Here is a 56,940-nt window from a genome sequence, read left to right on the forward strand (position 1 = left end):
CAAGGTGCAGGACATCCGCGTCGAAGGCCTGCAGCGCGTGGAGCCGGGCACGGTGTTCGCGTCCATGCTATTGCGCGTCGGTGACGATTACAACGATGAAAAGGGCGCGGCTGCCATCCGTGCGCTGTTTGCGCTGGGTCTGTTCAAGGATGTGCGACTGGAAGCCAGCGGAAACGTGCTGGTCGTGGTGGTGGAAGAGCGCCCGACCATTGCCGACGTTGACTTTGCTGGAGCTCGCGAGTTCGACAAGGATGCACTCAAGAAGGCCATGCGTGATGTCGGCCTGACTGAAGGCCGGCCTTACGACAAGGCCATGACCGACCGGGCCGAGCAAGAACTCAAGCGCCAGTACATCAACAAGAGCCTTTACGGCGTCGAGGTGGTGACCACGGTGACGCCGATTGAGCGCAACCGTGTGAACCTCACGTTCACCGTCGTCGAAGGCGAGCCCGCCCGCATCAAGGAAGTACGTATCACAGGCAACAAGGCCTTCAGCGAATCCACGCTCAAGGGCCTCTTTGACCAGGACACCGGTGGCTGGCTCAGCTGGTACACCAAGTCCGACCGCTATTCCCGGGCGAAGCTCAATGCCGACCTCGAAACCCTGCGTTCGTACTACCTGCAGCGTGGTTATCTTGAATTCCGTGTGGAGTCCACGCAGGTCGCCATCTCCCCCGACAAGCAGGCCATTTCCATCACCGTGAACGTGTCCGAGGGCGAGCGCTTTGTGGTCTCCGGGGTCAAGCTCGAAGGCAACTACCTCGACCGCGAAGACGAGTTCAAGTCGCTGGTCACCATCCGCGCAGGCGAGCCCTACAACGCCGACCAGGTGGCCGAAACGACCAAGGCGTTTTCGGAGTATTTCGCCCGCTTCGGCTTTGCATTTGCGCGCGTCGAAGCCGTGCCCGATGTGGACCGTGAAACCAACCGGGTGGTGCTGGTCCTCCAGGTCGAGCCGTCGCGCCGCGCCTACGTGCGCCGCATCAATGTCAGTGGCAACAATCGCACCCGCGACGAAGTGATCCGCCGCGAGTTCCGTCAGTACGAGGCTTCCTGGTACGACGGCGAAAAGATCCGCCTGTCGCGCGACCGTGTGGACCGCCTCGGCTACTTCACCGAAGTGAATGTGGAAACCCAGGAAGTGCCTGGCTCCCCTGACCAGGTCGATCTGGTATTGAACGTGGCTGAAAAGCCTACCGGCTCGCTGCAGATGGGTGTGGGCTTTTCCAGTGCAGAAAAGGCATCGCTTTCGTTCGGCATCAAGCAGGAAAACATCTTTGGCTCTGGCAACTACCTGGGCATTGATGTGAACACCAGCAAGTACCGCCGCACGCTGGTGTTCAGCACCACCGACCCGTACTTCACGGCTGATGGCGTCTCGCGGACGCTGGATGTGTACTACCGCACCGACAAACCGTATGAAGACCAGGGCGGCAATTACCAGCTCGTGACGACGGGCACGTCGGTACGATTTGGCGTGCCGTTCAGCGAGACGGATACGGTGTTCTTCGGTGGTGGCCTGGAGCAGACCCAGATCAAGGCCGGGACCAACATCCCCGCCACGTACCTGGCCTATGCCGACCAGTTCGGCGCGACCAGCACGTCCATCCCCCTGACCATTGGCTGGTCGCGTGATGACCGCGACAGCGCGCTGGCGCCCAATTCGGGCCGCTACCAGCGTCTGAACTCCGAGTGGTCGGTAGCCGGCGACGCCCGCTATGTTCGTGCCAATTACCAGTACCAGCAATACATCCCGTTGAACAAGCGCTTTACCGTGGCGTTCAACGGCGAGGTAGGCATCGGCAAGGGCATGAACGGCCGTCCGTTCCCCGTGTTCAAGAATTTCTATTCGGGCGGTCTGGGTTCGGTGCGTGGCTTTGACCAGGGCACGCTCGGCCCGCGTGATGTGACCGGCGCTTCGCTGGGCGGTCCCAAGAAGGTCACGCTGAACGCCGAATTGATCGCGCCGTTTCCAGGCGCCGGCAATGACCGCACCCTGCGGGTTTTCACTTTTGTCGACGTAGGCAATGTCTATGGCGAAAACGACAAGGTGAGCTTCAACGACATGCGGGCCTCGGTGGGCCTGGGTCTGAGCTGGATTTCCCCACTCGGCCCTCTGCGTCTGGCATTTGCGCAACCGGTGCGCAAGTTCGCCGGCGATAGAATCCAGAAACTGCAATTCCAGATTGGAACGTCTTTCTAATGAAATCCTTTTCCCGCCATTTCTCTTTGGCTCTGCTGCTCGGCACCGTCGCCCTGGCAGCTCCAGTGCAGGCACAAGCGCAAGAATTCAAGGCCGGTTTTGTCAATACAGACCGTATCTTCCGTGAGGCCAGCACCGCCAAGGCAGCCCAGGCCAAGCTCGAGCAGGAGTTCTCCCGCCGCGAGAAGGAACTGCTGGACATGGGCAACACCCTGAAGACGGCCAGCGAAAAGTTCGAGCGCGAGGCACCCACGATGGCCGAAAGCCAGCGCACCACGCGCCAGCGCCAGCTGGTGGACCAGGACCGCGAATTCCAGCGCAAGCGCCGCGAATTCCAGGAAGACCTGAGCGCCCGCAAGAACGAGGAACTGTCGGCTGTCCTGGAGCGCGCCAACAAGGTCGTCAAGCAGGTGGCCGAGGCCGAGAAGTACGACGTCATCCTGCAGGAAGCCGTGTACATCAACCCCAAGCACGACATCACCGACAAGGTGATCAAGGCGTTGAATGCCGCTGGCGGCAAGTGACATGGGTCAGCGCACGGCGGGTGGCGCGTGAGCTTGCTCCTGGGGCACATTGTTGATGCGCTCGGTGGTTCGCTGGAAGGTGGAGCGGTGCATGGCACCGCGATCACCCGGATAGCGCCACTGGAGGAAGCAGGGCCGGGAGACTTGAGTTTCCTGAGCAATCCACGCTACCAACAGCAACTGGCCGCCTCCCGGGCGGCCTGTGTCATTGTGGCGCCTGCAATGCGCGACGTTGCGCTGGCACGCGGGCCGTGCATCGTCGCCGACAACCCCTATGTGTACTTTGCACGCGCCACGCAGCTGTGGCGCCAGCACACGTCGCCTCGGGCCGCGGCCGGTATCCACGCCAGTGCGGTGGTGGACCCCGCGGCGCAAATTGACCCCACGGCCACCATCGGCCCGCTGTGCGTGATCGAACGCGGCGCCGTGGTGGGGCCAGGCACGGTGCTCAAGTCGCGGGTGACGGTAGGCGAAGACTGCCGCATTGGCGCCCGCTGCATCGTGCACGCGGGTGTGGTGATTGGCGCTGACGGGTTCGGGTTTGCGCCGGAGCACGGCCAGTGGGTCAAGATCGAGCAGCTCGGCGCCGTGCGCATCGGAGACGATGTCGAGATCGGTGCCAACACCTGCATCGACCGTGGCGCGCTGCAGGACACGGTGATCGAGGATGGCGTCAAGCTCGACAACCTGATCCAGGTGGGCCACAACGTGCGCATCGGCAAACACTCCGCCATGGCGGGCTGTGTGGGAATTGCGGGCAGTGCCACCATCGGCGCGCACTGCACGGTGGGAGGGGGCGCGATTGTCCTGGGGCATCTGGAGATGGCCGACAACGTGCACATCTCGGCAGCCACCGTGGTGACGCGGTCGCTGACGCGGCCTGGTCAGTACACCGGCATGTTTCCCATCGACGACAATGCGCGCTGGGAAAAGAACGCTGCAACATTGAAACAACTGCACAGCCTTCGCGAGCGCATCAAGGCGCTGGAGCAGGCTCTCAAGGCAGCATGAACGGAAGAAGAACTCGATGATGGATATCCACGCAATTCTCAAGCAGCTGCCGCACCGCTACCCCTTTTTGCTGGTAGACCGGGTGATCGAGCTTGAGAAAAACACCCGCATCAAGGCGATCAAGAACGTGACGTTCAACGAGCCTTACTTCATGGGGCACTTTCCGGGTCGCCCCGTGATGCCCGGGGTGTTGATCCTCGAAGCGCTGGCCCAGGCCGCAGGCCTGCTGGCGTTCGATGCGATGGGTCAGGTTCCGGACGAGAACAACATCTACTACTTTGTCGGCATCGATGGCGCCCGTTTCAAGCGTCCGGTGGAGCCGGGCGACCAGCTTGTGCTGACCATCACGATCGACCGCGTGCGCGGTGGCATCTGGAAGTTCAAGGGCGTGGCCACCGTGGGTGAAGAAGTCGCCTGCGAAGCCGAACTCATGTGCACCATGCGCAATGTCGCCTGATTCGTCGAGGGCGGGTTGAACGTGAGCAATATCCATCCCACGGCCATCGTGGCCGATGGTGCGGTGCTGGACGGGACCGTGACGGTGGGCCCTTACGCGGTGATTGGCCCGCAGGTCACCATCGGGCCGGGCACTACGGTGGGTGCGCATTGCGTCATTGAAGGGCGCACGAGCATCGGGTCGGACAACCGGATCTTCCAGTTCGCATCGCTGGGCGCCGCCCCGCAAGACAAGAAGTACGCGGGCGAGCCCACGCGCCTCGTCATAGGCGACCGCAACACCATCCGCGAGTTCTGCACGTTCAACCTGGGTACGGCGCAGGACCGCGGCGTGACCACCGTCGGCGACGACAACTGGATCATGGCCTACGTGCACATCGCGCACGACTGCGTGGTGGGCAACCAGACCATCCTGGCCAACAACGCCACGCTGGCCGGGCACGTGCATGTGGCTGATCAGGCCATCATCGGCGGCCTGACGGGTGTGCACCAGTTCGTGAAGATCGGCGCGCATGTGATGGCTGGTTTTGCCAGCCATATCTCGCAAGACGTCCCCCCGTTCATGATGGTCGACGGCAACCCGCTGGCCGTGCGCGGGCTCAACCTTGAAGGCCTGCGCCGCCGTGGCTTTTCGCCCGCGCGTGTCACTGCCATCAAACAGATGCATCGACTGCTTTACCGTCAGGGCCTCACGCTCGAAGCAGCCCGTGCAGCCATCGCCGCGCTGCCCGCGGCGCACCCCGAGGCTGCTGCGGACATCGCGCTGGTAGAGACGTTTCTCGACAGCTCCACGCGCGGCATTGCCCGCTGAAAGCTGCGCCCATGGATGCTGTACCCCGGATAGCCATGGTGGCGGGCGAGACGTCGGGCGACCTGCTGGCAGGCCTCCTGCTCGACGGTATGCAGGCCAAATGGCCGGGCCTTGCGTCGCGCGGTATCGGCGGCCCGCAGATGGCGCGGCGCGGCTTTGAAGCCTGGTGGCCCAGCGACAAGCTGGCGGTGCACGGCTACAGCATGGAGGTGCTGCGGCGCCTGCGCGAGCTCCTGCGCATCCGCAAAAACCTGCGCAACCGCCTGCTGACCGAACGCCCCGACGTGTTCATCGGCGTGGACGCCCCAGATTTCAACCTGGGGCTGGAGGCCGACCTGCGTGCAGCGGGCATCAAGACCGTGCATTTTGTCTGCCCCTCGATCTGGGCGTGGCGCGCGGACCGGGTCGAGAAGATCCGCCGCAGTGCTGACCACGTGCTGTGCATCTTTCCGTTCGAGCCCGAACTGTTGGCAAGCCACGGCATCGCTGCCACCTACGTGGGCCATCCGCTGGCGTCGGTGATCCCGATGGTGCCCGACCGCGCCGCCGCCCGTGCGCAGCTGCAGTTGCAGGGCGACGACGAAGTGCTGGCCATCCTGCCGGGCAGCCGGTCTTCAGAGGTCCAGTACATCGCTCCGCCATTCTTTCAGGCTGCAGCGCTTATTCATCAAGCGCGACCAGCTATAAAAATGGTAGTACCTGCCGTGCCGGCGCTGCAAGATCGCATCGTGCAAGCGGCCGCGGCCTGCGGGCTGGGCGACGTGGTGCGCGTGGTCACCGGGCAGTCGCACACGGTGCTGGCAGCATGCGATGCCACGCTGATCGCCAGCGGCACGGCCACGCTGGAAGCAGCCCTGTTCAAGCGCCCGATGGTGATCGGTTACCACATGCACCCGATCAGCTGGTGGCTGATGCGGCGCAAGCAGCTCCAGCCCTGGGTAGGGCTCCCCAACATCCTGTGCCGTGATTTCGTTGTGCCCGAGCTGATCCAGGATGCTGCCACGCCCCAGGCGCTTGCCGACGCGTCGCTGGCTTGGCTGGATGCGCGGCGGCAGAACCCCGCGAAAATAGAGGCTCTCGAGCAGCGCTTCACGGCGCTGCACGTCAGCCTGCAACGCAACACATCCCAACTGGCAGCCGATGCGATCCAGAAAATCATCGCCCAGGCCTGAACAGGCCAGCCTGCCCTGGCACCCCCCCGGCCTGGTGACCGGGGTGGACGAGGCAGGGCGCGGGCCCCTGGCCGGACCTGTGGTGGCTGCGGCGGTCATCCTCGATGACCTGCGGCCCATCGCCGGGCTGGCTGATTCCAAGGTGCTGACCCCCGCACGTCGCGAGCGGCTTTACGACGAAATCCGGGCCAAGGCGCTGTGCTGCAGCATTGCCGAGGCGTCGGTCGAGGAAATCGACCAGCTCAACATCCTGCAGGCCACGATGCTGGCCATGCGCCGCGCGGTGATGGGCCTGCGCCTGAAGCCCGCCATGGTGCTGGTGGACGGCAACCGGATTCCGGTGCTGGACGTGCCGGCAGAGGCCATCGTCCGGGGTGATGCGCTGGTGCCGTCGATTTCTGCGGCGTCCATCCTGGCCAAGGTGCACCGTGACCGCTGGTGCGAACAGGTGCACGAGCAGTTTCCGCAATACGGCTTTGCCGGCCACAAGGGCTACGGCACGGCGCTGCACATGGCTGCGCTGCGCGAGCACGGCGCCTGCATCCACCACCGCCGCTCATTCGCGCCGGTGGCCGAGCGGCTGCTGGCCTGAACATCCGCCCCCATGACTTCTCCCGCCATCACAGCGATCCATTCGCGCGACAACCCGTTTGTGAAAGAGCTGCGCCGGCTTGCGCAGGACACCACGGCCTACCGCAAGCAGGGCCGCGTGTGGCTGGAGGGTGATCACCTCTGCCGCGCAGCGGTTGAAAGGGGCGTACGCGCGTCGGTGGCAGTGTTTTCAGAGTCATTTTGGCCGCAAGCCCAGGCAGAATTTGCCTCTGCTGCTATGAAAATAGTAGTTATTGCCGACGCCTTGTTCGCCGATGTCAGCGGCCTCGAATCGCCGGCCCGCATGGGTTTCGTGATGGACCTGCCGGAGCCTCCGGCGGTGCTTCCCCACGCCGCCACGCTGGTGCTCGACCGCGTGCAGGACGCGGGCAACGTGGGCTCCATTCTTCGCAGCGCGTCGGCTTTCGGGTTCAGTCAGGTGCTGGCCATCAAGGGCAGCGCTGCGCTGTGGTCCCCCAAGGTGCTGCGCGCCGGAATGGGCGCGCATTTTGCGCTGCAGCTGGTCGAGGGGCTGGACGCGCAAGACTTGAGGGTCTTGCAAGTCCCGCTGCTCGTGACCCATGTGCACGGAGGCGCATACCTGCACCAGGCTGTGCTGCCCTGGCCCTGTGCGTGGGTCATGGGGCACGAAGGGCAGGGCGTATCTCCCCTGATCGAGGGCGTGGCCAGCCAGCGCATCCGTATCGCCCAGCCGGGCGGAGAGGAATCGCTCAACGTGGCCGCCGCGGCTGCCATCTGCCTGCATGCCAGCGCTGCGGCACGGTAAGCGAGAGCAGAGCGACCGGGCCCGAAGCCGTGAATGCCCCTCCCGCGTGAAGATGTTGCGCTGCAACACTGCAATCGGTACGCAAGCAGGTGCGGGTATAATCGGGGGCTTTTCTCGCAACAGCGTCGCCCGACCGCACCCAAAGCAACAACCTATCTGAGAGCAGCCACTGGCCTCCACTGCGAGTGGCCTGCAGGCGCCGGGCGACCGTAACCATCCGGAGAACCCAGTGCTTTTGTCTCTACAGGGAAAATTCCCGCCCGCCATCCTGGCGCTCGCAGACGGCACGGTCTTTATCGGCAACTCGATCGGTGCCACGGGCACCACTGTCGGCGAGGTGGTGTTCAACACCTCCATTACCGGCTACCAGGAAATCCTCACCGACCCCAGCTATTGCCAGCAGATCGTGACGCTCACGTATCCGCACATTGGCAACTACGGTGTCAACGCAGAGGATGTCGAGGCCGACAAGGTCCATGCTGCGGGCCTGATCATCAAAGACCTGCCCCTGCTGGCCAGCAACTTCCGCTCGACGGAAACGCTCTCGCAATACCTCGTACGCGAGAACACGGTTGCCATCGCCAACATCGACACCCGCAAGCTCACCCGCCTGCTGCGCACCAAGGGCGCGCAAAACGGCGCCATCGTCGGCCTGGCTGCAGGCGAAGTGGTCACGCAGGCGCTGATCGACAGCGCGATTGCCAAGGCCAAGGCAGCGCCGAGCATGGCGGGTCTTGATCTGGCCAAGGTCGTCAGCACCAAGGCTGCGTACGCGTGGACGCAAAACGAGTGGAAGCTAGGCTCGGGCTATGGCGAGCTGACGCAGCCCGAGTTTCACGTCGTGGCATTCGACTATGGCGTCAAGAAGAACATCCTGCGCATGCTGGCCGAGCGTGGTTGCCGCATCACCGTGGTGCCGGCACAGACGCCTGCAGCCGACGTGTTGGCCATGAAGCCCGACGGCGTTTTCCTGTCGAACGGCCCTGGCGACCCGGAGCCCTGCGACTACGCCATTGCCGCCACCCGCACCATCGTCGACAGTGGTATGCCCACCTTTGGCATCTGCCTGGGCCACCAGATCATGGCGCTGGCAGCCGGTGCCAAGACGTTCAAGATGACCAACAGCCACCACGGCGGCAATCACCCCGTGAAGGATCTGGACTCGGGCCGCGTCAGCATCACCAGCCAGAACCACGGCTTCGCGGTAGACATGGAGACTCTGCCTCAGAACCTGCGCGCCACGCACATCAGCCTGTTTGATGGCACGCTGCAAGGCCTGGAGCACAAGGACAAGCCAGCGTTCTGCTTCCAGGGGCACCCCGAGGCTTCTCCCGGCCCGCACGACATCGCCTACCTCTTCGACCGGTTCACCGACGCCATGCGCGCGGCGAAAACGGCCTAAGTCTGGACGACCAGCGCGCCATGAAACTCTTCAGCTTCCCTCTCGCAACGCTTGAAAAGGCGATCCACAAACGTGTGCTGACGCTGCCTTCGCCGCACCGCGAGTGGTTTGCCGAGCGCTGGGCACAAAAGCCCTACAAGAAGGCTTTCGTCGAGAACAAGGCGATGCCGCTGGTCACCCTGGTGTCCAAGGGCAAGACGCTGGACGACGCCGAGTTTGCAGAGCTGCTGCAGGACTGGGATGTCCAGTTCTATGACGCTGAAGAGCAAGTGCTGCGCCCGCTGATCCAGGGCGATGGCCTCCTGCAGCTGATGCAGAAGAACCTTCCCCCCGAACGCGCGCAGGCGCTCCTTGCGAAGCTGACCGAGCGACGCCCGTCTGCCACCCCTTCAAGCCCCCAGGCAGCCGAACCTACGATCGACTGATCGACGCACCATGCCAAAACGTACAGACATAAAAAGCATTCTCATCATCGGCGCCGGCCCGATCATCATCGGCCAGGCCTGTGAGTTCGATTACTCCGGCGTGCAGGCCTGCAAGGCTCTGCGCGAAGAGGGCTACAAGGTCATCCTGATCAACAGCAACCCCGCCACGATCATGACCGACCCGGCCACCGCCGACGTCACCTACATTGAGCCCATCACCTGGCAGACGGTCGAGAAGATCATCGCCAAGGAGCGCCCCGACGCCATCCTGCCCACCATGGGCGGCCAGACCGCGCTGAACTGCGCGCTGGACCTGTGGCGCAACGGCGTGCTCGACAAGTACAAGGTCGAGCTGATCGGCGCCACACCCGAGGCCATCGACAAGGCCGAAGACCGCCTGAAGTTCAAGGACGCCATGACCAAGATCGGTCTGGGCTCTGCGCGCTCGGGCATTGCCCACAGCATGGACGAAGCCTGGGCCGTGCAAAAGACCGTGGGCTTCCCCACCGTGATCCGCCCCAGCTTCACGCTGGGTGGCACGGGTGGCGGCATTGCCTACAACCCCGAAGAGTTCGAGACCATCTGCAAGCGCGGCCTGGAAGCCTCGCCTACCAACGAGCTGCTGATCGAAGAATCCCTGCTCGGCTGGAAGGAGTACGAGATGGAAGTGGTTCGCGACAAGGCGGACAACTGCATCATCATCTGCTCCATCGAGAACCTGGACCCGATGGGCGTGCACACCGGCGACTCGATCACCGTGGCCCCCGCGCAGACGCTGACCGACAAGGAATACCAGATCATGCGCAACGCCAGTCTGGCGGTGCTGCGCGAGATCGGCGTGGACACGGGCGGCTCCAATGTGCAGTTCTCGGTGAACCCGAAGGACGGCCGCATGATCGTCATCGAGATGAATCCGCGCGTGTCGCGTTCGTCGGCGCTGGCCTCCAAGGCCACGGGCTTTCCCATCGCCAAGGTCGCGGCCAAGCTGGCTGTGGGCTACACGCTCGATGAGCTCAAGAACGAAATCACCGGGGGCGCTACCCCTGCCTCGTTCGAGCCTTCGATCGACTACGTGGTCACCAAGATCCCACGCTTTGCGTTCGAGAAATTCCCTACCGCCGACAGCCGCCTGACCACGCAGATGAAGTCGGTGGGCGAGGTCATGGCCATGGGCCGCACCTTCCAGGAATCCTTCCAGAAAGCCCTGCGCGGCCTGGAGGTGGGCGTGGACGGCATGAATGAGAAGACCCAGGACCGCGAAGTGCTGGAAAAGGAGCTGGGCGAGCCCGGCCCCGAGCGCATCTGGTACGTGGGCGATGCATTCGCCATGGGCCTGTCGGTGGACGAGGTGTATGACCTCACCAAGATCGACAAGTGGTTCCTGGTGCAGATCGAAGAGATCGTGAAGATCGAGCTGGAACTGGACCAGCTGGCCGTGGACAAGGGTGATGCAGCCCTGGCCAGCCTGAATGCCGACACGGTGCGCGCACTCAAAAAAAAGGGTTTCTCGGACCGCCGCCTGGCCAAGTTGCTCAAGACCACGGAAAAGGCCGTGCGCGAAGCCCGCCGTGCCATGAACGTGCGCCCCGTGTACAAGCGCGTGGATACCTGCGCTGCCGAATTTGCTACCAACACGGCCTACATGTACTCAACCTACGAGGAAGAGTGCGAAGCCGCCCCCACCAACAACAAGAAGATCATGGTGCTGGGCGGTGGCCCCAACCGCATCGGCCAGGGCATCGAGTTTGACTACTGCTGCGTGCACGCCGCCCTGGCCATGCGCGAGGATGGTTACGAGACCATCATGGTCAACTGCAACCCCGAGACGGTTTCGACCGACTACGACACCTCCGACCGCCTGTACTTCGAGCCGCTGACGCTCGAAGACGTGCTGGAAATCGTGGACAAGGAAAAGCCGCACGGCGTGATCGTGCAGTACGGTGGCCAGACGCCGCTCAAGCTGGCCCTCGGCCTCGAAGCCGAAGGCGTGCCGATCATCGGCACCAGCCCCGACATGATCGACGCCGCCGAAGACCGCGAGCGTTTCCAGAAGCTGCTGGGTGACCTCGGCCTGCGCCAGCCGCCGAACGCCACGGCGCGTACCGAAGCCGAAGCGCTGGAAAAGGCCGCTACCTTGGGCTACCCCCTGGTGGTGCGCCCGAGCTACGTGCTGGGTGGCCGCGCGATGGAAATCGTGCACGAACAGCGCGACCTTGAGCGCTACATGCGCGAAGCCGTCAAGGTGAGCAACGATTCACCCGTGCTGCTCGACCGCTTCCTGAACGATGCCATCGAATGCGATGTGGACTGCCTGCGCGACCCCGAAGGCAAGACCTTCATCGGTGGCGTGATGGAGCACATCGAGCAAGCCGGTGTGCATTCGGGCGACTCGGCCTGCTCGCTGCCCCCTTACTACCTCAAGCAGGCCACCGTGGATGAGCTCAAGCGCCAGTCCGCTGCCATGGCCGAAGGTCTGAACGTGGTGGGCCTGATGAACGTGCAGTTCGCCATCCAGGAAGTGGACGGCAAGGACGTGATCTACGTGCTGGAAGTGAACCCGCGCGCCTCGCGCACGGTGCCGTTTGTCTCGAAGGCCACCGGCATCCAGCTGGCCAAGGTGGCTGCGCGCTGCATGGCAGGCCAGACGCTGGCTTCGCAGGGCATCACCAAAGAGGTGACACCGCCGTACTTCAGCGTGAAGGAAGCCGTGTTCCCGTTCGTCAAGTTCCCTGGCGTGGACACCATCCTCGGCCCCGAGATGAAATCCACGGGTGAGGTGATGGGCGTTGGCAAGACCTTTGGCGAAGCCTTTGTGAAGAGCCAGTTGGGCGCAGGAACCAAGTTGCCCACGTCGGGCAAGGTGTTCCTCACGGTGAAGAACAACGACAAGCCCCGCGCGGTGGATATCGCGCGTCAGCTGGTCGCACTGGGCTTTGATCTGGTAGCCACCAAGGGCACGGCTGCCGCCATTGCCGAGGCGGGCGTTCCGGTGGTTGTGGTCAACAAGGTCACGGAAGGCCGTCCGCACATCGTGGACATGATCAAGAACAACGAGATCGTCATGGTCATCAACACGGTGGAAGAGCGTCGCAATGCGATTGCCGATTCGCGTGCGATCCGCACCTCGTCGCTGCTGGCCCGCGTGACCACGTTCACCACCATCTTTGGCGCCGAAGCAGCCGTGGAAGGCATGAAGTACCTCGACAATCTGGACGTGTATTCCCTGCAGGAACTGCACGCCCAGCTGCCTGCCTGAGCATTGCCAAACGCGGCATAATCGCCGCCTGAACTTAAACCGCCTCGCGGCAACGCGCGGCGGTTTCCCTTTTGTAGAAACGCCATCGTTGCCGCTTCATGCGCAGATGGCGAATGGCGATATACCGGCGAGGCACATCGGCGTGCCTTCCTGCCTGACTGCTGACCTATGGAGACTTGACCGAATGGCCACCATCCCAATCACGAAGCGCGGCGCTGAGCAACTCAAGGAAGAACTCCACCGTTTGAAGACGGTCGAGCGTCCCGCTGTGATCACCGCGATTGCTGAAGCGCGCGCACAGGGCGACCTGAGCGAAAACGCAGACTACGACGCTGCCAAGGACCGCCAGGGCTTCATCGAAGGCCGCATCCAGGAAATTGAAGGCAAGCTGTCAGTGGCCCAAGTGATCGACCCCAGTGCTGTCGATGGTGGCGGCAAGGTCGTGTTTGGCGCCACTGTGGAGCTGGAAGACGAGGAGTCCGGCGATACCGTTCGGTACCAGATCGTGGGTGAAGACGAGGCGGACCTCAAATTGGGCCTCATCAATATTTCCAGCCCCATCGCACGCGCGCTCATCGGCAAGGAAGAGGGCGATACGGCTGAAGTCCAGGCGCCGGGCGGCATCCGCCGCTATGAAGTGGTGGCGGTCAGTTACCAGTGATGCGACCACATTTGGCACACGAGCCCGCGTCTCATGGTTGACCGTCTCCCTGCGCTTGCAGCCGCGTTGTGGTGGGGCAGCCTGACGACGATCGGCTTTCTTGTGGTACCCATGTTGTTCGCGAGTCTGCCCTCGCCGACGATGGCGGGCTACATGGCGGCGAAGCTGTTTGCTGCACAGACCTGGGTGACCGTGTCGTGCTGCTTGGTCCTGTTGCTGTTGTCCAAGGCGAGGCATGCCACGGTGCAGCATGCCTGGGCGCAGGCTGCCATGGTCTTCATTCTGGCTGGGTTGCTGCTGGCACTGCTCACGCAGTTCGGTGTCGCACCGCGCATCGTGGCGCGGCAGGATCTGCGGCTGTGGCACAGCGTTGGTACCGTCATGTACGCGGTGCAGTGGTTCTGTGCTTTGGCCGTGCTCTGGCGCACGTTGCGGCCAGTGGTCTCATCCGGAGAGCCGTCGGCCCCTTATTAGGGTGCTTCGTGTTTGCCCTGCGCTCACAGTGCAGTCGTGGGGTGCATGCCGCTTCCAGCATGACTTGTTGCAGGGCTGCGCAGTCCTGCGCCTGGTCTATTCCCGCCAGTGCTCGCCCACCCACAGGGCGGGGCGGATGAAGCGAAACCTGCGGTTGCGCCGGCCTGCCAAGGCATCCGGTGGGTTGCATTCCCCGTGAAAGATCACGATACGCGCGCCATTGGGCACCTCAGGGGTGCGCCAGTAGTTGGTAGGCCAAGTCGGAATGCCGTGGTACTTGAAACTCGGGCACCAGGCCTTGGGCCAGTACTGCAGCTTGCCCTGCCGGTGCAGGAAGTCTGAAAGATAGGCTTGCTCGTTGCGGAACTTCTGGCGGATCTCACCGAAATTCGCCCGGAAGTATTCCAGCACCTCGGGGTGCGCACCCAGCTCGAACCGGTACACCGACGAGTTGCCGGTGATGCGCCACGGGCGCTTGTAGTCGTGGATGATGAGGAATTCACCGGGGCGTGTGAAGAACTCATCGAGGCTTCCTGTCACCACCACGTCCACGTCGAGAAAAAGCGCGGTGCCTTTCAGCCCATGCAAGTCCTTGCTGAACGTCGCCAGCTTGGTCCAGCCCCGTTCAGGTATGCCGGGCGGCAGATCCAGTGCGGGGATGGGCAGGCACTGCACCTCGCTGCGGATGCCCTTGCTGTCGTCCGTGAGGCACACAAACCGGAAGTCGCCGCTGAGGTGCCTGCGCACCATGGCATACAGCCGGTTGACGTATTCGGGGCCGTACTTGGTGCCCCATTTCATGCACAGGATGGTGCGGGGCGTGCTGGCAGCGGCTGCCGGGGCCGTGGAGCTCATCAGTCTGCCTGGCGCTTCTTGATGGATTTTTGCTTGGGCTTGGCGCGCTTGATCTGCCCGCCCGAGGTGAGCCTCTGGTTGCCCAGCACACGCAACTGCTTGATCTCGGGGCGCTGGCCACCCCGCTTGCTGAACTTGAGCACCTTGACATCGCGCGGCCCGGGCATGCGGTCGTCATCGACGGTGCGCTCTTTTGCCGGGATAGGACGCCAGAACACCAGCAGCTTGCCGATGTGCTGGATGGGAGCCGCGTTCAGTTCGGCAGCCAGTTCCTGGTACATCAGTTCACGGGCAGTACGGTCGTCGCCAAAAACGCGAACCTTGATGAGCCCGTGGGCATTGAGTGCGGCATCGATTTCTTTTTTGACCGCAGCGGTCAGGCCATCGCCGCCGACGAGGACCACTGGGTCCAGATGGTGGGCGTTGGCACGTTGTTCCCGGCGCTCGGCGGGAGTCAGTTGTATTTGGGGCATGGGCCGTATTATCGCCGCGGCCCGCCGCACCGCCTCCAGCCGCCGATGCGGGCTGCGCCGGGCCGTGAAGCGGTTGCATTGCGCCCCCGGCGACAATACCCGCATGAAAGTCAAAACCCAGAGCAAGAAGGTCAACAAGGCATGGCTGAACGACCACGTCAATGACACGTACGTCAAGTTGGCGCAAAAAGAGGGCTACCGGGCCCGTGCAGCCTACAAGCTCAAGGAAATCGATGAGCAGCTCGGGCTGATCAAGCCCGGGTACACCGTGGTCGACCTGGGCTCCACGCCTGGCGCATGGAGTCAGTACCTTCGGCGACGCCTTTCCCCTACCGGTGCGGCGGCCGGGCAGCTCAACGGCGCCATTTTTGCGCTGGACATGCTGCCGATGGAGCCCATTGAAGGCGTGACCTACCTCAATGGTGACTTCCGCGAGGCCGAGGTGCTGGCGCGGCTGGAGACGGCCTTGTCCGGCCGGGTGGTGGATGTGGTGGTTTCGGACATGGCTCCCAATCTCTCGGGCATCGAGTCTGCCGATGCGGCCCGGATTGCGCACCTCGTAGAACTTGCCGTGGAGTTCGCCTGTGCGCACCTCAAGCCCGACGGAGCGCTGGTGGTCAAGCTGTTTCACGGGAGCGGCTACAGCGACCTTGTCACGCTGTTCAAGCAAACGTTCAAGGTCGTCAAGCCCGTCAAGCCCAAAGCCTCACGGGACAAGTCGTCCGAGACCTTCCTGGTGGGCATGGGTTTGAAGGCCCGTACCTGATGGGGTCAGGCTTGATGAAAGTCAATGGGAGACGTGAAGTCCGTCACAAAACGTGGCAATGCCCGCGCTGTTTCCATGGCCTCGCGGGGGAATAGCGATGGCTGCCGTGCTTGAAAGTCCTAAAATGGCCCGCACATGCCTGCCATGACGGCAACGTGTCCGTTTTCTGTTTTCCGCAACTGGAGCTCCGCTTGAACAATCAGTGGTTTTCAAAAATTGCCGTGTGGCTGGTTATCGCCATGGTGCTGTTCACGGTGTTCAAACAGTTTGACACCCGTGCCGGAGCCAGCGCAGGCCACGTCGGCTATTCGGAGTTCCTTGAGGAAGTCCGCAGCAACCGCATCAAGAGCGCGACCATTCAGGAAGGCCAGGGCGGCACTGAAATCGTCGCGGTCACCAACGATGACCGCAAGATCCGCACGACGGCCACTTACCTTGACCGTGGCCTTGTGGGCGACCTGATCAACAACAACGTCAAGTTCGACGTGAAGCCACGCGAAGAAGGTTCGCTCCTCATGACCCTGCTGGTCAGCTGGGGCCCCATGTTGCTGCTGATCGGCGTGTGGGTGTACTTCATGCGCCAGATGCAGGGCGGCGGCAAGGGCGGTGCCTTCAGCTTCGGCAAGAGCAAGGCGCGCATGCTCGACGAGAACACCAACCAAGTCACGTTTGCGGACGTAGCCGGCTGCGACGAGGCCAAGGAAGAAGTCAAGGAAGTTGTTGATTTCCTGAAGGACCCGCAGAAGTTCCAAAAACTCGGCGGCCGCATTCCCCGTGGTCTGTTGCTGGTAGGCCCCCCCGGTACGGGTAAGACCCTTCTGGCCAAGTCGATCGCTGGCGAAGCCAAGGTACCGTTCTTCAGCATTTCGGGCTCCGACTTTGTGGAAATGTTTGTTGGCGTGGGCGCGGCCCGTGTGCGCGACATGTTCGACAACGCCAAGAAGAACGCACCCTGCATCATCTTCATTGACGAAATCGATGCCGTCGGCCGCCAGCGGGGCGCCGGTCTGGGCGGTGGCAATGACGAGCGCGAGCAGACTCTCAACCAGATGCTGGTCGAGATGGATGGCTTTGAAACCAACCTTGGCGTGATCGTGGTGGCTGCGACCAACCGTCCCGACATTCTGGACGCCGCCTTGCTGCGCCCCGGTCGTTTTGATCGCCAGGTGTACGTGACGCTGCCCGACATCCGCGGCCGCGAGCAGATCCTGAATGTGCACATGCGCAAGATTCCGATTGGTCAGGACGTGGCGCCGAGCATCATTGCCCGCGGTACCCCCGGCATGAGCGGTGCTGATCTGGCCAACCTGTGCAACGAAGCCGCCCTGATGGCCGCACGCCGCAATGCGCGTACGGTGGAGATGCAGGACTTCGAAAAGGCCAAGGACAAGATCCTGATGGGCCCCGAGCGCAAGAGCATGGTCATGCCCGAGGAAGAGCGCCGCAATACGGCCTACCACGAGTCAGGCCACGCGTTGATCGGCAAGCTGCTGCCCAAGTGCGACCCTGTGCACAAGGTCACCATCATCCCCCGCGGCCGTGCCCTGGGTGTAACGATGAGCCTGCCGGCGCAAGACCGCTACAGCTACGACCGTGAATACATGCTCAACCAGATCAGCATGCTGTTCGGTGGGCGTATTGCTGAGGAGGTGTTCATGAACCAGATGACCACCGGTGCAAGCAATGACTTCGAGCGGGCCACGCACATTGCCCGCGACATGGTCACCCGCTACGGCATGACCGATGCCTTGGGCCCCATGGTGTACGCCGAAAACGAGGGCGAAGTCTTCCTGGGCCGTTCGGTGACCAAGACCACCACCATGAGTGAGCAGACCATGGAAAAGGTCGACATGGAAGTGCGTCGCATCATTGATGAGCAGTACAACCTTGCCCGTCGCCTGATCGAAGAAAACAGCGACAAGATGCACGCCATGGCCAAGGCTCTGCTCGAATGGGAAACCATCGATACCGAGCAGCTTGACGACATCATGGCGGGCAAGGAACCCCGCCCGCCCAAGGACTGGACACCGCGCACGCCTCCATCCGGTGGAGACAACTCTAGCGGTGGCACGCCTGCTGTTGCTGCGGAAACTGCTCCTACAGCCGCCTGACAACGGAAGCAGCTACAGCACCCTCTCAAGGGTTGGCTGACTTCTGCTGTGCTGGGCGCTGTGCGTTCCCGGCTTTGCAGTAGATCCATTTGAACGGGGCCTGGTGCCCCGTTTTCCGTTGTGCTGCACTCTACGGCAGACAATGATGAAGTCCCGAGCCGTCGGGCGCATGTCGTCTGACTGGCGCGATGCCTGCTGTGACGGACCTCCATTCAGCGTTATCCCCCATGTTCTGGCAAACGTCCCGCTTTCAAATTCATCTCGACCAGCCCAAGGTGATGGGTATCGTCAATATCACCCCGGATTCCTTTTCGGACGGTGGCCGGCACGCGACGACCGCTTCCGCGCTGCGGCATTGCGAGCAGCTGCTGAGCGACGGTGCCCACATCCTCGATATCGGCGGTGAGTCCACGCGTCCGGGCAGCCCACCCGTGCCGCTGGAGGAGGAGCTGGCGCGGGTGTTGCCGGTAGTGCGGCATGCGGTCACGCTGGGCGTTCCCCTATCCGTGGATACCTACAAACCGCAAGTCATGCGCGCGGTTCTGGACCTGGGTGCAGACATCATCAACGATGTCTGGGCGCTGCGGCAGCCCGGCGCTGCCGAGGTGGTCGCTTCATACCCCGGCTGCGGGGTTTGCCTGATGCACATGCATCGGGATCCGCAGACCATGCAGGTAGCGCCGATGGAGGGAGACATCGTTGCCCAGGTGCTATCATTTCTAGAGCTGTCAGCCCAGAAAATGCTTGCTCTAGGGGCAAAAAAGACCCAAATCATGCTGGATCCGGGCATCGGGTTCGGCAAAACGGTGATGCAGAACTTCGCCTTGCTCAAACACCAGCGCGCATTGCTTGCGGCGGGGTTCCCGGTGCTCTCTGGCTGGTCGCGCAAGTCATCGCTCGGCGCGGTGACGGATCGGCCTGTTGAGGAGCGCATGGTGCCCAGTGTTGCAGCAGCGATGCTCGCGGTCGAGCACGGTGCTTCGGTGGTACGGGTGCACGATGTGCGTGACACGGTGGCTGCGCTCGCTGTACTCAAGGCGATGCAAAGTGCATAGAGGGCAGGGTGAGCAGTGGGAACTGGACCGGAAAGTAAAGCTGATAACAACCGAGCATGGACACGAGGGGACAAAAGACATGACACAACGCCAATACTTCGGTACTGACGGTATTCGGGGCACCGTGGGGCAAGCCCCCATCACGCCAGACTTCGTTTTGCGCCTGGCCCATGCGGTGGGCCGGGTACTGCGCCGCACCGAAGAGCGCCCCACCGTGCTGATCGGCAAGGACACCCGCATCTCTGGCTACATGCTCGAGAGCGCGCTGGAGTCAGGCTTCAACTCCGCTGGCGTCGACGTAGTTCTGCTGGGCCCCTTGCCGACGCCCGGCGTGGCCTACCTGACGCGGGCGCAGCGCGCGAGCCTCGGCGTCGTCATCAGCGCAAGCCACAACGCGTATCCCGATAACGGCATCAAGTTCTTCAGTGCCCAGGGTACCAAGCTGCCCGATGCGTGGGAGCTTGACGTAGAAGCCGCCCTGGCCGAACCCCCTGTGTGGGTGGAGTCCGCCGGGCTCGGCAAAGCCAGGCGCCTCGAAGATGCGGCTGGCCGCTACATCGAGTTCTGCAAGAGCACCTTCCCGCAGGACCTGACCCTGCGCGGTGTGAAGATCGTGGTGGATGCTGCACACGGCGCGGCGTACCAGGTGGCGCCCAAGGTGTTCCACGAACTGGGTGCAGAAGTGTTGTCGATCGGTTGTTCGCCCGATGGCGTGAACATTAATAACCAGGTCGGTGCCACGCACCCGGATGCGCTGGTGCGTGCCGTGCGCGCAAACCACGCGGACTTCGGCGTGGCGCTGGATGGGGATGCCGATCGCCTGCAAATTGTGGATTCGACAGGGCGGCTCTACAACGGTGATGAACTGCTCTACCTGATGGCCATGGACCGCATGGGGCGCGACGAACATGTGCCCGGTGTGGTCGGCACCCTCATGACCAATATGGCCGTCGAGGTGGCACTGCAGGCCAAGGGGGTCAAGTTTGTGCGCGCGAAGGTCGGCGACCGCTACGTGCTCGAAGAACTGGTGCGCCATCAGTGGGTGCTGGGAGGCGAGGGATCTGGTCACCTGCTGGCCCTGGACCGCCACACCACGGGCGACGGCCTCATCAGTGCACTGCAGGTGCTGCAGGCCTGTGTGCGCAGCGCCAGCACGCTGCCGCAGTTGCTGGCGGATGTGTCGCTTTACCCGCAAGTGCTTCTCAACGTGCGCCTGGCCGTGGGTCAGGACTGGAAAGCGAATCGACTTCTGGCGGAAGCCACGCAGGCGGTGGAGCAGGAACTCGCGGGCACCGGCCGCGTGCTGATCCGGGCCAGCGGAACCGAGCCGCTGCTGCGGGTCATGGTCGAGGCGCGGGATGCCTTGCAGGCCAGTGCCTGCGCCCAGAGGCTGGCAGACGCGGCCCGCGCGGGCTGATGAACAGGCGGACTGTTTCTTCAAGCATTAGCGTCTTTCGACGGTAGGGAGATCTCTCAGCCGCCGATACGGTCGCCATGCTCCGTCGCTGGGCGTTGACGGGGAACGCCAAGTACTGCCGCGCATCAGGCTCCCAAGGCTCTTCGCAACGTCCGACGTGCCTTTGACCTGGCGTCCAAAACACGCCCTCCACCTTCTGCGCCACCCGTGGCAGAGGGCGCAGCGTTTTTCTCGTTCACGGATCTGACATCTTTCCGACACGGGTACGTCATGGCCCGCCTTCAGACTCACTCCAGGGAACAACGGTTTCCACCCGGTTGGGGTCCAGCCGGGATTGCAGAAAGAACGAGGGAGTCTGCGCACCATGAATGATGTATCCAACCTGATGCTGAACGCGCCGCCGGGCGCCCCCAACCCAGCCCCGACGGGCACTGGACTCATACCAGCGAGCGGGCAGGGAATCAGCATCCAGGGGCTACAGAAGCACCCTGTCGAAGTGAGCTGGGCACGGCACCAGGACGAAGTTCGCCAGGCGCAACGGTTGCGGTTTCAGGTGTTCGCGACAGAGATGGGCGCTCGATTGACGACCCCCATCGCTGGTCACGACATAGACCTGTTTGACGACTATTGCGAGCATCTTCTTGTGCGGGACGCATTGACCCGGCAAGTCATTGGGACTTACCGTGTGCTCACCCCGGCCCAGGCCCGCCGCGTGGGTGGCACGTACAGTGATACCGAGTTTGACCTGACCCGCCTGCGCACGCTGCGCCCGCGGATGGTGGAGCTTGGCCGAAGCTGCGTGCATGCCGACCATCGGCATGGCGGCGTGATCATGGCGCTTTGGAGTGCGCTGGCTGATTTCATGGTCCGCAATGAACTTGACACCATGATCGGTTGCGCCAGCATCCCGATGGTGCACAACGGCATTCCCAGTGGCGATGCGGCTGCCAGTATCTGGCACCAGGTGCGCAAGACCCATCTTGCCCCCATCGATTTTCACGTACTGCCGCGGCTCCCGCTGCCCGTGGACCTGCTAGACGGCCACGCTGTGGTCGAGCCACCGGCATTGATCAAGGGCTATCTGCGTCTTGGCGCACGGGTGTTGGGTGCCCCCGCCTGGGACCCTGACTTCAATACGGCAGACCTGCCCATGCTGATGCGCTTGGCGGACCTCCACCCCCGCTATCGCAGGCACTTCCTGGGCCAGTGAACCCGTCCAGTCTGACATCGCCATGTCACATGAATGTCATGTGTCAGGTTGATACTGGCGATTTGGCGTTCCGCTCCGGCCACGTATCCATGCTGCCTTTTCCTGAAGACGCTGTGCCTGTTTCCTTGCCTCTGGGCGGGAGTGAAAAGCCCGGGCGCCCGGGCGCGCAGCCCGGCGCTAGTCCCACGGCCCACGTGCCTCATCAATGCGATGCTGGCATCGTGCAAGAGCTGCCATTTCTCGATCGTGACCAGAGCATTCTGGCGTTCAATGAGCGGGTTTTCGATTGGGCCTGCCGGGACGACGTGCCGCTTCTGGAGCGGCTGCGCTATTTGTGCATCGTGTCGTCCAATCTCGATGAGTTCTTTGAAGTCCGGGCTGCACCGCACCTGACCGCCGCGACGAAAGGCGAGACCAAGGGGGTCTATTCCACCGAATCGTTCCAGACCCTGGCCACCCAGGTCCACTCGCTGGTCAAGAGGCAGTACGCGCTCTACAACGACCGCCTCGTGCCCGCATTCGCCCGGCAGGGCATTCGCATCCTGGGGCACAACGAAAGAACGACCGCCCAGAAGAAATGGGTGCGGGAATACTTTGCCAGCGATGTCCGGCCCTTGCTGATCCCGGTCGGCCTGGACCCGGCCCATCCGTTTCCGCAGGTGGCCAACAAGTCGCTCAATTTCATCGTGCGGCTTCGGGGCCACGATGCATTCGGCCGTGAGAACGAAATCGCGATCGTGAAAGTTCCCAGGGCCTTGCCGCGCCTGATGCGCCTGCCCGCCAGGGTGGCGCCGCATGGGGCACTGTTCGTCAGTCTCTCCAGCATCGTGCGGGCGCACCTCGATGAACTCTTCCCCGGGCGCGAGGTGGTCGAGTTCTCGCAGTTCCGCGTCACCCGCCATTCCGATCTGGCGCTGGATGAGGAAGACGTGCGCAACCTGCGTACCGCGTTGCGGCAAGGCCTGCAGCACCGCCACTACGGCCAGGCGGTACGGCTGGAGGTGTCGTCGGGCTGCTCGCCCTTTCTGTACGACTTTCTGCTGACGCAGTTCCAGCTGCCGCTGGCAGCGCTGTACCGCGTTCCAGGGCCGGTGAACCTGGTGCGGTTGACGCAACTGGTGGACCTGGTGAACGATCCTGCTTTGCTGTTCCCCGCATGGGCAGCCGCATGGCCACGGCAGCTGCAGCCGGGCGCACCCATCATGGAACAGCTGCGCCAGCGCGACGTGCTGATCCACCAGCCTTTTGAAAGCTTTGACGGACTGCTGGCCTTTTTGCAGGAGGCTGTGAACGACCCCGACGTGCTTGTGATCAAGCAGACCATCTACCGCACCGGTGCCGATTCCAAGCTCATGGAGCTTCTGACCGAGGCGGTGCGGCGCGGCAAGGAGGTGATGGCGGTGGTCGAGCTCAAGGCGCGCTTTGACGAAGAGGCCAACATCAACTGGGCCGAAGCGCTGGAATCCGTCGGCGCCCAGGTGGTCTACGGGGTGGTGGGGCTCAAGACGCACGCCAAGATGCTGTTGGTCACGCGGCGCGAAGGGCGAAGGCTCCGGCGCTATGGGCACCTGTCGACGGGCAATTACAACGTCCGCACCGCCCGTCTGTACACCGACCTCAGCTACCTCACCGCTGATGAAGCGACCACGGCCGACATGGACGGGGTTTTCAACCACCTGGCCAGCCAGAACCGCCCTCCCAAGCTGCGCAAGCTGATGCTGGCGCCGTTTCATCTGCACCGGCGCATGCTGGAGAAGATCGAGCAGGTGGGCCTGGCGGCGCAGGCGGGCCAAGACGCGCGCATCGTTGCGAAGATGAACGCCTTGACCGACGAAGCGCTGATGCGTGCGCTGATGCTTGCAGGCCAGCGGGGCGCCCGCATCGACCTCATCGTGCGCGGTGCGTGCATGCTGCCTGCGCAGGTGCCAGGGGCCACGGACAACATCCGCGTGCGTTCCGTCATCGGAAGATTTTTGGAGCACACACGCGTTTTCTACTTTCGTGCGGCCGATCAGGAAGACCTCTATCTCTCCAGCGCCGACTGGATGAACCGCAACATGATGCGCCGCATCGAACTGGCATGGCCCGTGGACGACCCCGTACTGCGTCAGCAGATAGTGGATGAGTGTCTGGTGGCCTATCTGCACGACGACCGGGATGCATGGACGCTGAACGCCAGCGGCAGCTATGACCGCGCCGCCCGTCCCGGCCGCGGGCTGGGTGCGCAAAACGCTTTGATGGTCCGCTACGGGCCTGCCACTGCAACGCCGGGCACTGGCTCGGGCAGGCGATGATGGATCTCATCCTGTGGCGGCATGCCGAAGCAGAAGACGCTGTACAAGGCCAGGATGACCTCGCCCGCGCCTTGACGGCGCGCGGCGAAAAGCAGGCGGCTCGCATGGCCGCATGGCTGGACCGGCAACTGCCCGAGGGCCTTCGCGTGCTGGCCAGCCCTGCCCGACGAACCGACCAGACTGCCGCCGCCCTGGGGCGCAAGTTCAAGCTGCGATCCGAGTTGCTGCCGGGTGGGAACGCGGATGACCTGCTTGGGCTTGCCCAGTGGCCGCGTGCGAAGGGGGCTGTCTTGATCGTTGGGCACCAGCCTGTGCTGGGGCAGACGGTTGCACAGCTGCTCGGGTTGCCCGAGCCTGCCTGTGCCATCCGCAAAGGTGCGGTATGGTGGCTGCGCCAGAGGGAGCGGCAGGAGCAGAGCCAGACGGTACTGATGGTGGTGCAGTCGCCTGAGTTTCTCTGACTGCCAGGCGTGGTCCTCTCCCGCAAGTAAGGTGCAGGCCTGAGCCTGTTTGGGTTTACTTGCGCCGCCCTTTGGAGGCGGCCTTGGCCGCAGGCCCTGGCGCCTCAGGTGATTCCGCCTTGGGGCGCCCGGTCTTCAGTGACGGAACTGCCTGGAGAGCGGTTTTCAGCGCCGCGTCGGACATCGCCGCCAGCGCCTTGAGCCCGGCACGCAGCAGCTCACTTTTCTTGACCGGTTGTCCCAGGCTGGCGAGGCGCTCCTTCAGGGCTTCAATGACTGCGTACTCGTCCTTGGGAAAGGTGAAGCTGTCGCGCACGAGCTTGGGCTTGCGGGCTTTGGCATCCTTGCCGGCGGCGGGCTGTGCAGCTTGCGTGTTCGCTTGGACGGGGGCTTTGGCCTTGGGGCTTGATGTGCTGGCGGTTGGTTTGGCATCAGGCGTCGTTTTGGAGGCGCCCTCGGGCAGCTTCTGAGTAGCAGTGCGCTTCTTCACGGCAGCTTTGGTTGCAGGCGCTGCGGCGGGCTGGGTGGCGGGTGCCATCACTGCGGTTGACTTGGCCATTCGATCCTCCTGAAACTGTATAAACGGTTTATATAGTTTATGGGGTGTGCTTACCCCAGGTCAACCGTCAGCTCCCAAGGGGTTTTTTGCCAGGCCACCATTTCCTCGCGCAGCAGATGGGCCGACTGTGGGTAGGCCAAGGCCCAGCCGGGGCGCGCCTGGAGCCCAAAGCGCATGCCGTCGCGCCGCAAGGTGAGCCCCTGGGTATCGGGCGCGCGGCGTGCATGGCACAGCGCCACAGCCACACGCAGGCAGAGCAGTTGCAGTGCAAAGACGGGGTCGGTCAGGTCGGTGTCGAGCTTGCGTACCTTTCCGCGCTGCCCGAGCACCAGCACGCCAAGCCGGTGCAGTTCGGGTACGGCAAATCCGGCTGCATCGGTGTTGTCCAGAATGTAGGCTCCGTGCCGGTGGTAGTCGCTGTGGGATATGCGACAGCCGATTTCATGCAGCTGCGCCGCCCACTGCAGCTTGAGTGCCGCGCGTCTGTCATCGGGCCCTCGCGCCTGCTCAAACAGGTTCAGGGCGGTGGCCGCCACCCGCTGGGCATGCTCGGCATCCACACCAAACCGCTCCATCAGCCCCTGCACGGTGGCAGAGCGCAGATCGGTACCCGGCTGCTCGCGATCCAGCAGGTCGTAGAGCGCCCCCTGACGCAACGCGCCCTGGGCCACCTGCATTTCGTCAACCTCCAGCAGGTCGAATACGGCACGCAACACGCTGATGCCGCCACCAATGACAGCTCTGCGCTCTTCCTTGAGCCCATCCATGCGTAACCTGTCGGCCGAGCCAGCACGCAGCAAGCGGTCATGCAGCCAGTCAAGTCCGCTTCGGGTGATGACTCCGGAAGGCGCTTGCCCAGCGGCGACAAGCACTTCGCCCACGGCACCCGCAGTGCCAGAAGAGCCATAAGCCACCTCCCAAGCCCCAGGGTGGAACGTTTCCACGGCTTCGTCCAGCACCGCCTTCGCAGCAATTTCTGCGGCTGCAAAGGCGCCCGGGGTGAATTCGCCGTGGGCAAAGTACCGCTGCGACCACGCCACGCTGCCCACCCGGAACGATGCCACGGCATGGGGGGTGAACTGCTGACCCACGATCAGCTCGGTGGATCGGCCGCCAATGTCCACCACCAGCCGGCGCTCGTCTGATTGCGGGAGAAGCCGGGCCACGCCCTGGTAAATCAGCCGTGCTTCCTCCAGGCCTGAAATCACGTCAATCGGGTAACCCAGCATCTGGCTGCCCCGTGACAGGAATTCTTCGCGGTTGCGTGCCTCGCGCAGCGTTTGCGTGGCAACGGCACGCACCTGCGTTCTGGGAAACCCGGCCAGGCGCTCGCCAAACCGGGCCAGGCAGGCCCAGCCGCGCTCCATGGCGTCTTGTGTAAGGTTGCGGTTTTCGTCGAGACCGTTGCCCTGGCGCACGGTTTCCTTCAGGTACTCCACGCGCTGGATATGGCCAAATTCATACCGTCCGATTTCAAGGCGAAAACTGTTGGAGCCCAGGTCGACTGCGGCGAGGCGTGTGCCGTTTTGCATGAGGTTTTGAAAGGGAATGCTTTGCGGCATCGTACCGCGCGGGCTTGGGGCGATTCGGGGCTGCTCAAGGGAGCGTTTTTGCCAGGCGAGTGTGTGCAATCGCTGTGAAGATTCGGTGACGGGATGGTGAATGACGGTATTCCGACAGCTCGATGGCAGCGGTTTGTGTCACCGAACTGTCACGAACGCCCCCTAGAGTTCGGGATGTTCCGGTCAACCCTCGTCAAAGGTAAATCATGAAACGCACATTCCTCAAAACCGTCGCTGTTGTCTTGGCCACTGTGGCTGCTGGCGGTGCTTTCGCCGCAGACATCACGGGCGCTGGCGCTACGTTCCCTTTCCCGGTGTACGCCAAGTGGGCTGAAGCCTACAAGAAGGAAACCGGCACAGGTCTCAACTATCAGTCGATCGGCTCTTCGGGCGGCATCCGCCAGATCCGCGCCAAGACGGTAGCGTTTGGCGCTACCGATGCCCCTGTTTCGGGCGCAGATCTTGACAAGGACGGCATGGTCCAGTTCCCGGCGATCATTGGCGGTACCGTGCCGGTGATCAACCTGGAAGGTTTCAAGCCCGGCGAGCTGCGGGTGAATGGCACGGTCTTGGCCGAGATGTTCCTCGGCAAGATCAGCAAGTGGAACGACCCCAAGCTGGCCGCCTTGAACCCCGGCAAGACCCTGCCCAACCAGAACATCACGGTAGTCCACCGCGCTGACGGCTCCGGCACCACCTTCAACTGGACAGATTATTTGGCTGCGGTCAGCAAGGAATGGGCCGACACGGTGGGCAAGGGTGCCGCCGTCAAGTGGCCTGCGTCTTCATCGGTGGGCGGCAAGGGCAACGAAGGGGTGGCCGCCAACGTAACCCGCGTGAAGGGTGCGATCGGCTACGTGGAGTACGCCTACGTCAAGAAGAACAACATGAACTTCCTGCAGCTGCAAAACGCAGACGGCAAGTTTGTGAGCCCCGACGACACCACCTTTGCCGCCGCCGCCGCCAATGCCGACTGGTTCAGCGTGCCTGGCATGGGCATTTCGATGGTAAACGCCAAGGGTGCCAACAGCTGGCCTGTGAGCACCGCCTCCTTTATCCTCATGTACAAGGACCCGGCCGACAAGGCGCAGTCTGCCGAAGTGCTGAAGTTCTTTGACTGGGCCTTCAAGAACGGCAAGGCCATGGCCGCCGAACTGGACTACGTGCCCTTGCCAGACGCACTGACTGCCGAAATCCGCTCCAAGGTCTGGTCGCAGATCAAGAAGTAAGGCAATGGCCCCAAAATGCGTCCTTCGGCCGGAGTCTGGCTGGAGGGGGCTGGTTTGTGGGCATTCCAGAAGCCAGTTGGAGTCAACATGAGCGTGGGAACCACCATGAGTGCGCAATCCGCGCCTGCCCGCACGGCAGACGCACCGACCAAGAGCATGGTGTCCATTGCACGGCGCCAGCGCCTGCAGGACATCTTTTTCCACAGGCTGACGCAGTCACTGTCCCTTCTGGTGCTGGTGGCACTGCTGGCCATCATCGTCTCGCTGTTTGTCTACGCCTGGCCGGCCTTCCAGAAGTTCGGTGTCCAGTTCATCTGGCGGGTGGAGTGGGACATCATCAATGAAGAATTCGGCGCGGCGATCGCCATCGTGGGCACGCTTGCCAGCGCCGGCATTGCCTTGGTGATTGCTGTGCCTCTGGCGTTCGGCATCGCGCTTTTCCTGACCGAGACCTGCCCGGTATGGCTGCGCAGGCCGCTGGGGACAGCAGTAGAACTGCTGGCCGCGGTGCCGTCGATCATTTACGGCATGTTCGGGCTGTTTGTCTTTGCCCCCTTGTTTGCCGACTACTTCCAGATGCCTGTGCAGGCACTGCTGGGGTCGATGCCGCTGGTGGGTTTCCTCTTTGGCGGTAGCACCAACGGTTTCGGCATCCTGGCGGCGGGCATTGTGCTGGCCTTCATGGTGCTGCCGTTTGTGGCCGCGGTCATGCGCGATGTGTTTGAGATCGTTCCCCCCATCCTGCGCGAGTCGGCCTATGGCCTTGGCTGCACAACCTGGGAGGTCGTGCGCCGTGTGGTGCTGCCCTACACCCAGAAGGGCGTCATTGGTGGGATCATGCTCGGCCTGGGCCGGGCGCTGGGTGAGACGATGGCGGTCACCTTTGTGATCGGGAATGCCAACCGCATGCCCACCTCGCTGTTCTCGCCAGGTACGTCGATTGCATCCACGCTGGCCAATGAATTCGGCGAGGCCGCGGACTTTCACCTGTCCACGCTGTTTGCGCTGGGCTTCCTGCTGTTCGTGATCACGTTTGTGGTGCTGTCTGCCGCCAAGATCCTGATGCTGCGGGCAGAAAAGGCCAAGGGTCTGTGATGCCGGTATCCATGATCAAAACCGCTTGAGATCAGCTCCCATGCAATTCAACCAAGACCTCTACAACAAGCGCCGTCGCTCGAATGCGATCGGCCTCACGCTGTCGCTCGGCGCCATGGTGCTCGGGCTGTTTGTGCTGCTGTGGATTTTGAGCGTGCTCCTGACCAACGGCATCGCCGCGCTCGACTGGAACATGTTCACGCAGTCCACGCCAGCACCGGGCTCGGAAGGCGGCGGCCTGGCCAATGCCATTGTGGGCAGCCTGATGATGGTGGGTTTCACCGTGCTGGTGTCCACGCCCATCGGCGTGCTGGCAGGCGTATACCTTGCCGAATACGGCGACCAGAGCCGCACGGCAGAGCTCACACGCTTTGTGACCGACATCATGCTGTCGGCACCCTCCATCGTGCTGGGGCTGTTTGTGTACGCCATCGCAGTGGCTACCGTCGGCAATTTTTCGGGCTGGGCGGGCAGCCTGGCGCTCTCGCTCATCGCCGTGCCGGTCGTGGTGCGCACCACGGAGAACATGCTTCGCCTGGTGCCCGGCAGCCTGCGCGAGGCAGCCTTCGCCCTGGGTGCCCCGCGATGGAAGGTGTCCACCATGGTCACGCTGCGCGCAGCGCGCAGCGGTGTCATGACCGGACTGCTGCTGGCCGTGGCCCGCATCAGTGGCGAGACGGCTCCGTTGCTGTTCACGGCGCTGAATAACCAGTTCTTCAGCACCAACATGGGTGCACCCATGGCCAACCTGCCGGTGGTGATTTTCCAGTTTGCGCTGAGCCCTTACGACAACTGGGTGCGGCTGGCCTGGGGCGGGGCACTGCTCATCACGCTCTCGGTGCTGGTTCTGAACATCGTGGCGCGCGTATTCCTGCGCGAAAAGAACCGCACCTGATGCGTACGACAGAAACATTCCGTTGATCCGACAGATTCCTATCCAGGACGTGACAATGAACGCAACCGCTACCGCCACCACCAGCAAGAACGCACTGGAGCTGCGCAACCTGAGCTTTTTCTACGGCAAGTTCCAGGGGCTGCGCAATGTGAGTCTTGACATCGCCGAGCACAAGGTGACGGCCTTCATCGGTCCCTCGGGCTGCGGCAAGTCCACCTTGCTGCGCACGCTCAACCGCATGTACAGCCTCTATCCCGGCCAGCGCGCTGAGGGCACCATCAACTTTTATGGGCAGGACATCCTGGACCCCAAGCAGGACATCAACCTGCTGCGTGCGCGCATCGGCATGGTGTTCCAGAAGCCCACGCCGTTCCCGATGTCGATCTACGACAACATCGCGTTTGGCGTGAAGCTGTACGAATCGCTGAGCAAGAGCGAGATGGACGATCGCGTGGAGTGGGCGCTGTCGAAGGCCGCGCTCTGGACTGAGGTGAAGGACAAGCTCAACCAGAGTGGCCTGTCCCTGTCCGGCGGCCAGCAGCAGCGCCTGTGCATCGCGCGCAGCGTGGCGGTCAAGCCCTCGGTGCTGTTGCTCGATGAGCCCACGTCGGCGCTGGATCCGTTGTCCACCGCCAAGATCGAGGAGCTGATAGACGAGCTCAAGCACGACTACACCATCGCCATCGTGACGCACAACATGCAGCAGGCGGCGCGCTGCAGCGACTACACCGCCTACATGTACCTCGGCGAAATGATCGAGTTCGGAGCGACCGAGCAGATTTTCTTCAAGCCCGAGCGCAAGGAAACCGAAGACTACATCACCGGCCGTTTCGGCTAAGGAGACGCAAGCCATGCCCGATAAACACCTTTCGTCCCAGTTCGATACCGAACTCAACAGCGTTTCTGCCCGTGTCATGGAGATGGGCGGACTGGTCGAGTCCGAGATTCGCCAGGCCGTGTACGCGCTCTCTCATTTCAGCCTGGAAGCCGTGGAGGCCGTAGCCTCGATCGAGACCCGCGTGAACGCGCTGGAAGTCGAGATTGATGGCGAGCTGTCGTCCATCATTGCCCGTCGTCAGCCTACGGCACGTGACCTGCGCCTGCTGCTGGCTTTCTCCAAGGCGACGGCCAACCTGGAGCGCATGGGTGACGAGGCCAACAAGATGGCGCGCATGGTGCGCTCCATCATCGAGGGCGGTGCCCCGCGCTCGCTGCCATCAAGCGACCTGCGTGTGGCGGCCGAACTGGCCTCGGGCCTGCTGCGCAAGGCGCTGGATGCCTTTGCTCGCCTGGACGTGAAGATGGCGGTGTCCATCCTCAAGGAAGACGACCTGATCGACCAGGAGTTCGACGGATTTGTGCGCAAGCTGGTCACTTACATGATGGAAGACCCGCGCACCATCTCGCCCAGCCTGGATCTGCTGTTCCTGGCCAAGGCCATCGAGCGTATTGGCGACCATTCCAAGAACATGGCAGAGCTGGTGATCTATCTCGTCAAGGGCAAGGACGTGCGCCACACGGCGCTCGACGAGATCGAGTCGGCTGTTCTCTGAGCAAAAAGGCTCCCGTACCGCTATGAGAAAGCTACCCCGCGTCCTGATTGTCGAAGACGAGCCCGCCATTGCCGAGCTGATCGCCGTAAACCTGCGGCACAACGGCTTTCAGCCGTTCTGGGCAGAAGACGGCGACTCGGCGCAGCGCGAGCTGGATGCCGTGCTGCCCGACGTGATCCTGCTCGACTGGATGCTCCCCGGCCAAAGTGGCCTGAGCCTGGCCCGCAAGTGGCGCGCGGACAGCCGCACCAAGCCGATCCCCATCCTCATGCTGACCGCCCGGGGTGACGAGCCCGACAAGGTGGCCGGGCTGGATGCCGGTGCGGATGACTACATCACCAAGCCTTTTTCCACGCAGGAACTGCTCGCGCGCATCCGCGCCGTGCTGCGCCGCCGCGCGCCAGAGCAGGTCAGCGACAGCGTGACCATTGGCGAGCTGGTGCTCGATGCCGGGACTTATCGGGTGAGCTTTCAGGGCCAGCCGCTCAAGGTGGGGCCCACCGAGTTCAAGCTGCTGCACTTTTTGATGAAGCATGCCGAGCGCGTGCACAGCCGCTCGCAATTGCTCGACAAGGTGTGGGGCGACCATGTGTTCATCGAGGAACGCACGGTGGACGTGCACGTCAAGCGGCTGCGCGAAGCCCTCGGCGCGGCGTCCGTGATGGTGGAAACCGTGCGCGGTGCGGGCTACCGGTTGACGGCCCAGCCACAGGTTCAGTTGCAGGCATAGTTCCCTTGGGCGCCCGTCTAACACAAGGCGCCTTCTCAACCCGAATGGAGCGCCTTCTTGGCGCCCGCACTTCCTGACAAGGCTTTGCAAGCGGCATGCTCTGGCGTCTTTCGTATTTTTTGCTGTGGCAAATGGCCGGTGGCGGGCTGGGCTGGTGGCAGGGCGGTGCCTGGGGTGCTGCGCTAGGCGCGGGGGCTGCCGCTTGGGGCTGGTTCTTCTGGGACCTGTCGCGCGGTGCGCGCGTGCTCCGCTGGTTGCGCACCGGCGACCCGGACCAGGCTCCGGTGATGCGAGGTATCTGGGGCGAGGCAGCAGACCGTGCGCGCCGCCTGCTACGCCGCAATGAGGTGCAGCTGCGCGAGAGCGAAGGGCGCCTGCAGGAGTTTCTGGCGGCCATGCAGGCCACGCCCAACGGGGTGGTGTTGCTGGACGCCCAGGGGCGCATCGAGTGGTGCAACCAGATCGCCGCAGCCCATTTCGGGTTCGACGCCCAGCGCGACGTGATGCAGTCGGTGGGTAACCTGGTGCGGGACCCCGCTTTCACGGCGTACTTCGCTGCCAGGCAATTCACGGGGGATGTGGTGCTGGAAGGGCGCGCCAGCACGCCGTCCAGGCCCGTGCGCATTTCGGTGCATCTGCACCCGTACGGCGATGGCCGCAAGCTCCTGCTGTCGCGCGATGTGACTGCGCTGGAACAGGCGGAAGCCATGCGCAGCGATTTTGTAGCCAATGTTTCGCACGAGATCCGCACACCGCTAACGGTGTTGGCCGGTTTTGTGGAAACGCTTCAAACACTGTCGCTGACCGAAGAAGAGCAATCCCGTTATCTGGGGATGATGTCGCAGCAGGCCCAGCGCATGCAAAGCGTGGTGCAGGATCTGCTGACTTTGTCCCGGCTGGAAGGCAGCCCGCTGCCGGGTATGGGCGAGTGGACGGCTGTGCACACGTTGCTGCAGCACTGCGAAGTGGAGGGCCGCGCGCTCTCGGCGCTGGTCACGCAGAACCAGCAAAAGCCGCACCAGATCAGCTTTCCGGCGCCGCAGGTCCTGCTCGCTGCCGGTGAACTGGCGGGCTCGCCGGCCGAGCTGCAAAGCGCGCTTTCCAATCTGATCAGCAACGCTGTGCGGTACACGCCAGCCGGCGGCAGCATCACGGTGGAATGGCAGGCGGCGCCTGACTGCGCGGCCGTGTTCTCGGTCCGCGACACCGGCCCCGGTATCGCACCGGAACACATCCCGCGGCTGACCGAGAGGTTTTATCGCGTGGACCGCAGTCGCTCCCGCGAAACGGGCGGTACGGGCCTGGGGTTGGCCATCGTCAAGCATGTGCTGCAGCGCCATGGCGCCACGCTGGAGATCACCAGTACGCTGGGCAAAGGGTCGTTGTTTTCAGTGACGTTTCCGGCAAGCCGGCTGCGTCGTGCCGCAAAGTAGGCCGGGCGGGCACCGCGTCAGGTTGAAAGCAGTGCTTTTTGCCTGGCCAGCGCACGCTTGAGCATCAGTACAAACAACACGGCTGTCACGCCGAGCGCCGCGGCGCTCGCTGCCCAGAATGGCGTGGGGGTGGCCGCTGCCGTGTGCGCCTGGATTGCCCATGGGCCCCAGCCTCCATAAGCCAGTACGTAGCCGCCGCCCAGCCCTGCACCCCAGAGCAGCAGGCAGTACACCACCAGCGGCGCCACTGTGATGCCATAGCAGCGCAGCACAAACACGCTCAGGGTCTGGAATGCATCGAACGCGTGGTACACCGCCACCCAGGCCAGTACGGCACCGGTCATGGCCACCACACCTGCATTGCTGGAATAGATGGCACCGATTTGGTCTTTAGCTATGAAAATAATAGCTGAAAGTGCAATTCCCATAAGCGCTGCAAGCCTAAAACCCGTCAAAACCGCATGCCGGGCCCTGCCAGGTTGCCGTGCGCCCAGCCAGTAGCTCACCCGGGCGCTGGTGGCAATGGCAAGCGACAGCGGCACCATGTACAAAAGCGCTGCCACATTGGCCGCTATCTGGTGCGTTGCCGCCGCCGTGGTGCCCTGGCGGGCTACGAACAGTGCCATCAGCGTGAAGGATGTCACCTCCACCATCACTGCCAGTCCTGCCGGAAGCCCCAGCCGGCACAGCCGGGCCAGCGTGGGTGGGTGGGGCGGCTCTATCCGCTTCCAGATATGTAGCGGGGCATAGATATCCTGCGTGCGCAGCAGCCAGGCGGCCAGCGCGAGCATGGTGCAGTTGACCACCAGCGTGGCCCAGGCGCACCCCACGACGCCCTGTGCAGGCAGCCCTCCGCCGCCGAAAGTGAACCATATCGACAGCGGCACTTTCACAAACAGCGAGCCCACCTGCAGCCACATCACCAGCTGCGGGCGGCCCAGCGCCTGGTTAAGCGTGCTGTACACGCGAAACAGCAGGGCTGGCGGCAGCGCAAGCGCCAGCACGGCCAGATAGGCCTTCACCTCCACCTGCAAGGCCGGGGGCACCTCGGTCCAGCGCAGCAGCGGGCCGGGCGACAGCAGTGCGGTGATGCCTATCATGCTGGCGATGAGGCACACGTAGAGTGCCTGCCGTAGTGAATGCCCCATGGCAGCGTGTTGCCCCGCGCCGCGCTGCTCGGCCCACATTGGCAGCATGGCCTGCAGCACGCCCATCAGGCCTACATACACGCTGATGAAGATGGCTGACGCGACCGAGAGCGCGGCCAGCGAATCGGCAGAGTGGCGCCCGGCGACGATGGTGTCGGCCACGCCAAACGCCATGACGGCGAGCTGGCCAGCCAGGACCGTCAGGGCGTGGCGCGTGATGGTGGAGCGCTCGGACATCAGCGCGCAGGCCCTGCGCGGCGGAATACGAGCAGATGGTCGTTCTTGTCGGTGGGCCGCGGGATGGTGGCGATCTGTTCCCACAGCGCGCCATTGACCATGCGCTCCGAAGCTGGCCAGGAGGCAATGTCCGCGATCAGCCAGTCACATTCATCCTGCAGCCCGGCGCGCTGCAGCGACAGCTGGCCGTGGTACTGCAGTGCCGCAACCTGCGCGCGGCTCAGGCCCACGGTCTGCACACAGCCAGGCATGGGGCCCAGCGCAGCATTGACGGCACGCATCTGCGGTGCATAGCTGCGTGCATAGTCCAGCAGAGGCAGCCACAATGTGAGCAGCAGCAGCCAGCCCAGCACTGCACCGCCAGCGGGCAGAACCAGACTTTTCCAGATCGGTGCGCGGCTGCGCGAGGCGCGCCACCACACCAGGGCGCACCAGCCCGCAGTGGCGGCCAGTGCCGTTACAAACGCCAGCAATGAAAACTCGGGCACAAACCCGGGCGCCAGCTTGGCCACGTTGGCGGCAGGCTTGGCCGGCACACCGGTCTGCATGGCGATCCAGATCACCCAGATCGCCAGGGCCGACACGGTGAAAAAGAGCAGCGTGAACCAGTCGATCAGCGCGCCAACGCTGCGGCTGAGGGTGGGCAGCGCAAAAGCCGCCAGCGCGGCCAGGGCCGGCAGGCCCAGCAGCAGCGCACGGTCTGACGGCTGGGTGAGGATGGTGGCTGCCACGGAAATGGCTGTAAACCAAAGCGGCAACAGCAGATGGGGATGCCCCGGGCGGCTCGCGATCTGCCGCCGCCAGCGCCACAGCGTCCAGAGTGCCAGCGGCCAGGCGGGCCAGCCGAACCACAGGAAAAGTCTTGCCAGGCTTTGCCATTCCTTGCCGCCGCCGCTGGCCAGCGCCATGCGCCAGCGCCACAGGTCAAGACCCCATGCCATGCCTGCGGCGACAAGCGCCACGGCGCAGATGGTCCAAGCCCAGGCAAGCCGGCGTTTGCGTGTGCCCTGCCCGGGCGCGATGACGGCTACGAGCACACTGCCAAGGGCCAGGAGTGCAGCTACTGCCGGAGCGCCCGCCAGCGTCAGCCCCAGGCTGCCCGCGACCAGCGCAATGGCAGGAGCCAGGGTCCGGTACGGCATCGCTGCCACCGCAAAAAACAGCAGCGTGGTGCACGCCAGCTGCACCAGATAGCTCGTGATTTCATGCGAAAGCTGGGCCAGCCCCAGACAGGCCAGCAGGGCCAGCAATGCACCGTCGGCAATGGCCCGTGCATAGTCCGCCGGGGCAGCCTCACCCCCAAACGCGAACGCCACCGGCTGCGCGCCAGGGCTGCGCGCCAGGTAGTAAACCCCATACCAGGTGGCCACCAGGGTGAGGACGAGCAAGCCCACAAACGGCAGGCGTGCCGCCATCTCCGGTGCGAGCCAGCCCGCAGACGCCTGCAGTGCCCATGCGCCCAGCCAGTAGGGCAAGAGGCCATCGGTTTCGGGCGGCATGCCGCCGAGCAGCGGGCTCAGCCACTCGGTACGACCACCGGCCAGCTCCAGCATGTAGCCGAAGGCCGTGATGTCGGCACTTTTCCAGGGCTGGCGCCCCACGAAACCCGGAACCAGATAGGCCAGGCACAGCAACAGCAGCGCCCAGCGCGGAAGCGGGCTCACGGCACTTTGCGTAACGATGGCGGGCGAGGGTGGGTTCACGCGGGTTCAGGGGCAGGGGAGGGCCATCGAGAATAAGGGCAAATGCGACGATCGGCGCAGGGCCCGGTGCATGGGAGCACTGCTCCGCAACTTACGGTGCGCCCATCGGGACGAAAAAAAAGCAGCCCGGTGGCCCGGGCTGCTTTTTTGCGCAAGCGCAGCAGCGAATTACTTGGCTGTGGTCTTGCCGAAGCGGTTGCGGAAGCGCTCCACGCGGCCACCCATGTTGTCCACCGACTTTTGCGTGCCGGTATAGAAGGGGTGCGATTCAGAGGAGGTGTCCAGCTTGAACAGCGGGTATTCCTTGCCTTCGAAGGTTTCCATTTCCTTCGTGTTCACGCACGAACGGGTCACGAACTTGAAACCGTTGGAGAGGTCCATAAACAGGACTTCGCGGTAGTTGGGGTGAATGCCTTCTTTCATGATCAATCCTTGTCAAGTGCGGGAGCCGTGCTGGACCCGGAGCAACCTTTGCGCCGTGGAGCATCCAGCATACTTTCCGCAGAAAAAGCTCTCTATTATTGCACAGGCAGTTCGACGGCCTGTTAGCGACGGCCTGCCAGGGCTGAAACTGGAGCGACCTCGGTCAGAGCCGCCGCGCAAGGGCCGACCCGCGCGCTGGCGGTGTCCCTCTTCCCGAATTGCCTGCAATTCGAGAGAAGGGGGAAGGCGCGAAAGCGACTCAGGGGGTTGTCACCCCCCTCGGCGCATCATGTCAAAGAAGTCCACATTGGTCTTGGTGGCCTTCATGTTCTTGATCATGAGTTCCATCGACTCGATCTCGTCCATGTTGTACATGAACTGGCGCAGGATGCGGGTCTTTTGCAGGATCTCGGGCGCCAGCAGCAGCTCTTCGCGGCGGGTGCCGCTCTTGTTGAGCTCGATGGCGGGGAACACGCGCTTTTCGTAGAGGCGGCGGTTCAGGTGGATTTCACAGTTGCCAGTGCCCTTGAACTCTTCAAAGATCACTTCGTCCATGCGGCTGCCGGTGTCGACCAGCGCCGTGGCAATGATGGTGAGCGAACCGCCTTCCTCGACTTTGCGCGCGGCACCGAAGAAGCGCTTGGGACGCTGCAGCGCGGCGGCGTCCACACCACCCGACAGCACCTTGCCGCTTGACGGCACGACGTTGTTGTAGGCGCGGGCGAGGCGGGTGATGGAGTCCAGCAGGATCACCACGTCCTTCTTCAGTTCGACCAGGCGCTTGGCGCGCTCGATCACCATCTCTGCCACATGCACGTGGCGGGCGGCGGGCTCGTCAAAGGTCGATGCAATGATCTCGCCCTTGACCGTGCGCTGCATTTCGGTCACTTCTTCGGGGCGCTCATCCACCAGCAGCACCATCAGATGCACGTCGGGGTTGTTGGCCGTGATGGCGTGGGCAATGTGCTGCATCATCACCGTTTTGCCACTCTTGGGCGGGGCGACGATCAGAGCGCGCTGGCCGCGGCCAATGGGCGCGATGATGTCGATGATGCGGCCAGTGATGTTTTCTTCGCCCTTGAAGTCGCGTTCCAGGCGCATCTGCTCCTTGGGGAACAGGGGCGTCAGGTTCTCGAACATCACCTTGTGCTTGTTCTGCTCGGGTGGGCCGCCATTGACGGAGTCGAGCTTGTTCAGTGCAAAGTAGCGTTCGCCGTCCTTGGGCGTGCGAACTTCGCCTTCGATCATGTCGCCCGTGTGCAGATTGAAGCGACGCACCTGGCTCGGGCTGATGTAGATGTCGTCCGTGCTGGCGGTAAAGCTCGTGTCCGGGCTGCGCAAAAAGCCAAAGCCGTCGGGCAGGATTTCCAGCACGCCGTCGGCAATGATCTGTTCCCCCGTTTTGGCGCGCTTCTTGATGATCGCAAACATCAGCTCCTGCTTGCGCATGCGGCCCGTGTTTTCGATTTCGAGTTCTTCGGCCTGCTTCAGGACTTCAGACACGTGCAGTGCCTTGAGTTCGTTTAAGTGCATGGAGTGACTCCTTGGCGGAGCGGGTAAGAAACTTGGGGGGGTGGGGCTGGGGCCAGAGGAGCTGCTGTTTGCAGGTCTGGCGCGCCTGGGATCTCGGCCCGGCTGCCAATGCGTGCAGTCCGGTGATCGCTAGGAATTATGACAGGAAAAAAAGGAGCACTTTCGCCAGCCGGGGCTAACTGCCGCATTGGCCCGCAAACAGGGTCGCAGCCCCTTGAGAAAACCCCGCCGCTGCCGCGCTGCAGCCCGCGGGGCCTTGAGAAATCAGGCCAGCTGTTGGTCGATGAATGCAGTCAGCTGGGCCTTGCTCATGGCGCCCACTTTGGTGGCGGCCAGCTGACCATCCTTGAACAGCATCAGGGTGGGAATGCCGCGGATACCGAACTTGGCGGGCACTTCGCGGTTCTCGTCCACGTTGAGCTTGGCGATCTGCAGCTTGCCCTGATAGGTGCCAGCCACCTCGTCGAGGATGGGAGCGATCATCTTGCAGGGGCCGCACCATTCAGCCCAGTAATCCACCAGCACCGGGGTGCTGGCCTTGAGCACGTCGGCTTCAAAGCTTGCGTCGGAGAGATGTTTGATGAGTTCGCTGGCCATGGCGGGTTCCTTGTGTCTTTTCCGGGCAGGTCGCTCCCGGGCTACGTATAAAGTCCGAGGATTGTGACAGAAACCAATTCCACGTTCACCGGTATGGCCCCGCACTCCGACGCTATGACAGTCATAGCGAAAAGCGATCATTGCGCGGGCGTGCTGGGCCTGTGGCAAGACACGTTGGGCCTTGTCGCCGCACAGATCCAGCGGCTGGGTGCCCACCGCGCTCGCTCGGTGGTGCTGGTGCCTTACGCCCAGCTCATGCCCTGGGCGCAGCACTACTGGGGCCTGCTGCACCCGGACGGTTTTGCGCCCCGTTTTGAAACCACCCGCAACTGGGCGCGCCAGCTGAGCGCTTTCGTACCGCAGGGCGATGACCTGGCGGGCGACACTGGTCGCGATACCCTCACCGCACGCGCATTGCTCGACAGGGCAGGGCTGGCAGCACAGCGCGACATGCTGGCTGCGCCCCTTCAGCAGGCGGCTGCACAGTTGGCCAGCGTGGTTGCATCGGTGCCGCCGCAGGAGCGCGATGCCTGGGCCGCCAGCGCGCGCCTGCAGTTGCCCGGGCCCGAGGATGGCTCTGCGTTGCGCTTCGAAGCCGTGGTGGCCCGCATTGCGCTGGAATGGGCCGCCGCTTCGCGCTACGCCACCGATGTGCTCTTTGACCCAGGGGTGCGCGCCACGGTGGACGCATTGATAGTTTTGCAAGGTTTCCAGCCTGACCCGCTGGCTCCCACGCTGCTGGCGCACTGGGGTGAGCGCGGGCTGCTGATTCCCCTTGCCCGGGATCTGGCAAGCATGTCCCACACTGCAGAAATCGCCCTGCATGCGGCGCAGGATGCCGAGGACGAAGCCCAGCGCGCAGCCGCCTGTGTGCTGGCGCACGTATCCGCAGGCCGCGTGCCGGTGGCCCTGGCCGCCAACGACCGCGCGCTCACCCGGCGCATCAGCGCTCACCTGGCCCACCGTGGCGTAGCGGTGCGCGATGAAAACGGCTGGACGCTGTCGACCACGCGCTCTGCAGCGCAGCTGATGGCAACCCTCAAGGCGGCCGCGTGGGATGCCAGTACCGACGACGTGCTCGACTGGCTCAAGCATGTACCGCTGATGGACCAGCACGCGCTGGCGGGGCTGGAGCAGGCATTGCGTCGCGCGGCAATTGCCCGTTGGTCTGATGCGGCCGGTCGGGACTGGGGCGACAAGCCCCTGCTTGCCACCCTTGTCGCCCAGGTTGCGGCATGGCAAGAGGGCTTGCGCGCCGGCCGGGCTTTAGGCCCCTGGCTGTTCGCGCTGCGGGCGCTGCTGCGTGCAACGGGGCAATGGGAAACGCTGGAGGCCGATGCGGCCGGTGCGCGCGTGCTCAGCGCCTTGCGCCTGCAGGACGGCCAGGATGCCGAATTCGACGGCTGGGGCGCAGCCACACGGCGCATGTCGTTGCCCGAGTTCACACGCTGGGTGAACGAAGTGCTGGAGGCTGCGCGATTTGTTCCCCCTGCCGAGAGCGGCGCACCCGTCACCGTGCTGCCGCTGGCGCAACTGCTGGCCCGGCCCTTTGCGGCGCTGGTCTTGCCGGGTTGCGACGAAAAGCGCCTGCAGCCCGCGCCCGAACCACCGGGTGAATGGACTCAAACGCAGCGGCTCTCGCTGGTGCTGCCCACGCGTGAATCGCAGGAAGCGGCACAGCGCGCTGCCTGGCACAGTGCACTGTGTACCCCCACCGTGGACGTGCTCTGGCGCACCGGCGACGAGGGCGGCGAGCCGCTGCTGGCCAGCCCGCTGGTGCTGGCGCTGCACCTGGACGGAGCGGCACACGAAGGCGCTGACGGCCGCCAGCAGCGCGACGTGCTCGCTGCGCCCACACCGCGGCCTGCCCCGCGGGGCGACGCGTTGGGCTTGCAGCGGTTGTCTTCCACCGCCTATTCCGACCTGCGGCACTGCCCGTACCGTTTCTTTGCGTTGCGCCTGCTGGGCCTGTCCGAATCGGACGAGCTGTCGGCCGAAGTGGACAAGCGTGACTTCGGCAACTGGCTGCACGAGGTGCTGCAGCTCTTCCATGAGCAACTGCGCGACGATGCCCCCGGCGCGCCGCCCGACCGCACCACGCGGCTTGACGACGCAGCGCGCACTGTCACCCACAAGCATGGCCTGGCGGGCTCGGCCGAGGGCGACTTCCTGCCTTTCTCGGCGGGCTGGCCCCAGGTGCGCGATGGCTACCTGCGCTGGCTTGCGCAGCACGAGCAGGCCGGCGGCGCATTCCGGTCGGCAGAGGTCAAGGCGACCCAGCCGCTGGGCAGCCTGCAGCTGGTGGGCACCATCGACCGGATCGATGGTGTGTCCACCACGGGTGAGCCCACGATGCTGGTCATCGACTACAAGACCGAGAGCGACAGCGTGACCAGCAAGCGCATTGCGGTGGGGGCCGAAGACACCCAGCTGGCGTTCTACGCGGCGCTGCTGAGCCACGACACGCTGCGCGCGGCCTACGTCAACGTGGGCGAGCGGGGCGAGACGCGCATGCACGAACAGGAAGACGTGGTCCACCTGCGCGACCTGCTGGTCGAGGGCATCCAGCACGACTTTGCACAGATTTCCGCAGGCGCACCCATGCCGGCACTGGGCGAGGGCGCGGTGTGCGAATACTGTGCAGCGCGCGGCCTGTGCCGAAAGGATTTCTGGTGATGACAGTACACCCCCCTGAGGCGCTGCGCGCCTTCCCCCCGCCCTCGCTCCGCTGCGCTGCGCGGGCAAGGGGACGACACCCTCGCTGCGGGGCGGCCCTTGCTCGGTGTCTTCTCGCCTTGGCCGCGCCAGTTTCAACGGCCGATTCCGCATCGCCGGTCATGGGACTCCATAGATGACGAACGCCGCCTACGAACACAACGGCCAGCCCGTCTCGCGCGAGGCGTTCTACGCCATTGCCTGCGACCCCGCGCGCAGCGTGGCGGTCGAGGCCTGCGCCGGTGCTGGCAAGACCTGGATGCTGGTCTCGCGCATGCTGCGTGCGCTGCTGGACGGCGCTGCGCCGCACGAGATCCTTGCCATCACTTTCACCAAGAAAGCCGCGGGCGAAATGCGCCAGCGCCTGCAGGAATGGCTGGAGGAGTTTGCCCAGGCCCCGCCAGACCGGCTGGTGGCCGAGCTGATCGCGCGCGGCGTGGCGCCGCAGGCTGCAATGGACCAGCGCGAGGCGTTGCAGGGCCTGTATCGCCAGCTGCTCGATAGTGGCCGCCCGGTGCAGATCCGCACCTTCCACAGCTGGTTTGCCGCGCTGCTGGGTACCGCGCCGCTGGCCCTGTTGCAGGACCAGGGCCTGCCCGCGCATTTCGAGCTGCTGGAGGACGACGCCGAAGCCGTGCGTGAAGTCTGGCGCCCGTTCTTGCATGCCGTGGCAGCCGACGTCAGCCTGCGTGCCGACTACGAGGCCGTGGTGGCCGGGTACGGGCGCTCACAAACGCACAAGGCGCTGGCCGCCGCCCTGGCCAAGCGGGTGGAGTTTGACCTGGCCGACGAGGCAGGCGTGGTCGATGCGTCGGTACCGGCCTTTGGTGCATGCTTCCCCGAGCTGGCCCATTGCGCCGACCCGGCCGATGCATTGGCCGATGCCACCTGCCGCCAGCGCTGGCTGGCCTGGGCCCGCGCGCTCGGCGCCGAAACCAACAAGACGCCGCAAAAAGCGGCCGACGCCATCATCGATGCGCTCGCCAGTACCGACCCCGCCCAGTGCCTGGCCATGCTGCGCAAGGCGCTGTTTGTGGCCAAGGAAGACCGGCTCACCAAGCACCTTGAAAAGTGCGTGGCCGCGCAGGAAGCCGAACCCGAGCTGCAGCGACTGCTGGCTGCGCGACACCAGCACGCGGCGTGGCAGCACCAGCAGCGCATGGCCCGCCTGGCGCGCTGCCTGATTGCACAGTTTGCCGCCGTCAAGCACCGGCACGGCTGGGTGGACATGAACGACGTGGAGCGCATGGCGCTGGTGATGCTGGCCGACCCGGTGCTCAGCGGCTGGGTGCAGGAGCGCCTGGACGCCCGCGTGCGCCACCTGCTGGTGGACGAGTTCCAGGACACCAACCCGCTGCAATGGCAGGCGCTCCATGCCTGGCTGTCGGGCTACGCCGGATCAGGGGGTGGCGCCGCCGCGCCCAGCGTGTTCATCGTGGGTGACCCAAAGCAGAGCATCTACCGTTTCCGGCGCGCCGAGCCGCAGGTCTTCATCGCGGCCCAGGCGTTTGTGCGCAATGGCCTGGGCGGCGATCTGCTGAGCTGCGACCACACCCGTCGCAATGCCACGGGCGTGATCGCGGCCGTCAATGCGGTCATGGGCACTGCACAGGCGCAGGGCGAAACCAGCGGGTTCCGGCCTCACACCACTGAGTCGAGGGATCCGGGGGTGGTGCTGCGCCTGCCAGCCATCGGGGCTGAGGCCGATACGGCGCAGGCTGCGGTAGCGCCTGGTGCGGCGGCTGCCGATGGCGCTGCAGACGGACGCCCCGCCAAGGCGAATCCCATGGAATGGCGCGACAGCCTGACCGAGCCGCGCCACGAGCCCGAGGAAACCCAGCGCATGCGCGAATGCACCCAGGCAGCCGCATGGGTGGCTGCGCAGATAGCGCAGGGCGTGCCGCCCAAGGAGGTGCTGGTGCTGGCCCGCAAGCGCGACCGCCTGGCCACCTTGCAGGATTCGCTGCGCGCGCTGCACCTGCCCTGCGTACAGCCCGAAAAGGCCGACCTGTTCGACGCGCCCGAGGTGCAGGACATCATCGCGCTGCTCGATGCACTGGTCTCGACCCGACACGATCTCTCGCTGGCGCGGGCCCTGCGTTCGCCGCTGTTCGGGCTGGGTGATGACGCCCTGGTGACGCTGGCCGTGCTGCGCCGTCAGCCGGAGTACGCGGCGTGCAGCTGGTTTGATTTGCTACAAAAAGAAGAGCTAACAGGGCAATACTTACCTGGGCTTGGTGCCAATTTGGCCCAATACAGGGTCTGGGTGGACACTTTGCCGCCCCATGACGCCCTGCATGCCATCTATGAGCATGCCGACGTGCTGGCCCGGTTTGCCGCGGCAGCCCCGGCGTCGCAGCGCGCCGCCGTGCAGGCCAACCTGCGGGCGCTGCTGTCGGCCGCACTGCAGCACGACGGGGGGCGCTACCTCACGCCGTACGCGTTTGTTCGGGCGATGAAAAAGGGCGGCGTCCGTGCGCCGGGCCGCGTGGACCTGCAGGCAGTGCGGCTGCTCACGGTGCATGGCGCCAAGGGGCTGGAGGCGCATTCGGTGCTGTTGCTGGACACTGACACCCGCCCCCAGAAGGCCGAAACCATGGGCGTGCTGGTGGACTGGCCCGGCGAGCAGGCCGTGCCCGCCGCCTTCGTGTTCATGGCCAGCGAATCCAGCCCGCCGCCCAGCGCCGCGCAGGCGGTGGCGGCCGAGCAGCAGGCGCGCCAGCGCGAAGAGCTGAACATGCTCTACGTGGCCATGACGCGTGCCAAGCACTGCCTGGCGCTGTCATCCGTGCAGCCGTCCCACTCGGCCCCTGGCAGCTGGTGGAACCGGCTCGCGTCTGTGGCCGAGGATGCGGTGCCCGACAGAGGCCTTGCAGATGTTCCATCGTCCGCTGCCCCGGAAGGCGGCGAGCCCACTGAGGTCGCGCACGAGGTGTTCTCGGTGGTCGAGCTTCCGGTGCAGCCAGCGCACCTGCAAAAGGTGCCTGCAAATCGGGCACCGACAGGCCAGCCGGGGCGGGGCGAAGGCGTTGCCGAACCCGCGGAAGGCCCGAGCTCGACCCCCCAATCGCGCCTGGGCGAGGCCATGCACCAGCTGCTGGAGCAGGCCGGTGTGGCGGGCGGTGCGCTCCACCATCTGCGCGAACACGGCTTTTCTGCCGTGCGCAAGGCGCGGCTGGCGCAGGATTTCGACATCACTGTCGCCGCTGCCGGGCAGGCGTGCCAGACGGCCCAACGCATTCTGGCGGGTGAGGGCGCCTGGGCGTGGGACCCGGCCTGCATCGATACGGCCATCAACGAGGCACCGTTGCGCTACCGTGGGCAGAGCCTGCGCATCGACCGCCTGGTGCACTGCCACCAGCCTGCCGCACGGGCCGGGTGGTGGGTGCTCGACTACAAAAGCGCCCACCAGCCAGAGCGCCAGCCGGAACTGGTGGCGCAGATGGCGCTGTACCGCCAGGCCGTGCAAAGCCAGACCCCCGGCGAGCGCGTGTTTGCCGCATTCTTGACGGGAGACGGGAGGCTGGTTCCGGTGCAAGAGGGCGTGACGGCGGAATCTGTGGCAGTAGCTGCGAGCGAGGTACCGCACGCCAGCGCACCCGTGGGGCCCGAGGCCGGCCCCGCCTTGGCGCCAGTGAGGCATACTCCGGCCCCCGCGCGGCCTGGCGATCCATCGTTGTCGTCAGCGCCCCCTGCGCCATCCGGGCCCAGCCAGGGGTCACTCTTCTGACCAGACCCTGCGCCCCGCGCGTAGGCACTCATTTTTCTCCCTTGCTACCGAGAACCCCATCCATGCAACTCACCCTCGACCCGGTTACCGCCATGCCCGCCAGCGAGCCTGCCCAAGCCCAGCGCCTTGCCTGCGATGTAGCCGTGGTGGGCGGCGGCCCTGCCGGGCTGATGGCGGCCGAGGTGATGGCCCAGGCCGGCGTTGCCGTGCATCTGTTTGATTCGATGCCATCGGTGGGCCGCAAATTCCTGCTGGCGGGCAAGGGCGGTCTCAACCTCACACATTCCGAAGACCATGCACGGTTTGCCACCCGCTTCGAGGGGCGCGAGGCCCAGGTTGGCCCGCTGATTGCAGGGTTTGGTGCACAGCAGGTGCGCGACTGGGCCAAGGAGCTGGGTGTGGACACTTTTGTGGGCACCTCCGGGCGCGTGTTTCCCACCGACATGAAGGCGGCGCCCCTGCTGCGCGCCTGGCTGCAACGGCTGCGCGGCCAAGGCGTCAAATTCCACATGCGGCATCGCTGGATAGGCTGGACGGATGAGGGTGCAATGCAGTTCACCACCCCGGCCGGCGCCAGCGTGGTCGCGGCGCGTGCCGTTGTGCTTGCACTGGGCGGGGCCAGCTGGGCGCGCCTGGGCTCCGACGGCCAATGGGTGCCGCTGGTGGCAGCACGGGGTGTGGACGTGGCACCGCTGCGCCCGGCCAACTGTGGTTTCGACGTGCTGCGAGCCGACGCGTCGGCGGGCGAAACCCGGCGCGAGTTTCTGCAGGAGCTGGTAGGCCGCACACCCGCCAGCACGGTGGGCTGGACGCCCCATTTTGCCGAGCGCTTTGGAGGCCAGCCTTTCAAGACCGTAGCGCTTACCTTCACGGACAGCCAGGGCCGCAGCTTCAGCCGCAAGGGTGAGTTTGTGGCCACCGCCACGGGCGTGGAGGGCAGCCTGGTGTACGCGGCCTCCCACCTGCTGCGGGACGAAATCGAAGCCCACGGCCACGCCACCTTTCACCTCGACCTGCTGCCAGATCACTCCCACGAGCGCGTGCTGGTGGAAGTGCGCCATCCGCGCGGTTCGCGGTCGCTGTCCAGCCATCTCAAGAGCCGCCTCGGCCTCGACGGCATCAAGGCAGGCATCCTGTACGAGCATTTGGGCAAAGACGGTGTGAACGATCCCGTAGCGCTGGCCCGCGCCATCAAGGCCCTGCCCATCACCGTAGTCGCTCCACGCCCCATCGATGAAGCCATCAGCACCGCGGGTGGCGTGCGGTTTGATGCGCTGGATGCTCACCTGATGGCGAAGGCGGTGCCTGGCGTTTTTTGTGCGGGCGAGATGCTCGACTGGGAGGCGCCCACCGGGGGCTATCTGCTGACGGCCAGCATGGCCAGCGGCCGCGCCGCTGCACAAGGAGTGCTGCGCTGGCTGGGCGGTGCCGGGGCCTGAGGCTGCACAGGGCTGCCCGCGCGACCTAGCTGGCACACTCGTTGGAGCGCGATTAAGAAGTCTTTGGAGGCATGTGGCGGGACGCCACCGGTGACGGCGCGATGGGCAAGAACCCATCGGCAGAAGAAAGAAGTTGACGAGCCTTACCCCCGGCACTGGCTCCACAGTTAGGGCTGCTTGGTTCCCCACCTGACCCGGTTGGCCGCTTCACCATGCGGGGAGGCCCGTCACCACTGATTGTACGCTGGATGAAAGGCCCCTTTGCTGCATCGCCGCATGGCCGGCAGGGTTGGGAAGGCTCTGGGTGGTGGCCGCACGGGCAGCAGTCGGGGGGCCTCCGCCGTGCAGCCCGCCCACGCAGGACCTCGCTTTGAGGAGATCAGGCGCCGCGCCGATCGCCGGGGCCGTTACCTTCCCGCAAAGGACGCCGGGCTTGCCCCAACCCGTAGAATCTGCCAGATGTCCTACCTCGTGCTCGCCCGCAAGTACCGCCCCCGCAATTTCACCGAAATGGTGGGGCAGGAGCATGTGGTGCAGGCACTGACCAATGCGCTGACCCAGCAGCGGCTGCACCACGCCTACCTGTTCACAGGAACGCGCGGTGTGGGCAAGACCACGGTCTCGCGCATCCTGGCCAAGTCGCTCAATTGCCAGGGCGCGGACGGGCAGGGCGGCATCACTGCCACGCCCTGCGGCGTGTGCCAGGCGTGCACCGACATCGACAGCGGCCGTTTTGTGGATTACACCGAGCTGGATGCTGCCTCCAACCGCGGAGTGGACGAGGTGCAGAGCCTGCTAGAGCAGGCGGTCTACAAGCCGGTGCAGGGGCGCTTCAAGGTCTTCATGATCGACGAGGTGCACATGCTCACGAACACGGCGTTCAACGCCATGCTCAAGACGCTAGAGGAGCCGCCCGAGTACCTGAAGTTCGTGCTCGCCACGACCGACCCGCAAAAGGTCCCTGTCACCGTGCTCAGCCGCTGCCTGCAGTTCAACCTGCGGCCGATGGCGCCTGAAACCGTGCTCACGCACCTGACGCAGGTGCTCGCGTCAGAGAACGTTCCGGCAGAGGCGCCTGCGCTGCGCCTGCTGGCCCGTGCGGCGCGCGGCTCCATGCGCGATGCCCTGTCGCTGACAGACCAGGCCATTGCCTTCGGCAGCGGCCAGCTGCAGGAAGCCAGCGTGCGGCAGATGCTGGGCGCAGTCGATCGCTCGTACGTGTTTCGCCTTATCGACGCCCTCGCGGCCGGCGATGGCCGGACCGTGGTGGAAACCACCGATGTGCTGCGCCTGAACGGCCTGTCCGCGGCGTCGACGCTGGAAGAGATGAGTGCCGTGCTTCAGCGCATGGCCGTTTTCCAGGCTGTGCCGCAGATGGCGGCTGCCATCGATCAGGATGACCCGGAGGCGGCAGAAACTGCGCGCCTCGCGAGCCAGATGCCCGCGGACGAGACGCAGCTGCTGTACAGCATGTGCCTGCATGGACGCGGCGAGCTGGGCCTGGCACCCGACGAATACGCGGCACTGACCATGGTGCTGCTGCGCCTGCTGGCCTTCAAGCCCCGCAGCGAACCGGCTGAAAAAAAAACTCTGACGCGGCCTGATACCGCCGTCGCACCTGCAGCGGGCAGTGCACAGGCGGTACCTGCAGCCGCCGGTGCGGTGGCAGCTTCTGTGGCCCGCGCAGCAGCGCCCTCGGGGGAACGCGGCGCATTGGCTCCGGTACCGAGCATCCCCGTCGCGATGCCGCCCGAGCACGAGGGCGCCACCGCAAAACCCGATATAGATTTGGCACCGCTTGGCGCATCGGTTGTCCACACTGCCTTGCCAGCGCAAGCCGCGGTGATGGGCAGCGCTGCCACGACCCTGCCAGTGCGCAGCCCGGACGACTTTGACCGCGCTGCGCCGCCTGACCGCACCCCGGTGCCCCAGGGGGCGGCCGATGTGATGTCGATTCCGGTGCGCCTGGCGCCCGAGCCCGGTGCGCGCCTGCAGCCCACGCCGCATTCCACACCGGCGCCTGCATCGGCGCGCTACACGCCGACCGAGGAGGGCGATGTCTGGCATGCCACCGTGCAGCAAATGGTGGCGGCGGAGACCATCACGGCACTGGTGCGTGAACTGGCACTGCAGTCGCAGCTGGTGGCGCGCGATGGAACCCACTGGCTGCTGCGCGTGGAGCGCGAATCTCTGAACCAGCCCACCGCGCGGGAACGCCTGCGGGCCGCGCTGGAGGCCGCAGGCCATGCCAGCCAGATTTCTGTGGAGCTGGGCGTGGTGATCGACAGCCCGGCACGGCGCAATGCGGCGGCTGCGGCCGAGCGGCAGCGCCGGGCAGAGGAAATCGTGAACAACGATCCGTATGTGCAGACCCTCATGCGTGACTACGGGGCCAAAATCGTGCCTGGCAGCATCAAACCAGTTTGAAGTAGCCGGTGACAGCGGCGGGTGAATCCCGCCGAAGATGCGTGGCACACCAGTCATTCCGGGCAATGCTCTCCAACCATTGCTCTTCACACAACTTTCGACTTTCATCAAAGGAAACTTCCATGTTCAACAAAGGACAACTCGCCGGCCTCATGAAGCAGGCCCAGGCCATGCAGGACAACCTCAAGAAGGCCCAGGACGAGCTGGCGTTCATCGAGGTCGAGGGCGAGTCGGGTGCAGGGCTCGTCAAGGTCCTGATGACCTGCAAGCACGACGTCAAGCGCGTCACCATTGACCCCAGCCTGCTGGCGGACGACAAGGACATGCTGGAAGACCTGGTGGCAGCAGCGTTTAACGCCGCGGTGCGCAAGGCAGAGGAGACCTCGGCAGAGAAGATGGGCAAGCTGACGCAAGGGATGCCAGGACTCCCCGGCGGCATGAAATTCCCTTTCTGAGGTTGGCTACTGCGCGGGCGTGATGCGTCGTTGCGGGTCCCGTCGGGAAATCCTCACGACCCGGAAGGTCGCTCCGGTTTCCCGCCACCCGCGCCTAGCCTGACGCCCGCTCGCTACGCCCTTGAGGGTGGGGGGTGAAGGCAGGGGCGCATTCTTCCTGTTACTTTCGCATCCGCTCGGGCTGACCTTGTCGAAGCTGGGTCCGTCGTTCCGTACTTTCACTCCCTAGCATCTCATCTTGCAAAGTCATGTCCTCCACTAACGCCCTTGATGTCTTGATCCAGGCGCTGCGCCGTCTGCCGGGGGTGGGGGTGAAGTCGGCACAGCGCATGGCGTTTCACATGCTGCAGCACGACAGGGCGGGGGCAGAGGTGCTGTCGCGCGCGCTGCACGAGGCGGTGGGGGCAGTGCACCACTGCGCGCGTTGCCATACGTTCACCGAAGCTGATGTGTGCAGCACCTGTCTGGACCCCGCGCGGGACCCGAGCCGCCTTTGTGTGGTCGAGACGCCTGCAGACCAGGCTGCGATGGAGCGCACCGGGGCCTTCAAAGGGCTGTACTTTGTGCTGATGGGGCGGCTCAGCCCACTCGACGGGATCGGTCCCAAGGAAATCGGCCTGCAAAAGCTGCTGGAGCGCGCAGCCGACGGCCTGGTGCAGGAAGTGATCCTTGCGACCAATTTCAATGCCGAGGGAGAAGCCACCGCCCATGTGATCAGCGACGTGCTCAAGGGCCGCGGGATGCACGTCACGCGCCTCGCCCGGGGCGTGCCGGTGGGCAGTGAACTCGAATACGTCGATCTGGGCACCATTGCCCATGCTCTGGTAGACCGTCGCTAGTCGCCCTGCAACGGCTTGACCGCTCCGTCCATCAGGCTGCGGTTTGAACCCCGCCAAACGGGCTGCGGGCCGGCTGATCACACCGTTGCGCCCAATGTCCTAGTGACTGCCGGATGCCGTCTTGCCCGCGTGACGGGGTCCGATCGCCGGCCCGGCAGATCACAGAGGCGGGCGCTAGAATACTCACAAATCAATAGCTAGACATGCTTTACGGACAAGCGCTAGCGTGCAAAAAGGCTGATAAAAATGAATACAACGATGCATGTGGCACGCTTTACTGTGGCGTACTGGTGCGTGCTCATTGCGGCACTGTTGCCCATTGCCTGCGCATGGCTTGCCAAAAGCGGCACTTTTGGCAAATCGCGCAAGGACGGTGGCTACGACAACAACGACCCCCGTGCCTGGCTGGCGCGCCAGAAGGACTGGCGTGCCCGCGCCAACGCGGCGCAGGCCAACAGTTTTGAAGCACTCCCTTTCTTCATCGGCGCCGTCATCATTGCCCACACGCTTGGCGCCGGGCAGACGCTGCTCGACATCCTGGCCTTTGCCTATGTGATGCTGCGTATCTTCTACATCCTGATGTATGTGTCGGACATGGCGATGGCGCGCAGCGCGGTGTGGGCGGGTGCGCTGCTGGTGAACATCGCCATCCTCTTCATCGGGTATCGCTGACGTTTTTGACGGCTTAACGCTCGCCCTTGGCGTTGCCTCGAGGTGCTTTCGCTCCTTTTTGTCGCCTGCGAGACGGGCCTACGTAGAACTCCGCAGGGGCTCACCCTGATGTGGTGCCGCTGTGGCTGGGGCACGATTGTTGCAATGCAGCATTGCTTTCTTTCCCTTCCATGAAACCCTTTTCTCCCAGCCGACGCGCATTTGGCGCCGCATCTGCCCTTTCGGCGGTTGCGACCGCTGCTGTGTTTGCGCCGGGGCTGCGGGCGCAGGGTTCGGGCGCGAGCCCCTCGCGCGTCACGGTGGCGGTAGGCGGGCAAGGTGTGCTGTACCACTTGCCATTGGTTTTGGCGGATTTGCTCGGGTATTTCAAGGCCGAGGGGGTCGAGGTCTCGATCCGTGACTTTGCAGCGGGCGCACTCGCGCTGGAGGCAGTTGACCGGGGGCAGGCCGACGTGTGCGCGGGTGCGTTTGAACACACCTTGCGTCGCCTGGCTCTGGGGCAAAACTACCAGGCAGTTGTCACGATGGGGCGGGCCCCGCAACTGGCGCTGGGCGTGTCGTTGCGGTCCATGCCGGGTTACAGGGAACCTGGTCAGCTGGCCGGCAAGCGCATCGGCGTTTCGTCCGTCGGTTCCTCCACCCATCTGGCCGCCACGCTGCTGCTCGCGCGCGAAGGCGTGGACATGCGGCGCGTGTCGTTCGTCAATGTGGGCACCGGCATGGCCGCCTTCAGTGCGCTCCGGTCCGGCCAGATCCATGCGCTGTGCCACGCCGACCCCATCATGACGGTGCTGGAGCAAAAGGAAGGACTGCGCATCATCGGAGACGTGCGCTCGCTCAAGTCCGGGCAGGACCTTTTCGGAGGCACCATGCCAGCTGGCTGTCTGTACGCCAAGCAAGGCTACATACAGAAAAACGCCGCTCAGGCGCAGGCATTGGTCAGCGCGATCGTGCACGCTCTCAAATGGCTGCAGACGGCTGGACCGGCTGATCTTGTCAAAGTGGTTCCGGAGGGCTACCTGTTGGGCGACCGGAGCGCCTACCTGGCAGCCTTTGGCCGGGTGCGCGAAACCTATTCCACCCATGGTGCGATGCCCGACGACGGCGTTGCCACCGCGCTGCGCGTGCTGATCCGCGCACAGCCTGAAATTGCAGGGATGAAGCTCGACCCCGCGCGCACGTTCAATCCTGAATTCGTTCGCAAGGCGCGCGCGAAGTACGGGGTGTGAGTGGGCGGGAGCCGACTGCGAACCTGCGCTGGCCCAAGTAGCTGCACTGTTACGAAGATACGCGGCCGTGGACTACCTCGTGACCTCTCTGGGGGGCACGAGTGCACCGGCACATGAAGTAGATTCGACAGGCGCACGTCACCGGTGCATTTACCGTGCTGCTGCCATGCAAACCAGGGCTGCGTACCGCCATAGCCGCGGGTCAGCGCAGCGCTGACAACAGTCACCCCAAGGAAAACCCCATGACATTCACCCTAAGCGTCGGCCCGCTGGTCTCCCTGATTGCCGGCATCCTGATTCTGGTCATGCCGCGGCTGCTCAGCACCATCGTGGCCATCTACCTCATCGTCATGGGCGTGCTAGGCCTGCTGGGCATGCACTCAATGAGGTTCTAGACCGCCAAGGCGGGGCCAAGGCCCGCCATGCCGGCGCGCGCCCGCCGCGTTCAGCGCCGCTTCTGCTTGGACGGCGTTCCGCCGCGTGCCGTGCCCGTGGCCTTCTTGGGCGCTGCGCCGCGTTGCGTGGACTTGGCGCGTTCGTTGCCCGAGCCGCTCACGCTCCTCGCGGCGGCCGACGCGGCGGCCTTGACGGGCAGATACACCACCACTTTTTCACCGGCCTTGAAGGCTGCGTTGGCGCGCACATCATTCCAGTCGGCCACCATCGCGGGCGCCAGCTTGTAGCGCCGGGCAATGCTCGCCACGGTCTCGCCCTTGCCTGCGCGCACAGTGGTGCGCCGGGTCACGATTTCGGGCGTGAAGAACACCTGGCCGTTGTCGGCCAGATGGGATGAAACATCCTGCCGCGTGGCGGCCGTGCGCGGCACCATGAGGGCCGAGCCCGCGCGGATCAGCATGCGTGGGGGGATGTTGTTGAGCGTGCGCAGATCCTGCTCGCTCATGCCCGTGCGCTGGGCTGCATCAGCTACCGTCATGGTCGATGGGGCGGTCCATACCGTCCAGCTGGCGTACTGGCCTTCGCGCCGCGCTTGCAGGTTGCGTTCGAAGACCTTGGCGTTGTCCCAGGGCAGCAGAATTTGGGGCGTGCCCGCCGCCATGATCACCGGCTTGTTGAAGGACGGGTTCAATGCCCTGAAGTCTTCCTCGCGAATGCCCGCGAGGCTGGCCACCAGCGCCACGTCGATGTCGTTGGTGATGTCCACTGTCTGGAAATAGGGGTGGTTCTCGATCAGCGGGAGCTCGGCGCGGAAGGCTGCCGGGTTGGCCACGATGTTCTTTACGGCCTGCAGTTTGGGCACGTACATGCGGGTTTCGGCCGGCATGTTCAGCTCGGTGTAGCTGGTGCCCAGGCCTTGCTTCTGGTTGCGGGCAATGGCGCGGCCCACGCTGCCTTCACCCCAGTTGTAGGCCGCGAGCGCCAGGTGCCAGTCGCCGAACATGCCGTACAGCTTTTGGAGGTAGTCGAGCGCAGCGCGGGTGGATGCCAGCACATCGCGCCGGTCGTCGCGAAACGCGTTCTGCTTCAGATCGAAATAGTTACCCGTGGCCGGCATGAACTGCCACATGCCCGCTGCCTTGGCGCTCGATACGGCCTGCGGGTTGAAGGCGCTCTCGATGTAGGGCAGCAGGGCCAACTCGGTCGGCATGCCGCGGCGTTCGAGCTCTTCAACAATGTGGAACAGGTATTTGCTCGAGCGCTCGGTCATGCGCTGGATGTAGTCGGGCCGCGCGGCATACCACTGCTCGCGGTCCTGCACCAGCTCATGCTGCAGGTCGGGCATGGCAAAACCGCGGCGAATGCGGTCCCACAGGTCGGCCGGCGCTGCAAGCGAGGCGACCTCGGCACTGCTGGCCGTTGCCAGCGGTATCGGCCGTAGCGGCCCGCTGGGGTACAGGGCCACATGCGGAGATGTACGCGCGGCGGATTCAGTGGTCGACGTGCCCGGTTTCTCTGCAGGTGTGGCGCTTGGGGTGCCCGTGGTGGCGCAACCCGTAAGCCAGACCACAGCAGACAGGAGTGCGATGTGCAGGAGTTTCATCGGAAGTTGTTTTTCCATTCGCGCAGTGCGGCCAGTACCGCCACAGCGTCTTCTTCATGAGGCATCTGAGGCTCGTGCTCGCGTGCGGCCTGCGCCACGGCGGGTACGCGAACGCGCAGGAAGGGGTTGATCTCGCGTTCGAGCGCAATGCTCGACGGCAGGGTGGGCTGGTGGCTGGCGCGCAGCGTTTCGCAATGGCCCTGGTAGTCGATCAATGCAGCGTTGGCAGGTTCCACTGCCCGCGCAAATCGAAGGTTGGAGAGTGTGTACTCGTGTGTGCAGCACACGCGGGTGTTGCCCGGCAGCGCCGACAGGCTGTCCAGGGATTGCAGCATCTGCGCGGGCGTGCCTTCAAACAACCGCCCGCAGCCCCCCGAAAACAGCGTGTCGCCGCAGAACAGCAACGGTGCTCCATCCATGTCGGCGCAAAAGAATGCGATGTGGCCTGAGGTATGCCCCGGAACATCCATCACGTCGAAGCGGAGCCCGAGCGCGGTGACCGCGTCGCCGTGCGCGAGAGGCATCGCTGGTTGCGGAATGCGCTCGCGTGCGGGCCCATGCACGGTGGCGCCCGTGGCGTTGCGCAGTGCATCGACGCCGCCCACATGATCGCCGTGGTGGTGCGTGACTAGAATGGCCTGCAATTGCAGCCCCAGCTGCTGCAACACCCGCATGACGGGTGGGGCTTCCCCCGGATCAACGACGATGGCCTGGCGCCCGTCGTGCAGCATCCAGATGTAGTTGTCGGTCAACGCGGGTAGTGGCAGCAGGTTCATGAGCGATCAAATTATAGGTTTGCACCACTGGTTCGAGTCCCCGCCTGGCCAGTACCTGCTGGCCTGGGAGCAGGCGCGCTTTGACGAAGCCGTGGCTGACATCTTCGGCTACCACAGCCTACAGCTGGGCCTGCCCATGGTGGACGGGCTGCGCGCCAACCGCATGCCGCACCAGTGGCTGGCACAGGGCCAGGAAGGCGTGGCGGACGTGTGGAGCCGTGATGCGATGCCTGCCGAGCCCCTCTCAAACCACACCGCATCCTTTACAGAAACGGGCCCCGCAACTGGCGGCCGCCCGGTGGACCTGCTGGCCGAATCGGTGGCCCTCCCGTTTCCCGAGGCCAGCCTGGATCTGCTGGTGCTGCCGCACACGCTGGAGCTGAGCGTTGACCCTCACGCCACCCTGCGCGAAGCGGAGCGCGTGCTGGTGCCCGAAGGGCGCGTCGTGATCAGCGGGCTGAACCCGGCCAGCCTGTGGGGCCTGCGTCAGCGGCGTGCGCGACTCGTGCGGCATCTGGGCAAAGGTTCGCTTTACTTGCCCGAAGGAGGCGAGTTCATCGGCTACCGGCGGCTGCGCGACTGGTTGCGGCTTCTGAGCTTCGAGGTCGAATCGGCCCAGTTTGGCTGTTATCGTCCAGCGGTGCGTACGGCGGGCTGGCTGGAGCGTTTCGGCTGGATGGACACCCTGGGCGAAAAGTGGTGGCCCATCTTTGGTTCGGCGTACTTTCTGGTCGCGGTCAAACGCGTGCACGGCATGCGCCTCATGGAGCCCGCCTGGCGCACCGCCCGGCAGCGGGCCACGGCTACGGTGCCGATCGCCAACCGGGCCGGCATTGGCGCGGCGCCCGCTCCGGCACAGCCACACAACAGCCACCGGGGCAGCGCAATGGCGCCGCGCGCACGGGGCAAAAACGATCACAGGAACACGGTTTGAATCAGGTCGAGATATACACAGATGGCGCCTGCAAGGGCAACCCCGGCCCTGGTGGCTGGGGCGTGGTGCTGCGCGCGGGCAACACTGAAAAAGAACTGTTCGGAGGCGAGCTGGGCACCACCAACAACCGCATGGAGCTGATGGCGGTGATCGAAGCGCTGTCGGCCCTCAAGCGGCCGTGTGCGGTCACGCTGTACCTGGACAGCGAGTACGTGCGCAAGGGCATCACCGAGTGGATCCACGGCTGGAAGGCGCGCGGCTGGCGCACGGCGTCCAAGCAGCCAGTGAAAAACGTCGAACTGTGGCAGCGGCTGGACGCGCTGGTCAGCACCGGCGGCCACCGCATCGACTGGCGCTGGGTGCGCGGTCACTCGGGTGACCCGGGTAACGAACGCGCCGACGGGCTGGCCAACCGTGGCGTGGAGAAGGCGCTGGGGCGCGGCTGAGTGCTCTGTACAGCCGCGAGCAACAGACCAGCTTGCAGCGGCGTGGTGTAAAGCCAGCGTAAAGCCCATGTAAAGCCTGCTCTGGCGGCTTGGGGTCAAGGCTGCACCGTCAGCGCGGCACGACACGCGCTGATACATTGGCTGGCTGCGTTTCATCATCCGGCTGG

The 56,940-nt window shown here is 64.4% G+C and carries 49 protein-coding genes and 1 other RNA gene (1 of these 50 cut by a window edge); 38 read left to right on the top strand and 12 right to left on the bottom strand.

Translation table 11 applies throughout. The annotated features are described in order from the left end of the window. The 13 genes from bamA to ACTPOI_RS11460 all read left to right on the top strand — a co-directional run. Positions 1 to 2,203, top strand: partial view of an outer membrane protein assembly factor BamA gene (bamA, locus tag ACTPOI_RS11400; protein ID WP_440108872.1) — the 3' portion only. Its footprint begins 95 nt before the window's first position; 2,203 of the gene's 2,298 nt are visible here — the last part of the coding sequence; the start codon falls outside the window, past its left edge; the stop codon is at positions 2,201 to 2,203. Next, positions 2,203 to 2,727: an OmpH family outer membrane protein gene (locus ACTPOI_RS11405; protein WP_440108874.1), complete on the top strand. Its 525-nt coding sequence runs from the start codon at positions 2,203 to 2,205 to the stop codon at positions 2,725 to 2,727. The genes bamA and ACTPOI_RS11405 overlap by 1 nt, the downstream gene beginning before the upstream one ends. A gap of 27 nt (positions 2,728 to 2,754) precedes the next feature. Further along, positions 2,755 to 3,738, top strand: a complete 984-nt coding sequence (lpxD, locus tag ACTPOI_RS11410; RefSeq protein ID WP_440108876.1) for a UDP-3-O-(3-hydroxymyristoyl)glucosamine N-acyltransferase — start codon at positions 2,755 to 2,757, stop codon at positions 3,736 to 3,738. A 16-nt stretch (positions 3,739 to 3,754) separates the two neighbouring features. Further along, positions 3,755 to 4,195 (top strand): 3-hydroxyacyl-ACP dehydratase FabZ, encoded by a 441-nt coding sequence (gene fabZ, locus ACTPOI_RS11415; RefSeq protein ID WP_069105372.1) that lies wholly within the window; start codon positions 3,755 to 3,757, stop codon positions 4,193 to 4,195. Positions 4,196 to 4,216: 21 nt separating this feature from the next. Further along, entirely contained in the window at positions 4,217 to 5,005 is a 789-nt protein-coding gene (gene lpxA, locus ACTPOI_RS11420) for an acyl-ACP--UDP-N-acetylglucosamine O-acyltransferase (protein WP_440108879.1), read from the top strand. A gap of 11 nt (positions 5,006 to 5,016) precedes the next feature. Continuing rightward, on the top strand, positions 5,017 to 6,177 hold the full coding sequence (gene lpxB, locus ACTPOI_RS11425) for a lipid-A-disaccharide synthase (RefSeq protein WP_440108880.1): 1,161 nt from the start codon (positions 5,017 to 5,019) through the stop codon (positions 6,175 to 6,177). Continuing rightward, positions 6,146 to 6,769 carry a ribonuclease HII gene (gene rnhB, locus ACTPOI_RS11430; RefSeq protein ID WP_440108882.1) on the top strand — a complete coding sequence of 208 codons (624 nt, stop codon included), beginning with the start codon at positions 6,146 to 6,148 and terminating at the stop codon, positions 6,767 to 6,769. The genes lpxB and rnhB overlap by 32 nt, the downstream gene beginning before the upstream one ends. Positions 6,770 to 6,781: 12 nt before the next feature. Then, complete coding sequence (locus tag ACTPOI_RS11435) at positions 6,782 to 7,555, top strand: TrmH family RNA methyltransferase (protein WP_440108883.1); 774 nt, start codon at positions 6,782 to 6,784, stop codon at positions 7,553 to 7,555. 229 nt (positions 7,556 to 7,784) lie between these two features. Beyond that, positions 7,785 to 8,957: a glutamine-hydrolyzing carbamoyl-phosphate synthase small subunit gene (gene carA, locus ACTPOI_RS11440; protein WP_440108885.1), complete on the top strand. Its 1,173-nt coding sequence runs from the start codon at positions 7,785 to 7,787 to the stop codon at positions 8,955 to 8,957. A 20-nt stretch (positions 8,958 to 8,977) separates the two neighbouring features. After that, positions 8,978 to 9,382, top strand: a complete 405-nt coding sequence (locus ACTPOI_RS11445) for a hypothetical protein (RefSeq protein ID WP_440108887.1) — start codon at positions 8,978 to 8,980, stop codon at positions 9,380 to 9,382. A 10-nt stretch (positions 9,383 to 9,392) separates the two neighbouring features. Then, positions 9,393 to 12,638, top strand: coding sequence for a carbamoyl-phosphate synthase large subunit (carB, locus tag ACTPOI_RS11450; protein WP_440108888.1), 3,246 nt, complete (start codon positions 9,393 to 9,395; stop codon positions 12,636 to 12,638). 184 nt (positions 12,639 to 12,822) lie between these two features. Further along, entirely contained in the window at positions 12,823 to 13,299 is a 477-nt protein-coding gene (gene greA / locus ACTPOI_RS11455; protein WP_069105379.1) for a transcription elongation factor GreA, read from the top strand. A gap of 33 nt (positions 13,300 to 13,332) precedes the next feature. Then, a complete protein-coding gene (locus ACTPOI_RS11460) occupies positions 13,333 to 13,773 on the top strand; it encodes a DUF4149 domain-containing protein (protein ID WP_440108891.1) in 441 nt (146 codons plus the stop codon). A 96-nt stretch (positions 13,774 to 13,869) separates the two neighbouring features. On the opposite strand, the gene ACTPOI_RS11465 is transcribed toward ACTPOI_RS11460, so the two are convergent. After that, complete coding sequence (locus ACTPOI_RS11465) at positions 13,870 to 14,628, bottom strand: glycosyltransferase (protein WP_440108892.1); 759 nt, start codon at positions 14,626 to 14,628, stop codon at positions 13,870 to 13,872. After that, the gene (locus ACTPOI_RS11470) at positions 14,628 to 15,101 is read right to left on the bottom strand and encodes a YhbY family RNA-binding protein (protein WP_291517250.1); all 474 of its coding nucleotides are present in this window, start codon (positions 15,099 to 15,101) and stop codon (positions 14,628 to 14,630) included. The genes ACTPOI_RS11465 and ACTPOI_RS11470 overlap by 1 nt, the downstream gene beginning before the upstream one ends. Before the next feature lie 103 nt (positions 15,102 to 15,204). Between ACTPOI_RS11470 and ACTPOI_RS11475 the strand changes: the two genes are divergently transcribed. From ACTPOI_RS11475 to ACTPOI_RS11505, 7 genes are all read left to right on the top strand, one after another. Beyond that, on the top strand, positions 15,205 to 15,867 hold the full coding sequence (locus tag ACTPOI_RS11475) for an RlmE family RNA methyltransferase (RefSeq protein ID WP_440108895.1): 663 nt from the start codon (positions 15,205 to 15,207) through the stop codon (positions 15,865 to 15,867). A 191-nt stretch (positions 15,868 to 16,058) separates the two neighbouring features. Next, a complete protein-coding gene (gene ftsH / locus ACTPOI_RS11480) occupies positions 16,059 to 17,978 on the top strand; it encodes an ATP-dependent zinc metalloprotease FtsH (RefSeq protein ID WP_069105384.1) in 1,920 nt (639 codons plus the stop codon). A 227-nt stretch (positions 17,979 to 18,205) separates the two neighbouring features. Further along, entirely contained in the window at positions 18,206 to 19,033 is an 828-nt protein-coding gene (folP, locus tag ACTPOI_RS11485) for a dihydropteroate synthase (protein WP_440108897.1), read from the top strand. A gap of 79 nt (positions 19,034 to 19,112) precedes the next feature. Next, positions 19,113 to 20,450: a phosphoglucosamine mutase gene (glmM, locus tag ACTPOI_RS11490; protein ID WP_440108899.1), complete on the top strand. Its 1,338-nt coding sequence runs from the start codon at positions 19,113 to 19,115 to the stop codon at positions 20,448 to 20,450. Positions 20,451 to 20,814: 364 nt separating this feature from the next. Then, entirely contained in the window at positions 20,815 to 21,660 is an 846-nt protein-coding gene (locus ACTPOI_RS11495) for a GNAT family N-acetyltransferase (protein ID WP_440108901.1), read from the top strand. A gap of 89 nt (positions 21,661 to 21,749) precedes the next feature. Next, the gene (gene ppk1, locus ACTPOI_RS11500; RefSeq protein WP_440108903.1) at positions 21,750 to 23,954 is read left to right on the top strand and encodes a polyphosphate kinase 1; all 2,205 of its coding nucleotides are present in this window, start codon (positions 21,750 to 21,752) and stop codon (positions 23,952 to 23,954) included. Then, positions 23,951 to 24,415: a SixA phosphatase family protein gene (locus ACTPOI_RS11505; protein ID WP_440108905.1), complete on the top strand. Its 465-nt coding sequence runs from the start codon at positions 23,951 to 23,953 to the stop codon at positions 24,413 to 24,415. Before ppk1 ends, ACTPOI_RS11505 begins: the two co-directional genes overlap by 4 nt. A 55-nt stretch (positions 24,416 to 24,470) precedes the next feature. Here the strand turns inward: ACTPOI_RS11505 and ACTPOI_RS11510 are convergent, their stop codons facing one another. Continuing rightward, the gene (locus tag ACTPOI_RS11510) at positions 24,471 to 24,974 is read right to left on the bottom strand and encodes a hypothetical protein (protein WP_440108907.1); all 504 of its coding nucleotides are present in this window, start codon (positions 24,972 to 24,974) and stop codon (positions 24,471 to 24,473) included. A gap of 50 nt (positions 24,975 to 25,024) precedes the next feature. Continuing rightward, positions 25,025 to 26,506: a Ppx/GppA phosphatase family protein gene (locus ACTPOI_RS11515; RefSeq protein ID WP_440108909.1), complete on the bottom strand. Its 1,482-nt coding sequence runs from the start codon at positions 26,504 to 26,506 to the stop codon at positions 25,025 to 25,027. Between the two features lie 236 nt (positions 26,507 to 26,742). Between ACTPOI_RS11515 and pstS the strand changes: the two genes are divergently transcribed. The 7 genes from pstS to phoR all read left to right on the top strand — a co-directional run bounded on the left by pstS (position 26,743) and on the right by phoR (position 33,471). Further along, positions 26,743 to 27,765, top strand: coding sequence for a phosphate ABC transporter substrate-binding protein PstS (pstS, locus tag ACTPOI_RS11520; RefSeq protein WP_440108910.1), 1,023 nt, complete (start codon positions 26,743 to 26,745; stop codon positions 27,763 to 27,765). Positions 27,766 to 27,870: 105 nt separating this feature from the next. Beyond that, the gene (gene pstC, locus ACTPOI_RS11525; protein ID WP_440108912.1) at positions 27,871 to 28,860 is read left to right on the top strand and encodes a phosphate ABC transporter permease subunit PstC; all 990 of its coding nucleotides are present in this window, start codon (positions 27,871 to 27,873) and stop codon (positions 28,858 to 28,860) included. 40 nt (positions 28,861 to 28,900) lie between these two features. Beyond that, positions 28,901 to 29,755 (top strand): phosphate ABC transporter permease PstA, encoded by an 855-nt coding sequence (gene pstA / locus ACTPOI_RS11530; RefSeq protein WP_440108914.1) that lies wholly within the window; start codon positions 28,901 to 28,903, stop codon positions 29,753 to 29,755. A 55-nt stretch (positions 29,756 to 29,810) separates the two neighbouring features. Continuing rightward, the gene (gene pstB / locus ACTPOI_RS11535) at positions 29,811 to 30,593 is read left to right on the top strand and encodes a phosphate ABC transporter ATP-binding protein PstB (RefSeq protein WP_440108916.1); all 783 of its coding nucleotides are present in this window, start codon (positions 29,811 to 29,813) and stop codon (positions 30,591 to 30,593) included. A 13-nt stretch (positions 30,594 to 30,606) separates the two neighbouring features. Further along, positions 30,607 to 31,308, top strand: a complete 702-nt coding sequence (gene phoU / locus ACTPOI_RS11540) for a phosphate signaling complex protein PhoU (RefSeq protein ID WP_440108918.1) — start codon at positions 30,607 to 30,609, stop codon at positions 31,306 to 31,308. A 22-nt stretch (positions 31,309 to 31,330) separates the two neighbouring features. Continuing rightward, a complete protein-coding gene (gene phoB / locus ACTPOI_RS11545; protein ID WP_440108920.1) occupies positions 31,331 to 32,038 on the top strand; it encodes a phosphate regulon transcriptional regulator PhoB in 708 nt (235 codons plus the stop codon). 95 nt (positions 32,039 to 32,133) lie between these two features. After that, on the top strand, positions 32,134 to 33,471 hold the full coding sequence (phoR, locus tag ACTPOI_RS11550) for a phosphate regulon sensor histidine kinase PhoR (protein ID WP_440108922.1): 1,338 nt from the start codon (positions 32,134 to 32,136) through the stop codon (positions 33,469 to 33,471). A 17-nt stretch (positions 33,472 to 33,488) separates the two neighbouring features. Here the strand turns inward: phoR and ACTPOI_RS11555 are convergent, their stop codons facing one another. The 5 genes from ACTPOI_RS11555 to trxA all read right to left on the bottom strand — a co-directional run bounded on the left by ACTPOI_RS11555 (position 33,489) and on the right by trxA (position 39,112). Next, positions 33,489 to 34,856 carry an MATE family efflux transporter gene (locus tag ACTPOI_RS11555; protein ID WP_440108924.1) on the bottom strand — a complete coding sequence of 456 codons (1,368 nt, stop codon included), beginning with the start codon at positions 34,854 to 34,856 and terminating at the stop codon, positions 33,489 to 33,491. Further along, positions 34,856 to 36,559 carry a hypothetical protein gene (locus ACTPOI_RS11560; protein WP_440108926.1) on the bottom strand — a complete coding sequence of 568 codons (1,704 nt, stop codon included), beginning with the start codon at positions 36,557 to 36,559 and terminating at the stop codon, positions 34,856 to 34,858. The genes ACTPOI_RS11555 and ACTPOI_RS11560 overlap by 1 nt, the downstream gene beginning before the upstream one ends. A 168-nt stretch (positions 36,560 to 36,727) precedes the next feature. Continuing rightward, complete coding sequence (locus ACTPOI_RS11565; RefSeq protein ID WP_440108928.1) at positions 36,728 to 36,982, bottom strand: type B 50S ribosomal protein L31; 255 nt, start codon at positions 36,980 to 36,982, stop codon at positions 36,728 to 36,730. Positions 36,983 to 37,252: 270 nt separating this feature from the next. After that, on the bottom strand, positions 37,253 to 38,515 hold the full coding sequence (gene rho / locus ACTPOI_RS11570; protein ID WP_436135232.1) for a transcription termination factor Rho: 1,263 nt from the start codon (positions 38,513 to 38,515) through the stop codon (positions 37,253 to 37,255). A gap of 264 nt (positions 38,516 to 38,779) precedes the next feature. Continuing rightward, positions 38,780 to 39,112 carry a thioredoxin TrxA gene (gene trxA, locus ACTPOI_RS11575; protein ID WP_069105400.1) on the bottom strand — a complete coding sequence of 111 codons (333 nt, stop codon included), beginning with the start codon at positions 39,110 to 39,112 and terminating at the stop codon, positions 38,780 to 38,782. Positions 39,113 to 39,226: 114 nt separating this feature from the next. Between trxA and ACTPOI_RS11580 the strand changes: the two genes are divergently transcribed. The 3 genes from ACTPOI_RS11580 to ACTPOI_RS11590 all read left to right on the top strand — a co-directional run bounded on the left by ACTPOI_RS11580 (position 39,227) and on the right by ACTPOI_RS11590 (position 46,996). After that, complete coding sequence (locus ACTPOI_RS11580; protein WP_440108930.1) at positions 39,227 to 41,788, top strand: PD-(D/E)XK nuclease family protein; 2,562 nt, start codon at positions 39,227 to 39,229, stop codon at positions 41,786 to 41,788. Positions 41,789 to 41,963: 175 nt separating this feature from the next. Beyond that, positions 41,964 to 45,557 carry a UvrD-helicase domain-containing protein gene (locus ACTPOI_RS11585; RefSeq protein ID WP_440108932.1) on the top strand — a complete coding sequence of 1,198 codons (3,594 nt, stop codon included), beginning with the start codon at positions 41,964 to 41,966 and terminating at the stop codon, positions 45,555 to 45,557. Between the two features lie 92 nt (positions 45,558 to 45,649). Next, positions 45,650 to 46,996, top strand: coding sequence for a TIGR03862 family flavoprotein (locus tag ACTPOI_RS11590; RefSeq protein ID WP_440109465.1), 1,347 nt, complete (start codon positions 45,650 to 45,652; stop codon positions 46,994 to 46,996). Positions 46,997 to 47,128: 132 nt separating this feature from the next. Here ACTPOI_RS11590 and ffs read toward each other — a convergent pair. Beyond that, an RNA gene (gene ffs, locus ACTPOI_RS11595) (signal recognition particle sRNA small type) lies at positions 47,129 to 47,225 on the bottom strand. Between the two features lie 230 nt (positions 47,226 to 47,455). Here ffs and dnaX point away from each other — a divergent pair. The 6 genes from dnaX to ACTPOI_RS11625 all read left to right on the top strand — a co-directional run bounded on the left by dnaX (position 47,456) and on the right by ACTPOI_RS11625 (position 53,013). After that, positions 47,456 to 49,423 (top strand): DNA polymerase III subunit gamma/tau, encoded by a 1,968-nt coding sequence (gene dnaX / locus ACTPOI_RS11600; protein WP_440108934.1) that lies wholly within the window; start codon positions 47,456 to 47,458, stop codon positions 49,421 to 49,423. Between the two features lie 122 nt (positions 49,424 to 49,545). Further along, positions 49,546 to 49,878 (top strand): YbaB/EbfC family nucleoid-associated protein, encoded by a 333-nt coding sequence (locus ACTPOI_RS11605; protein ID WP_142146914.1) that lies wholly within the window; start codon positions 49,546 to 49,548, stop codon positions 49,876 to 49,878. 248 nt (positions 49,879 to 50,126) lie between these two features. Next, the gene (recR, locus tag ACTPOI_RS11610; RefSeq protein WP_440108936.1) at positions 50,127 to 50,717 is read left to right on the top strand and encodes a recombination mediator RecR; all 591 of its coding nucleotides are present in this window, start codon (positions 50,127 to 50,129) and stop codon (positions 50,715 to 50,717) included. A gap of 246 nt (positions 50,718 to 50,963) precedes the next feature. Continuing rightward, a complete protein-coding gene (locus tag ACTPOI_RS11615) occupies positions 50,964 to 51,389 on the top strand; it encodes an MAPEG family protein (RefSeq protein ID WP_440108938.1) in 426 nt (141 codons plus the stop codon). A gap of 170 nt (positions 51,390 to 51,559) precedes the next feature. Next, the gene (locus tag ACTPOI_RS11620) at positions 51,560 to 52,618 is read left to right on the top strand and encodes an ABC transporter substrate-binding protein (protein ID WP_440108940.1); all 1,059 of its coding nucleotides are present in this window, start codon (positions 51,560 to 51,562) and stop codon (positions 52,616 to 52,618) included. Positions 52,619 to 52,860: 242 nt separating this feature from the next. After that, on the top strand, positions 52,861 to 53,013 hold the full coding sequence (locus tag ACTPOI_RS11625; protein ID WP_083235442.1) for a DUF3096 domain-containing protein: 153 nt from the start codon (positions 52,861 to 52,863) through the stop codon (positions 53,011 to 53,013). A 50-nt stretch (positions 53,014 to 53,063) separates the two neighbouring features. On the opposite strand, the gene ACTPOI_RS11630 is transcribed toward ACTPOI_RS11625, so the two are convergent. Both ACTPOI_RS11630 and gloB read right to left on the bottom strand, forming a co-directional pair. Further along, complete coding sequence (locus tag ACTPOI_RS11630; RefSeq protein WP_440108942.1) at positions 53,064 to 54,617, bottom strand: transglycosylase SLT domain-containing protein; 1,554 nt, start codon at positions 54,615 to 54,617, stop codon at positions 53,064 to 53,066. Next, on the bottom strand, positions 54,614 to 55,393 hold the full coding sequence (gene gloB, locus ACTPOI_RS11635) for a hydroxyacylglutathione hydrolase (protein ID WP_440108944.1): 780 nt from the start codon (positions 55,391 to 55,393) through the stop codon (positions 54,614 to 54,616). Before gloB ends, ACTPOI_RS11630 begins: the two co-directional genes overlap by 4 nt. Between gloB and ACTPOI_RS11640 the strand changes: the two genes are divergently transcribed. Continuing rightward, positions 55,392 to 56,327 carry a class I SAM-dependent methyltransferase gene (locus ACTPOI_RS11640; RefSeq protein WP_440108946.1) on the top strand — a complete coding sequence of 312 codons (936 nt, stop codon included), beginning with the start codon at positions 55,392 to 55,394 and terminating at the stop codon, positions 56,325 to 56,327. The two genes, gloB and ACTPOI_RS11640, sit on opposite strands and share 2 nt — an antisense overlap. Next, positions 56,324 to 56,773, top strand: coding sequence for a ribonuclease HI (gene rnhA / locus ACTPOI_RS11645; RefSeq protein ID WP_069105410.1), 450 nt, complete (start codon positions 56,324 to 56,326; stop codon positions 56,771 to 56,773). Before ACTPOI_RS11640 ends, rnhA begins: the two co-directional genes overlap by 4 nt. The last annotated feature ends 167 nt before the right edge of the window (positions 56,774 to 56,940 follow it).

It is taken from the genome of Acidovorax sp. BL-A-41-H1, assembly GCF_051942715.1.

What these genes read in the sequence shown, in the direction of transcription:
- ACTPOI_RS11605 (WP_142146914.1), top strand. Translation starts at nt 49,546, where the DNA reads ATGTTCAACAAAGGACAACTCGCCGGCCTCATGAAGCAGGCCCAGGCC.
- ACTPOI_RS11585 (WP_440108932.1), top strand. Translation starts at nt 41,964, where the DNA reads ATGACGAACGCCGCCTACGAACACAACGGCCAGCCCGTCTCGCGCGAG.
- ppk1 (WP_440108903.1), top strand. Translation starts at nt 21,750, where the DNA reads ATGCTGCCTTTTCCTGAAGACGCTGTGCCTGTTTCCTTGCCTCTGGGC.
- carB (WP_440108888.1), top strand. Translation starts at nt 9,393, where the DNA reads ATGCCAAAACGTACAGACATAAAAAGCATTCTCATCATCGGCGCCGGC.
- ACTPOI_RS11620 (WP_440108940.1), top strand. Translation starts at nt 51,560, where the DNA reads ATGAAACCCTTTTCTCCCAGCCGACGCGCATTTGGCGCCGCATCTGCC.
- ACTPOI_RS11445 (WP_440108887.1), top strand. Translation starts at nt 8,978, where the DNA reads ATGAAACTCTTCAGCTTCCCTCTCGCAACGCTTGAAAAGGCGATCCAC.
- ACTPOI_RS11630 (WP_440108942.1), bottom strand. Translation starts at nt 54,617, where the DNA reads ATGAAACTCCTGCACATCGCACTCCTGTCTGCTGTGGTCTGGCTTACG.
- ACTPOI_RS11435 (WP_440108883.1), top strand. Translation starts at nt 6,782, where the DNA reads ATGACTTCTCCCGCCATCACAGCGATCCATTCGCGCGACAACCCGTTT.
- ACTPOI_RS11615 (WP_440108938.1), top strand. Translation starts at nt 50,964, where the DNA reads ATGAATACAACGATGCATGTGGCACGCTTTACTGTGGCGTACTGGTGC.
- ACTPOI_RS11625 (WP_083235442.1), top strand. Translation starts at nt 52,861, where the DNA reads ATGACATTCACCCTAAGCGTCGGCCCGCTGGTCTCCCTGATTGCCGGC.
- pstS (WP_440108910.1), top strand. Translation starts at nt 26,743, where the DNA reads ATGAAACGCACATTCCTCAAAACCGTCGCTGTTGTCTTGGCCACTGTG.
- ACTPOI_RS11405 (WP_440108874.1), top strand. Translation starts at nt 2,203, where the DNA reads ATGAAATCCTTTTCCCGCCATTTCTCTTTGGCTCTGCTGCTCGGCACC.
- ACTPOI_RS11565 (WP_440108928.1), bottom strand. Translation starts at nt 36,982, where the DNA reads ATGAAAGAAGGCATTCACCCCAACTACCGCGAAGTCCTGTTTATGGAC.
- ACTPOI_RS11580 (WP_440108930.1), top strand. Translation starts at nt 39,227, where the DNA reads ATGACAGTCATAGCGAAAAGCGATCATTGCGCGGGCGTGCTGGGCCTG.
- trxA (WP_069105400.1), bottom strand. Translation starts at nt 39,112, where the DNA reads ATGGCCAGCGAACTCATCAAACATCTCTCCGACGCAAGCTTTGAAGCC.
- ACTPOI_RS11515 (WP_440108909.1), bottom strand. Translation starts at nt 26,506, where the DNA reads ATGCAAAACGGCACACGCCTCGCCGCAGTCGACCTGGGCTCCAACAGT.
- fabZ (WP_069105372.1), top strand. Translation starts at nt 3,755, where the DNA reads ATGATGGATATCCACGCAATTCTCAAGCAGCTGCCGCACCGCTACCCC.
- rnhB (WP_440108882.1), top strand. Translation starts at nt 6,146, where the DNA reads ATGCGATCCAGAAAATCATCGCCCAGGCCTGAACAGGCCAGCCTGCCC.
- folP (WP_440108897.1), top strand. Translation starts at nt 18,206, where the DNA reads ATGTTCTGGCAAACGTCCCGCTTTCAAATTCATCTCGACCAGCCCAAG.
- phoU (WP_440108918.1), top strand. Translation starts at nt 30,607, where the DNA reads ATGCCCGATAAACACCTTTCGTCCCAGTTCGATACCGAACTCAACAGC.
- ACTPOI_RS11460 (WP_440108891.1), top strand. Translation starts at nt 13,333, where the DNA reads ATGGTTGACCGTCTCCCTGCGCTTGCAGCCGCGTTGTGGTGGGGCAGC.
- pstB (WP_440108916.1), top strand. Translation starts at nt 29,811, where the DNA reads ATGAACGCAACCGCTACCGCCACCACCAGCAAGAACGCACTGGAGCTG.
- recR (WP_440108936.1), top strand. Translation starts at nt 50,127, where the DNA reads ATGTCCTCCACTAACGCCCTTGATGTCTTGATCCAGGCGCTGCGCCGT.
- glmM (WP_440108899.1), top strand. Translation starts at nt 19,113, where the DNA reads ATGACACAACGCCAATACTTCGGTACTGACGGTATTCGGGGCACCGTG.
- ACTPOI_RS11465 (WP_440108892.1), bottom strand. Translation starts at nt 14,628, where the DNA reads ATGAGCTCCACGGCCCCGGCAGCCGCTGCCAGCACGCCCCGCACCATC.
- greA (WP_069105379.1), top strand. Translation starts at nt 12,823, where the DNA reads ATGGCCACCATCCCAATCACGAAGCGCGGCGCTGAGCAACTCAAGGAA.
- pstA (WP_440108914.1), top strand. Translation starts at nt 28,901, where the DNA reads ATGCAATTCAACCAAGACCTCTACAACAAGCGCCGTCGCTCGAATGCG.
- phoB (WP_440108920.1), top strand. Translation starts at nt 31,331, where the DNA reads ATGAGAAAGCTACCCCGCGTCCTGATTGTCGAAGACGAGCCCGCCATT.
- lpxB (WP_440108880.1), top strand. Translation starts at nt 5,017, where the DNA reads ATGGATGCTGTACCCCGGATAGCCATGGTGGCGGGCGAGACGTCGGGC.
- ACTPOI_RS11475 (WP_440108895.1), top strand. Translation starts at nt 15,205, where the DNA reads ATGAAAGTCAAAACCCAGAGCAAGAAGGTCAACAAGGCATGGCTGAAC.
- rho (WP_436135232.1), bottom strand. Translation starts at nt 38,515, where the DNA reads ATGCACTTAAACGAACTCAAGGCACTGCACGTGTCTGAAGTCCTGAAG.
- ACTPOI_RS11555 (WP_440108924.1), bottom strand. Translation starts at nt 34,856, where the DNA reads ATGTCCGAGCGCTCCACCATCACGCGCCACGCCCTGACGGTCCTGGCT.
- ACTPOI_RS11640 (WP_440108946.1), top strand. Translation starts at nt 55,392, where the DNA reads ATGAGCGATCAAATTATAGGTTTGCACCACTGGTTCGAGTCCCCGCCT.
- ACTPOI_RS11495 (WP_440108901.1), top strand. Translation starts at nt 20,815, where the DNA reads ATGAATGATGTATCCAACCTGATGCTGAACGCGCCGCCGGGCGCCCCC.
- ACTPOI_RS11510 (WP_440108907.1), bottom strand. Translation starts at nt 24,974, where the DNA reads ATGGCCAAGTCAACCGCAGTGATGGCACCCGCCACCCAGCCCGCCGCA.
- ACTPOI_RS11505 (WP_440108905.1), top strand. Translation starts at nt 23,951, where the DNA reads ATGATGGATCTCATCCTGTGGCGGCATGCCGAAGCAGAAGACGCTGTA.
- phoR (WP_440108922.1), top strand. Translation starts at nt 32,134, where the DNA reads ATGCTCTGGCGTCTTTCGTATTTTTTGCTGTGGCAAATGGCCGGTGGC.
- ACTPOI_RS11470 (WP_291517250.1), bottom strand. Translation starts at nt 15,101, where the DNA reads ATGCCCCAAATACAACTGACTCCCGCCGAGCGCCGGGAACAACGTGCC.
- gloB (WP_440108944.1), bottom strand. Translation starts at nt 55,393, where the DNA reads ATGAACCTGCTGCCACTACCCGCGTTGACCGACAACTACATCTGGATG.
- pstC (WP_440108912.1), top strand. Translation starts at nt 27,871, where the DNA reads ATGAGTGCGCAATCCGCGCCTGCCCGCACGGCAGACGCACCGACCAAG.
- dnaX (WP_440108934.1), top strand. Translation starts at nt 47,456, where the DNA reads ATGTCCTACCTCGTGCTCGCCCGCAAGTACCGCCCCCGCAATTTCACC.
- ACTPOI_RS11590 (WP_440109465.1), top strand. Translation starts at nt 45,650, where the DNA reads ATGCCCGCCAGCGAGCCTGCCCAAGCCCAGCGCCTTGCCTGCGATGTA.